We start from the raw sequence: 57,671 nt of genomic DNA, 5'->3' as shown, positions 1-57,671 counted from the left end.
TGCATCTAATCCCCTGGTCAGGGAGGCTCAGGATGAAGGCAAGTATGCTATAGGCTATACCTGCTATCACATGCCGGAAGTACTCTTGAATATTGACAATTGTTTTTCTGTAAGAATGCGTGCTCCAAGAGTGGGGTCGATTGATATTTCTACCTATTACATGTCAAATTATACCTGCGAGTTTGCCAGATCTCTTTTGGAGAACAGTATTGAGGGCGGCTACAGGTTCCTTGACGGAATAGCAGGTGTTGATGCGTGTTCTGCAATGAACAGATGTTATGAGCATATTGAGATTCTGAAGTGTAACGAGAAGCCGCATTTCTTTGTGACACACACCGATGTGCCTTACAAGGTTGAAGAGTACAATTTTGATCAGGTTGCAACACAGATGAGGCTGAGGCTTCTTGATGTGATGCACGAGAAGCTTGGAACAGATGTTTCTGATGAAGCAATTCGCAAGGCTGTAGAACTACACAATGAAATGTGCCGCGTTATCACAGAAATCGGCAATTTCCGCAAGGAAGCCAATCCTCGGATAACCGGATATGAGTTCCATGTAATCTGTCTTGCAAGCTATTGTTGCCCGACAGCCAAGATCCTGCCTCTTCTCAAAGAAACGCTTGAGGAGCTGAAAAACAGAAAGCCTGATGAAAAGAATAATTTCAGGGCGAGGGTAGTTGTTGTCGGCTCAGAGATAGATGATCTTAATTTCACAAGACTTCTCGAGGAAGCCGGTGCTATGGTTGTAGCTGACAGATACTGCTATGGTTCTTTCCCCGGAAGAGAAGAGATCAAGTTAAATGATCATGAAGATGTTGTCAGACAGATAGCCAGACATTATATGCTGACTTCTGAGTGCCCTAGATATATGGCCGAAGAAAAGGTTAAGCAGAGAAAAGATACAGTAGATAAGCTGGCAAAAGAGTATGGTGCTGACGGTATTATTTATGAACAGATGAAGTACTGTGATTTCTGGGCATTTGAGAGACCTCTTGCGAGCCATATCATGACTGAGGAGTACGGATGGCCGACACTTTCAATCGACAGATCCTACAACGTACATAATTCCGGTCAGCTGCGAACAAGATTCCAGGCCTTTGTAGAAGCTCTGGAAATCAAGAAGATCAGAAAAGAAAGGGAGGTAATGTGATGAAATACATTGATCCCAAGAATTTCAGACTTAAAAACCATATAGACTGGAAGGCTCAGGCCGAGAATATGAAGGAAATCGCCGGAATTGTCGGCGATATGGTCAAAGAAACCGACTGGAGCGGAGTGGCTAAGGCAGCTCACAAGGATGCAAAAGGCATAAAAAAGCGACTTGAGCATGAAGTAGACCTTCTTAAAAATATGTCACCTGAGAAGTCAAGGACCTGGTGCTCAATGGTGAAAAGCAGCTTGGCAAGCTCTATGCAAGTGGCAAAATGGCTACAGTCAGGCGTGAGTGGCGTGGCGTCAAGGATACAGGCGCCGATTTCTACGAATGGGCAAGAATGTGGGGTATGCTTCTTGCAACATTTTCCAAGGACCTTGTTCCGGCAATGATGGGAGCCGTTCACTACAGATGGATGGATTCGTATTTTTGCTGTCATTCCTTTATGGATAAAAATACTCTTGGATTAAGAGGAAGAGCTCTTAAGATGCATCATGAGCTCATCTATGCGATTTTTAGATACGTTGCAGAAAACCTTGTACTTTTGATGAAATCTGATGAGAAGGTTGGAAACTGTACTGAACTTTCCAAGAAGATAGTTCTTTTTGATGAAATGACAATGTCGCAGATTATGGCAGGATTTCCTGATCTAATTGGAATTCCGTATCAGCTGATGCCGGTATTTCTTTTGTCTGAAATTGATCAGCTGGCGTGCATGCCATATATTGATGCGGTCGAGTCCTATGGACTTCCGTCTGACACTTGTCCCGTTCCGTCATCTGAGTGTGGTGCAGCAGTCATAGATGCGCTTCCTCACATGGGAGCATGCTTTATTTCAAGTTCTATGCCTTGCGACGGCTCAGTAATGGCATCGTCCTATACAAACCGCAGATTCAAGGATCTTCCTACTTATCATCTGGCTTTCCCGGTTAGATATGAGGACGAATCCATAATGGATGCAGCGGTAAAAGATATAAAGGGATGCATTAAGTTTATCGAGGATAATACTGGTGCTAAGTGGAACTGGGATGCATATTTTGCCGCAATGAAGAGGTTCAATATAGAAACAAAGTATGAGCTTCAGAAGTGGGAGATCAACCAGACACCTAACCCACAGCTCATCGGACCATGCTACGAGCTGTTCCGCAAGTGGAACTATGAAATGGATGGTGGTCTTGATCCGCGTATCATTAAGACTTTCTACAACGTAGACAAGATCATGAAGAAGGCCTATGAGATGAAGGATGAGCCTTGGCGTGGCAAGATGAAATACAGAGCTATCGTATGGTCTATTCCGGCACATTATTATGCAAACTTCTCCAACTGGATGGCTAACTGTTGGGGCGTAGATATTCTGGTAGAAATGGAGTCGCTTAACTTCACTAAGCCTCTTGAAACAGAGAACAAGGATGAAGCTTTTAAAGATCTTGCAAGACTTTATGAGCGAATGGTAATGAGACGTCACACAAACGGCGGCTACGATCATGTTGTAACAGAGCTTTGGAGACAGTGTGAACAGTGGAATGTAGATTTTGTTCTCATGTATCAGCACGTTTCCTGTAAGAATATGGCTACTGTTCAGGGATTATTTGAGGATCAGGCAAGAGAGCGCGGCATTAAACTCCTTTGGGTCAGCCACGATCTTATGGATCCAAGAACTGTTTCAAGAAAGGATATGCGAGCCACGGTCAATGAATTTATGCGCACTGTGATGAAGGCCGAACCAATCGATCCTTCACTTGAAGATTTCGAGGATGACACCACATGGTGAGCAGAGCACTTGCTGAGGTATTTACGAAGCTAGTGCGAGCCATGGGTGAACACTTGGCGAGGTAATGTCGAGCCTAGTGAGAATCCCACGAGTAGACATGAGGAAAAAAGATATGCGTATTTTACCACTAACAATTATGTAAAGAGGGGGACATAGAAAATGAAATATTTTGGCGGATGTGACGTGGGTTCAACCTACACAAAAGCAGTTATTATCGATGAAAATGGCAAGATGGTTGCAAATACCACTTTAAAGAGCAAGATCATTGCACAGGAATCAGCAGAGATGGCTATGAAAGAAGTTGTGAGCCAGGTTCCGGAACTCAGTAGTTCCAAGGATCTTACTTATCTGATAGGTACTGGTTATGGACGAAACAAAGTTCCTTTTGCTGATGAGAATATATCTGAGATTTCATGCCACGCAATGGGCGTGCATGTAACAAATCCAAGCGTTAAGGCTATCATAGATATCGGTGGTCAGGACGTAAAAGGTATTGCGATTGATACTGATGGAACAGTCAAGAACTTTGCGATGAACGATAAGTGTGCTGCCGGTACAGGCAGATTCTTCGAGGCTATGGCCAGATCTTTTGAGATGAGTCTTGAAGATTTCTCCAAGCTTTCACTTAAGGCCAAGAACGTTATTCCAATCACAGCACAGTGTACTGTATTTGCTGAGTCAGAGGTTATCACTCTTGTAGGAGAGGGAAAGCCTATGGACGAAATCGCAGCCGGAATCGAGATGGCAGTTGCAAAGAGATGTTTTGTTATGTCCAAGAAGGCTGGAGCGACAGATTCGATCACACTTACAGGCGGATGTGCCAAGAATGACGGCCTTAAGGCAGCTATTGAACAAGTTCTTAAACTCAAGGTTGTTGAACTTTCAACAGACCCACAGCTTATGGGTGCTCTTGGTGCTGCTGAGTATGCGAGACAAAAAGGCCTTGCAAGATAAAGGAGAGGATAGTCTATGGATAAAGCGCTGAAAATCATTTTTAAAATAATAAAGATATTTACTGTAATCACAGGCGTTTTATTTGTTATCTATTTCTGGAATCTGGATCAGAAGCTGATGGCATGGCTATACACGATAGTCAACAAGATATTTGACCGTAAGAAGACGGATATCAGATTCTGATCATTTTGATCGTGGTCTTATCGATCAGATGAGGCTGATAACTACTATAGATTCGAGGACAACTGGATAACATGAAATTATATGACGGAATAATATCGGATACTTTGGATGTGCTGTCCGGATTTGAAGCTAGAGGGTCTGTAAAAAGATATCCCTATAAAGGTAGTTCGTGGAAAGACAACGGAAGCAGCGAATTCATCATGCAAAGAGATGTTGCGCTTGAACTTGGAGCCGGTGGAGAACCTTCTGTTAACTATACACTGGTTACTACTTCGGGCATTGTGACTGAAAATGAAACATTAGTGTATGGACCTGACATTAATGAAATACATGGAAATATCTCTTTTGCCAGAATTGTGATACTTGAGACTGAGGATCTTGAAGAAGACAAGGATCAGGAGAAAGCCTTTGCTGCTATACGAAATCTCGAATTTGTAAGGTATCATGTTTTTCCAAAAGGCTACATGGTAAGAGTATCGGCGCGTAGCAATCAGGAACAGATCCGCATCAGTCAGGGAGCATATGTTAACGGTATCTCTTTTGCCAAGGTTGGAGCTCTTTATATCAGAAAATATAAGGAAGTCTCAGGGGTTAAAAATGTCCGTGTGGTTTTCATTACCGACAGAGAACTCGTAGAAAAGCTCATGCCTAACGCAGACAAGGTGGACACTATCACTAAGACGCTCACTCATATTTTGGACGGAATGCCTACGGACTGCGGGCATTGCAGCATGAAGAGTGTATGCGATGAGGTTGATGGAATGAGGGAACTACATTTGGGCAAAATGAAAAAGAATTAAGATTGCAGAGAAACATAGACAAAAAGGGGGAATAGAATTGAAGCAGGAATATGAAGCACTGTTTACGCCCTGGAAGATCAGGAATCTTGAGATCAAGAACAGAATAGTCCTGGCGCCTATGGGTGGAACATGTATTTTCGGCTGGATGGAGCCGGGAGGAAGTCATTTTGATAAAGAGGCTGCAAGACTTCTTCTCAAGATTGCCAAGCATGACTGCGGCCTTGTTATTCCGGGAATTGCTCCGGTAAAAGATATGCTGGGCGGCAAATGGTTATATCAGAACCCGGGAAAGTTTAAGCAGTTGGCAGGATTTATGGATCAGGTTCATGAGACAGGCGCCAAGATGTTTGTACAGTTAACCGCAGGATTTGGCAGGTCTTTTGCCCTGACCGATCCACTTGCTATGCTCATCAGGAACAAGGCCTTAGGGACAGTTGCCAAGCCTTATATTGACCCTGAATATCTTACGGCTGCACCTTCAGTTCTTCCTAACAGATGGGCTGATGATATCATGACAAGACCCCTTACAGTTGACGAGATTCATCAGATTGTGTATGCATTTGGTGAGACTGCCAGACTGTGCAAGGAGGCAGGAGTAGATGGTATAGAGGTTCACGCTGTTCATGAAGGGTATCTTCTTGACCAGTTTACTCTTGGTTATACTAATCACAGAACTGATGAATATGGCGGCTCTTTTGAAAACAGATACCGTTTTGCGGTAGAAATAGTTAAGGAAATCAAGAAAAAGTGCGGAGATGATTTCCCTGTTTCGCTGCGTTATTCGGTTCGCTCGATGACAAAGGCATTCCAGTATGGTGCAATGCCGGGTGAGAAATTTGATGAAATTGGAAGAGACATGGAAGAGTCAGAAAAGGCTGCCAAGTATCTTCAGGATGCCGGTTATGATATGCTCAACTGTGACAATGGCACTTATGATGCCTGGTACTGGGCACATCCACCACAGTATATGCCTCAGAACTGCAATCTTGAGGATGTTACACATATCAAGAAATTCGTAGATATCCCTGTTGTTTGCGCAGGTAAGATGGAACCAAAGGCCGGAGCCAAGGCTATTGAAGCCGGTGATATCGATGCTATGGCAGTTGGACGACAGTTCCTTGCAGATCCTAAGTGGGTTGCCAAGCTTGAGAGAGGCAGAGAGGATGATATCCGTCCATGCATCTGTTGCCATACGGCTTGCTTTAATCTGACCAAGCATGGTAACAGCGCTAATGATCAGGACCTCTCCGAATCAGCAGGAATGTGCAAGTGCGCAGTTAATCCTCGTAGCATGCAGAGTAAGAAATATCGTGTAATACCTGCCAAGGAACCCAAGAAGATTGCTATCATTGGCGGTGGTATAGGCGGAATGGAAGCAGCAAGAATTCTTGCTCTTCGCGGACATGACCCTGTGATCTATGAGAAGAGTAGCGAACTTGGCGGAGTATTTATTGCAGCTGCAGCTCCGGAATTCAAGGAGAAGGATAAAGCCCTTATTGAGTGGCAGAAGAGACAGCTCAAAAAACTTGGTGTCGAGATTCACATGAATACAGAGGTTAGAGCAGATTCTCTTCCCCAGGCAGATGAGTACATCATTGCTACAGGAGCAGAGGCAAATCGCATTCCTATACCCGGGGCAGCTGACTATGCGATGGATGCCACAGATTATCTGCTTGGCAAAAAAGAAGTTGGCAAAGATGTTGTTATTATCGGCGGTGGCCTTACGGGATGTGAAATTGCTCTTGATCTTTTCAGAAAGGGCAAAAATCCTCAGATAGTTGAGATGAAGGATGATCTTATTGCTGTCAAGAATATGTGCCTTGCCAATACAAGTTACCTTCGTGACTGCTTTAAGACAAACAAGGTTCCTGTTTATCTCAAGGCTTCTGTTAAAGAGATTAAGGATAACAGCGTAGAAATCATTACAGGTGATGGAAGAAATAAGACTCTTCCTGCAGATAGTGTTATCATGTCAGTCGGATATCATGCAACACCTCTAATTCAGCCAGCCAAGAATGTACACCTTCTCGGTGATTGCAAGAAGGTTGGAAATGTCAGAAGTGCAGTATGGGGCGCCTGGGATATTGCTATGAATATTTGATGTGGTATTTGTATGGTCATAAGCTGACACAATACGATTATCGAATTTCCGAGGAAATTTGGTGTCCTATAATATTAGAAACTTCGTGGTGGAAAGCTGCGAAGTTTCTTTTTTGTTGCACAAGACCGGCAAGCGAATGGATGCTTGCATACTAATTCATTTGCCGGACGTAAGGACATGGAGCACAAAGTGCGGAATGTCTGTGTGCAGAATCAAGTAGGAATCAGGCTACTACTACTCGATTGCACAAGACCGGCAAGCGTGTTGAATAGTAGTTCAATTAAATCGAATTAGAAAATAATAACATGGCAAAGATAATGATATTTTTGTTATTATGGATGATTTAAAAATAATAACAAGTCATCAAAAAGAGGCTGTCTAGTATTACTAAATTATGCTCATTGGCAATCTAAAATCCTTAAAAATAATACCTTAAACTTGATAAATATGGCTCTTGGTATTACTTTTTATCAAGAATTCTATTTAAACCGTAATAACAAAGCCCCTCTTTTATTATTGTTGGTATTAAATCGCAGAATCTTTACTGCAATATTCAGGCACTTTTGTAGTTCAGAGCGACATTCTCGCGCCGAGCTCGATTGCATTTATGCAACATATTTCCTCTGTGCCATAAATATTATTCCTCGATATAATGCTCGATCATTTTGCTAACTTCTTCGATACTCAGAGGCGTATTCTTTGTTTCCCAGGTAATAATCAGATTTTTCCCTGGTATATACCCATTTTCTATATATTTTTTCAATTTCCATACAACATTTTTCTGAAAATACTCGGGATCATCAACCTTTCCAAAGTGTTCCCAAATTATAATCTCTCCACTGCCGACTTTCTTTACTGTAAAATCGGGATGGATAATATAGTCTCCCAAATCAAGTCCACATTCATATCGATATGGAATGCCCCTATCATACAGAGCATTGGCAATTAGTGCCTCAGATTTGGATCTTACAATATCTCCCTTTGGTGCTTGTATTATAAGTGCTTCAGGATGAGATGTACTCTTGTCATATGGCTCATATTCCCAACTATCATATGCAAAAAGTTCTCTGTAAATTGAATCCTTAGTCAAAAGTTGTTTGTAATCTGTCTTCTTTCGTACACTCAAGTAACGTCTAATACTTTTCAATTCATTTTCCAAATCAAGTAGTTTATTCTTGATATACGTTTTTCTCGCCAGATGTCTGGCTAGTCCAATATTATCTTTTCCCAGATAGTGTCTGGAATAACTACCATCCGCATTTTTCTTCTGATGATAGTACCGGTTCTTCCCATTAATATTACAGATTACCAACGTTCCCTGTGGGCATTTTGATAGTTCTTTTCTTAAATTACTAATCTCTTTTTCTGTAGATTGACATAAAAAGTTAATATCATTTAATTTCATTAGATTTCCTTATCTTTCTAAAAGAGGCCCCCGCCTTGACAAAGAAATCATACAATATTCTGCTATGTATGTGGAATTTTCGGAAGATTATCCAACGAAAAAACACAAGTATTTAAAAGTGTAACATAAAAAATTCAAATTACAACCCCAAATATGCTTTTATGCTTGTGTCAGTATACTAGCATAACTCAGCAATCTAAGTTATAATTTCCCTTTGTATAGGATACCAAATTTCTTCAGAAATACGGTATTCTAAAGAGTATTGAATTCCCTCAAAAAAACGAGAATCGTATTGGAGACAAAGTATGAAAGAAGTATATATGATTTTAAAAGGTGACATTGAGCCTAGTAGTGCTGATGCAGAAGAAAATGTTGGTGTAGTCTCAGTAGTTTATGTTTCATCCGACGAAAATATAACAAAAGACAGGTTAAAAGAGCTCCAGGCTCAGAATCCTGGAGTTTTCTTCATGGAGTATGCTACTCCATTAGATACAGATCTGACCACGCTCTCACACTATCCATCTATAGAAATATCCAGAAAAGACCTGGAATAATATGATATAACCATGATTATTTTGCTCAGGTCGTCATAACATAATAGAATCTATATGATTTAGGCGAAGGAGAAATTGTCTGATTTAGGCTAAAGAGACATTGTCTGATTTAATCAAAAATGAAGAAACATTTTTGATTAAGGCAAGAATAGAAGAATAATTATGAGGAAGGTCAATTGGAACAGCAAAAACTCTTTTACAATGTATGCAATGATCTGTGGTCATTTGCCAAGACACTGAATAAAAGCAAAAACGAGATGACAGACGAGGATTGGACTGCAGCTGTTGAGCTTCTCGAAAAGACTGCCCAAAAGTATAAAACCCTTGGTAATAATGAGTATGATCTTGCCTATTCATCCATGATGGGAATCCTTGATTATATTGAGAAAGGTGAAAGATAGTTTATATATTTGCATTTTATTGATTTATGTTCTTTTTACAGCTATCATTTTCGCCCCAAATAATACCAGTATAACCAGAAATATTAGTTTGTTATTATGAAATTAATCAGTTGCTAGTGTTTTTATAATACCATGGAACTGGAAAATAGGGACTATGGTATTATAAATTGACCATTTTTATTGAGATTTTTGATTTATTATAAAAACAAAATGGAGATATTGTTATTGTTGGTATGATTTACTTTTAAAGCGTAATACCATAATTGAGAAAAAAAGAATGTTGGTATTACAAATAATTAAAATGTAGATGCAATGGCAGAAGAACCAGTAATTATCTAATAAAGAATATAACTGGCAAGAACAATGGCAGAAGAACCAGTAATTATCTAATAAAGAATGCAACTGGCAAGAACAATGGCAGAAGAACCAGTAATGATCTGATAAAGACAACAACTAATCAGGCACAATAACATATCCCCTTTATACATCCTTCAAATCGAGCAGATTTTCTATGGCCTTGGCCTGTTCTGCCATGCGGGCTTCCTTGCGCTGTTCACGCAGAGTCTTGGGCTCGCGGCTGATGTGCTCGAGGTTGGCAGGATCAAGAGGGTTAGAACTCTTGATGCGCTCTTTGGAATTCTTCTCAGGAATGATCTGCTTGGCAAGGTCTTCCTCGACTTCAACAATCTGCTGCTGTTTGGAAATATCCGGATTGAGGTTGGTAGGAACAATATCCTCTCTGATAGGGGTGGCAATGACTCCTGAATCCTCGATATTACCATATTTCTCGCTTTTCTTGGTGCTGAGAAGACCGATCAGATCAACATTCATATTGGAAATACTGCATCCGATAGCAGGTCTGTTGGATACAGAGAAAAGTCTTACTATGGTAGCTGCTACTTCATATTGATGGAGAAGCTCACCATATCTGAAAGTAACATCAATATGATCGCCAACCTTAACTTTGGAAGCGTTGTCGATAATAAGCGACATTCCTCTCATGGAAATGTCATGGACTATGCAGTTCTTGATGGTTGCTGAATTGCCATTTATTCTAAATACGCCAAGCTTTTCCAGATAAAAACGCTCTGATTTGCGTTCATTCTCAGGCTCAAGCTCTGAATCACAGCGAATCAGGTGGAAGTTACCATATCTTGTTTTGACCGGGGTGATAGAAGTGGACATAAACTTATAGATTCGGCCATCTCGTTTATTCTTGATCTGAATCTGCGATGGCTCCAAAAATTGCATATATTTGCCAAAGTATTCCATTGGCTTGACAAGGAGACCGGATTTTACTCCAAAAATAGCCTCTGTCATCAGGACAACATTGTGCTGATTGATTGAAGCATGTATTTTAATTTCGGATCCGCCTGCGATATCGTTGATATTCATCGTTCCCCCTGCTAAATGTCAACATGTCATCTATAAATATGATATAATGGCGTTGTCGTTTTAGCAAGAAAACATGAGGAGAAAAGTGTTTATGATAAAAGAAAATCTGGAAATGGTTGAGGCTAACATTCAGAGTGCCTGCAAAAGGGCTGGGAGAGATAGAAGCGAAGTTACACTTATAGCAGTCAGTAAGACCAAGCCTGTCAGTGACATAAGAGAAGCAATGGCTTGTGGAATTAAGGTATTTGGTGAGAATAAGGTTCAGGAAATAAGGGATAAAACTGCTGAAATAACTGAGCCTTTATCATGGCATATGATAGGGCACTTACAGGCTAATAAGGTCAAGTATCTTCCGGGTGTAGCCTGTATGATCCACTCTGTAGACAATGTTAAACTTGCAGATGAAATTGAGAAACAGGCCGCTAAACATGACATAGTAATGGATGTCTTGGTTGAAGTAAATATGGCTCATGAGGATACTAAATTTGGAATATCTCCTGATGAGGCGGCAGATTTCGTCAAAGAGATAAGTGTCAACAAACATATAAATATTCGGGGACTCATGACGATTGCTCCTTACACAGAAAATCCGGAGAGTAACAGAGTATACTTCAAGGGCCTTCGCGAGCTTAAGGACAAGATAAATGCGATGAACATTTCCGGTGTTCATATGGATACACTTTCTATGGGTATGACTGGTGATTATGAAGTTGCTATAGAAGAGGGCGCAACCTTTGTAAGAGTGGGCACTGGGATCTTTGGGGAACGAAATTATTCTAAATAATAAATGTGAAATATTAAATAAACATAAACGAATTTACACTAATTATGCCGAATAGTATAATCAAGATATACTATTTGGCTATTTTTATTTATAGGGCAACTGGCATTCTGGTTTTGGTGAGGATAATGGAAGATATTACTCTTTTAGGCAAGGTTTTTGATGTTCTTGCTAATGCAAATAAGGGACACTATGTCTACATAACTGATCTTAGGACCGGATTATCCAAGTGGTCTGAGGAATGTGTGAAAGAGTTTGGTTTACCGCCGGAATATGTATCTAATGCCGGAGAAATATGGGGAGAACATGTTCATCCTGTTGACAAGGCCAGATATGAGCAGTCAATGCAGGATATTTTCAACGAACGTACTGATTCCCATGATTTAGTTTATAGAGCCCGCAATCAATATGGCGAGTATGTAACTGTTTCTTGTAAGGGCAGGGTAATATATGATGATGACGGCAATAGAATTCTTTTTGTCGGTACCATGATCAATCATGGAATAGCAAGTGATTATGACAATGTGACAAATCTATACACCAAGGAGAGGCTGCTTGAAACCCTTGCTGATTATAGGGAAGACAAACAGAGATATAACATTCTTTTTGTAGGATTTTATAACTTTATAGATATCAATAATGTGTACGGTTATGAGTTTGGCAACAAAGTTCTTAAGACTTTTGCCGAGAAACTTCTGGAATATATAGATGATTCTGAAGTCTTTTCTGCCGGAGGAACGAAATTTGCTGTTGTTTCTACGGATCTTAAGCTACGTGAACTTGAGAATATATACAATGAACTGGTGGAATATGCCAGGTCTTCGATTGAGGTTGAAGGCGCACATGTTGGAATCATGCTCGGCGCATCGTGTACTGAAGTTACGAACTTTGCAGTAGATGAGCATACTGTCTTTTCCAACGGAATCAGGGGACTTGATGAATCCATGTATGAGAAGCATGGAGAACTCTATGCATTTAGTAACAGCAGCATGGACAAGAGTCATGAAAGACTTGTTATAGTAAATGCCCTGAGAAATAGTATCATTGATAATTGCGATGGTTTTTCAATTGTCTTTCAGCCTGTTGTAGATGCGGAAAAAGAGACCTTAAGAGGAGCAGAAGCTCTTGTCAGATGGAAAAAAGATCCCTTTGGCAACGTATCTCCGGCTGATTTTATAGCCTGGCTTGAAGATGATCCTCTTTTTTATGATCTGGGGTTATGGATTGCCAGACAAGCTATGAAACAGTGGAAAGAAAACGTTCTCCCCAAAAGACCGGAACTAAAGCTAAGTATAAATATTTCATACACGCAGCTGGAAAGAGCTAATTTTAGAAAAGATATACTAAGTCTTGTCAGAGAACTCGATTTTCCAACTAAGAATCTTAAACTTGAGTTGACAGAAAGATGCACAATTCTCGATAAAGGTTTTCTTAGAAATGAGATCATTTACCTTAAATCTCAGGGAATAGATACATTTCTGGATGATTTTGGAACCGGCTTTTCTGCGCTTGAATTAATACTTCTCCTTCCTGTAGCGGCAATCAAGATAGACAGAACTTTTGTTAATGGAATAGAAGAGGATGAGCGCAAGCAGGCAGTGGCAGAAGCAATCATTACCTGCGCCAGAAATATGGGACTTCACGTAACTGTAGAAGGAATAGAAGATGAAGTTTCCAGAGACATACTTAGAAAAAACGGACCTACTTCTTTTCAGGGTTTTTATTATTCAAGAGCAATAACAATTGATGATTATGTCAAGCTTCCCATTTTTTGAGAACGTGGTCGGGTAAAAGATAGGAATGGATAAATATGATTAAGACGTTACCATTATCTAAGAATTACACATTGGATCAACTTAATCATCTGATAGATACCGGGCATGTATTTGTGACTCCCTTTGGACTTAACAGGACATGTTACATTGTAGTTAATCATAAGCCTTTTATGGTAATAGCTACAGACATATCCATCAGAGGGGTGCAGTTAAGCGGAGCATGGTATACGTGGGAAGATGTAGAAGCGATGGGCGGGGTATATGAATCAGAATTTGAAGCGCTATCAGCAATTGCAAATGGAGCATAAAACGAAGGGCAGGGACTCTTCGTTTTTTATTTATAAAGAATATATAAAGAAAGTATAAACATTGTCACAACAAAAAAAAATCGTGCTAAAATGATTTCTGCATTGCACTTTGGAGGAAACACCTTGGAATACGTCTCTTATTACGTTATGGCCCAGATAGCATGCATTTGTTTGATGGGCATCATACTTTTTAAAATACATAGAAACGTCAACAAGCAGTTATCACAGATATACTTGGGAAATCTTGTTTTCGTGCTCATGTTATACTTTGGAGCCGAGATTTTCTGGGCAATAGTTGATGGAGGAATTGTTACATCGACCAAGCCCTTATTGTATCTGTCTAACATTTTTACTTATGTACTGCTTAGTATTGCTGCATTTCAGTGGTATCTGTTATCGGAAGCCATACAGAAGAATAAAGCAATAGAGAATAATACGATCAAGCTGCTACTGAGTATTCCGGTATGGCTATCAACAATCTTGTGCGTTACTGCATATAGAACCGGGCTTGTTTATTACGTAGATGAAAATGGAGCTCTGGTAGGCGGTAAGCTGTATGTCATACTTATCATTGTTCCTTTTGGATATATGATTGCAGCTTCAGTTAAGGCTTTTGCCAGAGCCTTCAATAAGGACAAATATGCTGAGCGCAATATCTATTTTATGATAGGATTCTTCCCAATCGCGCCGATTGTTCTTGGAGTTGCGCAGGCAATGTATTGGAGAGCACCGTTTTTGTGCTATGGCGCTGTTGCGGCAGCTTTTTATATTTACACTTCAATTCAGGATACTTTGATTTCCCTTGACCCTCTTACTCAGGTCAACAACAGAAATCAGATGTACAAGTACCTCACACAGAAGATGAAGAGTCCTGATCCGGGGCTTTCACTATTTCTTTTGATCATTGATGTAGATAAGTTTAAGAGTATCAACGATACCTATGGGCATGTAGAAGGCGATAATGCTCTGGTTCTCATAGCAGATGCTATTAAGGGTGCCTGTCAGGGACCTAGGAATAGATTTTTTGTATCAAGATATGGCGGCGATGAATTTGTAGTTATAGCCGAAATGGGATATAGGGCTGAAGCAACCTGGCTTGCAGAACAGATCAGAAGTAATGTCAGGAAGATAGGACTTGAGCATAATCTTCCTTACGCGCTTGCGGTGAGCGTGGGAATAGCTCAGTATGATTATTCAGAACCTGTACCGATCCAGTCATTTGTTGCAAGGGCTGATTCAGATCTTTATAAGCAGAAAAAGCTTAATGCAGGCTGAACATAAGATTAAAAACATAAGGCCGGAACCTGATTTTTAGGGTTCACGGCCTTCATTTATATGTTTATCTAAAAGAGCTTACCAAGTCCGCTTACAATAAGACCTGCAAGTATAAAGCCTGCGATAATAGCAAGTGCGTATATGTATTTCATTCTCCCCATAGTAAAATCTCCCAACCTGTGATCATTTATTCGTTACTTCTTATTTGCTTACAGTTCGTTTCTGTTACATTCATTCTTATATTTACTACATTATACGCCATTTATTATAAAAGCAAGATGTCAAACATGGTATAATTAAGGTGAGTACTATTTGAATTGGATATCAAACATGCGAATACTGATTGTACATTTAATGTGTGTCAATTATAAACTCAGGTCGAAGCATGGAGGGGGTATTTATGCAGATATATGTAGCAGGTAATGTACTTAGAAGTGGGGATGGCACTGTAAACCATCCATTTAAGACTATTTCAGAAGCTGCGCAGCTGGCTAAGGCAGGCGATACAGTGTTTGTTGGGCCGGGAATCTACAGAGAGTGGGTAAGACCCGTTAATTCCGGATGTGAAGATAAGAGGATCACCTATATCTCTACGTCCAGGTCTGAAGCAGTTATAACAGGTGCAGAAGAGCTTAAGGGCTGGGAGCAGTTTGAAAATCTTTGGCGCATCAGAATTCATAACAGTTTCTTTGGAAGCTACAACCCATACATAGATACAGTGCATGGAGACTGGTTTTCATCTATGGACAATGCTCCACATACAGGTGATATCTATTTAAATGGCAAATCCATGTACGAGGTTTTTGATCTGGGGGCATGTATGCATCCTACAACCGATAAGAGGTCATGGGATCCGGATTTTACTGAGTATGTATGGTATACGGCGCAGGAAAACGATGAGACAGTAATCTATGCCAATTTCCAGGGCAAGAATCCTAATATTGAATCAGTAGAGTTATCTGTCAGGAAGGCCTGTTTTTGCCCTGAATATGATAACGTGAATTATATTACAGTGTCAGGCTTTGGCATCAGGTGTGCTGCGACTCAATGGGCACCTCCAACAGCAGTTCAGGAAGGAATGATAAGTCCTCGCTGGTCCAAGGGATGGATCATTGAAGATTGTGATATTGCTGAATCCAAGTGCTGTGGCATTTCTCTTGGCAAGTATTATCAGAAAGGCAATAATAATAAGTGGACTACGACATGGGTAAAAGATGGAACGCAGACCCAGAGGGACGCTGTCTGCCAGGCGGTTAATGACGGTTGGGATAAAGAGACAGTTGGCTCTCATATAGTCAGACGCTGCGATATCCATGACTGTGGACAAGCCGGAATTGTTGGAAATCTCGGAGGCGCATTCTGCGTCATAGAGGACAACCATATTCATCATATTAACAACAAGCATAACCTTGCCGGGGCTGAGATAGGTGGAATTAAGCTCCATGCAGCCATAGATACCATTATCAGACGTAATCACATTGACCACTGCACAAGAGGTATATGGCTTGACTGGGAAGCTCAGGGTACAAGAGTGTCTCAGAATTTCCTGCATGATAATGTTCCGCCTCAGGGAACTATTATTGATTCGGGCTTATCGCTTGGAGAGGATATCTTTATCGAGGTGTCTCACGGACCGACAATAGTAGATCATAACCTGCTATTGTCTGATATTGCCTGCAGACTCAGTACACAGGGAATAGCCTTTGTTCATAATCTGATATCAGGCTCTTTTACCTATGTAGGAAGCGGAACAGATAACGGTGGTAAAAGATTTGCATCTGATAGGTTTACACCTTATCATGTGCCTCATTCTACGAGTATTGCCGGCTTCATGACAATTCTTCATGGAGATGCAAGATTTTATAACAATATCTTCCTTCAGAAGAAGGTAAGACAGGACCTTTTGGAATACTGTGTTTCCAGGGAAGCAGATACTATGGATAAGAACAACTTTATCTGCGGCACATGTCCTTATAATGCGTTCCCTACTGCAGCAGAGTATTTCTCCGGCTTTTATAAGGGTGCTGTCAAAGATAAAGGCTCCAAGGACCATTATTATGACCACCTTCCGGTATATCTTGCAGGTAATGCCTATTTTAACGGTGCAAGGCCTTGTGACACAGAAAAATGTCACGTGGACAAAGATCATAAGATCAGTTTTTATATCGATGAAGAGGATGGAAGATACACACTTCACACGAACCTTTATGAATATCTGCCGAGAAACATCACGTTCCCGATCAATTCGGAAGTATTGGGGGTGGCCTTTGAGCCTGAGGCAAGATTTGAAAATCCTGATGGTTCTGAGATTGTATTTGACAGGGACTATTTTGGCAGAAAAAGAGGAATTAAGCCTGTAGCAGGGCCGTTTGAGGAGTGTAGAACTGACAGATTTACTGTCCAGACTCCGGGCTTTGGTTCTTATCTGATAAGGCATCAGGAGAAGGCAAGAATCTCTGAGAAAAAAGATGAGTCCGGCGAAATACTAGAAGAAGTAAAAGAAAAGAAAACTACTATCTATGTTGAGCCTACCGATGAAGCTCCTAATCTGGAAGAAATACAGGAACCAAACTTCACGATAGATGAGGATGAGTTTGAACAGGAAAACAAAGTAAGTGAGATCAACTCTAATGTGCTCTTAACAGGATGTGATGCATGTGGGATCAAGTTCCCGTTTGAGGGAGGTCTTTTCCAGGTAAGTGACATGTTTGTTAAGGGCAATGAAGTCTGGCTCTATGATAACACCAATGAGAAACTTGTAGAGCTTGACCTTGAGTATGGTATTTATCATAATTTGAAGAGGTGGTCTGTTGGGGCATTACAGTCATTGGATGTTGCTGAAGACCCCAATATTGAAGGGCTTGTAAGAACAGCAGGAACGCTGTTATGCATTCTTTCAAAGAGTATGACTCATGATGCCGCTGATACCTGCGACACTATTCAGAGTAAGGTTAATAGCGGTATTGAACCCAAGGGTATCAAAATGAGATTTACTCCCAAATATCTTAAATTTATCAGGAACAAGAAATTCATTACTCTCGAGGATGTTATTTACAGAATGAGCAGAGGGTCGATGGATGTTGTGACTGAGCGACTAGAAAATGTTAAAAAGGAATCATGATTAGATGGAAAAAAGTAACAATTGGTACAAGCTTGATAACGCAGCCAAGATAGTACCATCAACTGCAAAGGGTGCAAATACCAGAGTGTTCAGACTTACGTGCCAGCTGACAGAGCAGGTTGACGAGGACATTTTGCAGCAGGCGCTTGATGAGATTATCGAGGAATTTCCTCTATTTAACTGCGTGCTAAGAAGGGGACTTTTCTGGTACTACTTAGAGGACAGCGATCTTAGAGAAACAGTTGAAGAGGAAAACACTCCCGCGTGCCTTCCTCTGTACATTCCGGGACGTAAGAACCTCTTGTACAGAGTAAACTACTACAATAACAGGATCAACCTGGAGATGTTCCATGTTCTTGCAGATGGTACAGGTGCGTTTATGTTTTTCAAGAATCTCATTACCAGATATCTTGTTATCAAGCACAACATAGATGCAGACATTAAACCTTCAGATGAGTTCTCTATTGAGGAAAAAAATGTTGATGCCTTTACTGATTTTTACAGTAAGCAAAAGGGCTTAAAGCAGCTCAAGGAGATGCGTTCAGTAAAGGCGTACCAGATAGGTGGTGAGATAGATGACAATCTTTTGCCACATCTGATAGAAGGAACTGTATCAGCCAAAAAGTTCCTTGATATCGCGCATGAGCATAATACAACAGTAGGTGTTATGTGTGTTGCTGTGTACATCAAGGCTATAATTCAGGGAATGAACAGGGCTCAGAGCAAAAAGCATATTGTTGTAAGTGTTCCTGTTAATCTCAGGCAGTATTTTAAATCAGGTACCAGCAGAAACTTTTTTGGAGTTATAAATATCGATTATGACCCTGCAAACTATGACGGACAGATGAGCAGTATCATCAGTCAGGTTGATAAGGATTTCAAGGAGAAGCTCTCTCAGGAAAACATCGAGAAGACTATGAATTCTTACGCTGCTCTTGAACACAACATAGGAATCAAGATGATCCCACTTCCTATCAAGGATATTGGAATAGGCTATTTCGACAGAGCCGCCAAGAAGGGCGTTACAAGTTCAATGTCCAATCTTGGACAGATCAAGATGCCTGAAGAAGTGGCAGATTATATCGAGGGCTTTAGTGCTTTCATGACTGCTGCAAGCCAGCAGGTTACAGTATGCTCCTACAAGGACAGACTCTCTTTTGGGGAGTGCTCGCCTTACAAGACGCATAAGAGTATGCTGAATTTCTTTAGATGCCTTACAGAAATGGGGCTGGAAGTAGAAATTGGAACTAATGATTACGACAAGGAGTAAGTGATGCAGTATTGTCCTAAATGTAAAGTACAGATAAGAGGGCGTAAGGCCTGCTGTCCGTTATGCCAGGGACAGCTTAAACAGGTGGATGGCGAGCCGGAGGCTCCATTTCCTACCTTGAAAAAGAAAAAGGTTAGTAGCATTACCTTGTTTAAACTTGCTACTTTTATTTTTATTGCTTCTGAGATTGTTTTTGGAACAGTAAATTATCAGACGGATAATAAGTATCCTTTTATAGGAATTACTATGCTGGGACTATTGGTTGCGTGGATCACATTTGTGACTACCCTGTATCTGAGAAACAATCTTATTAAGGTCATAACCTTTGAGGTGATCGTTGCAATTGTAGTTGACGTGTATGTTGATTTTCATACCGGCTACCATGGCTGGAGCGTAATGTGGATGGTTCCAAGCACGCTTTTGGGGCTTGCGATAGCCACTGTCATAACAGCCAAAGTACTCAAATTAAGGCTTGATGAGTATATTCTGTATCTGGTACTGGATCTTGTAATGGCACTCTTACAGATTGTATTTATCAAGATGGGCCGTAATTTCTTTACCTGGCCTGCGGTTATCGTGATCATGATCTACATGATACTGATAGCAGGACTTGTTATTTTCAGGTTCAGAGACCTAAAGAGGGCATCTGAGAAGATGTTCAATATGTGATCTGGCCATTATTTCTGAATGCGGGAACTGATTAGAATGAGTCTTAAAGACAGAATCAATAAAAACAACTTCAAAAAAGGCATTGTCTTTGCGTCCAAGGTTGGAGACTTTGTTGAGAACAAGATTGGCAAAGCCATTGAAGAGAGCTCTTTTAAGGCGGAAGACCTTCCTGATAAACCTGAGAAGATGACCTGGTATAAGGTTCCTCTTGAAAGAGGACTTTCAGGAGACGGCTCCGAGTATCATATATATGTTAAAATTGCAGATCCGGACAAGCTCTGCGTCTTTTTATCAGGAGGGGGAGTTGCCTACAACGAGTATACTGCCGCCAGACCTGTTACAGGCGGAAAAGTAGCGGCAGGCCTTCCTAACTACTACTGGAATAATCTAAGGCCATTTACCCAGATCATGAATATAAACGTGGGAATAACGGATATATTCACGGATAAAAACCCCTTCAGGGATTGGAGCTTTGTGGTCATAACTTATGCAACAGGGGATTTCCATGTTGGCAATAATGATTATCCCTATGTTGGAGAAGATGGTCAGGATAATGTCCTTCATTTTCACGGATACGTCAATTTCCTTGAGAGTATGAAGGTTTCTAAATCTCTTTTCCCTAATCCCGGAACATTGCTGATAGCCGGTAATTCCGCCGGTGCCTTTGCTGTACCTGCTCTTGCCGGTGAGATTGTTGATGATTATTATCCCAAGGCCAGAAATATAACTCTTTTCTCTGATAGCGGATTGCTGCTATACAAGAACTGGCGCAAGACTGCCAGGAATATCTGGATGACTAAGGATTCAACCTGGAAGGCTATCCATGGGGACAATATCACGTTGGACTGGTATAAAGATCTCTATGCCAGATATGGAGACAGGTTCAGATATCTGTATTCGAGCTCAATATATGATTATCTGCTAAGTGCCTATTATAACGACATAATCAACAAGAAGTACAAGACTGATCAGGATGTTCAGCTAGAGTATTATAAACAGCTTCAGACTATGGTAAAAGAGCTCAAGGATATAACTCCACAGTTTGGCATGTTCATAAATGACTGGAAGATACCACTTATAACAATGGGTGGAACTGTTCACACAAGTGTGAGAGAACCGCATTTTCTGCTTTTTACGGAAAATGGTATCACTATGGCGAAATGGCTCATTGATGCCTGCGAGGGAAAGGTCTACGATGTTGGAATGGATCTTCTGAGATAGTTGATCATGGCATTAAAAAGGCCGCTTAATAAAGCGGCCATGTAATGTCAAATATTATAGACTGCTATGTCAGTCTACGAAGCATTCTTCAATCTGAGCTTCATACTCACTACGAAGTTCTTCCGGAATATCGTACTCATCCAATGCCTCTGCAACTGACCAGTGTTCGTTGGTCATGGAGCGAAGGATGTTGCGAATAACCCTTGAATCAAGAGCCCCAATATCGGCAACATTACTCATAATCTACACCCTCCTCAAAACAAATACATACGAAATAAAAATCATTTCTTAACTACAATATATTGTATTACAAAAAAATATAGATACAAGTATTGACATTTATAGTGAAACAATTTTTGTAAAATATGCACAGAAAATGAGAGGGAATTTCATGCATATAACGACAATTGCTCTGATTATTTCTATACTGGGTCTGATCACTTCCTTTGGTTTTGTAGGAATAATACCATCACTGATTGCCTTTGTTCTGAATATTCTTAACTTGAAGGAAGAACAGTCAATTAGAACGACAAGGCCACTTGCAATTTCTTTGGCAGGGATTCTGTTACCGCTTGTAATGTATCTTAACAGTTACGGAATAGGCCTTCCTTACGAGAAGCCTGAGAAACTTGGTATGCTCACTCAGATAATCTACGATAATTACTCAAGGCTTGGGTTTGATATGTCAGGACTTTATTCAAAAGGAAAAGACCAGGAAATAGCAGCAACTGTGAAAGCTTCAAGCGATATGTACTATATTTCCGATGGCGTTGTCCTTGATGATGATGGCGCCAAAATAGATGAGAGCGTAAGAGAGAGCTCTTTTGACAAGGCATCAGATGATGGACAAAAGACTTCAAAAGAGAAAAATAAGATATCCAAAGAGCTTGATCCTGAGAGCATTTTTGAGAGTATAGACAGCTTGGATGAATCCAGTGGAAATGACTATGGAGCTGATAAAAAAGGCGCCTCGGATGATGATATGCCATCCTATGGAGGGCTTCCTATAGGAACACTTATTCTCGGACAGTATTTTCGCGAGGACGATCACAACTGTAATCCGGTCCTGGTTCTTCAGAATAAGACAGGAAATGACTGCAGATTTGAATGTCTTTTTACAGCAAGGGATGAAGAAGGAAATGAACTTGCCACGTCAAATAAGACGGTTGAAGTAGTCAAAGATGGTGAGAAATTTGTATTTGAGGGCCGCTTTGATAAAGACGAGCTTGGAAGGAAGCTCCCTGCCATGTATGAATTTCTTATTTCAAAGAGAGAACCTTATGAAGATAATCTATATGATGAGGTTACGGTGCTGGGGGAAGTGGTAGAGAATTCAGCATTTGTAACAGCGATGAACACAAGTAAAAAGAAGGCTAAGGTTGATGCCTATGTTCTGTTTTTTGATGGGGATGAGCTTGTTGATTGTATCTGGATGATACCTCAAAATTCCGGGGAAGTATGCATAGAACCGGGAAGCAGCGCTGCAATAAAGGGAGATGCCTATTATAAATTCGACAGAATAGAGACCTATTATACTGCTTATGAAGCAGTGGGAGAGTAAGCCGGGAATCAGTTAAACACAGGGTTGGAGCACACAACATGAATAAAGTCATCGGGGATACCGATGACTTTTTGTTTATGATACGTTTATGATATAAGTTATTTCGCCGAAATTATTGAGGAGAATCAGGCTTTCCGCTTTCAACCATCATATTTATTGCTTCAAAAGCAACTTCATAGATGGCGGCAAGATCCTTGGCACCTTCATCGTCCTTACTGGCAAGCTTACGATACTGGTTGAGAAAATAAAGTCGTGACTGTTCTATAGTCTGCTTATTGATCACGTGACCGTTACTGAAGATGCTTCCTGTGTCAGCATTATATTTACCGGCTGTATATTTAGCTTTTTGGGCATCGCCCATTCCCATAGATTTGGCCAGTGAATGAATGAGGTCTTCTCTTCCAAGTGACATGTTATTCTCCTTCCGAATTTGTTATGTGATAGCTATGTTTTTGCTTTATGACTTTTGACTCCTATATCATAATTATATAACAAATAATGTCGAATGAGCGTTATATATTTATAGAGATACTTAAATAGATCAGAAGAGTCAAATACAAAACCTGGCAAAAAAAAATTGCACACAATCTAAATTAGTGGTATAACAATGTACTAGCACAGTTGTTTTATGTTGGAACAATAGGATGATATATGAATTGCTGCTTGACTGGTGTCATTTGCGCAATTTTACAAGGAGGTAGAGAAAGTGGTCTTATACTATATATGCATAATACTTATAGGAGCTTTATATATAGCTTTTCTAGAGCTGTCCAAAAACCTGATAGTTGGCTGGAGTATCGGAATATTAGCTACTATTGCTATGCTTGTATATAGAAGCGTATTTTATAAAAAGAAAAAGGGTGCAGACAAGCTTTGGCCTGCATTTGTGATTTTTGCAGCGGTACTTGTTTTAAACTATGTGATCACAAGTCCGCCAATCAAGAGAGTTCCTGCTGTAGCAAACAAAAATCCTGATGTTACAGAGGTTATGACAATTCCTCAGGGACAACTTACGGGAGTATACAATGAAGACCATTCAGTCAGAGTATATGCCGGTATTCCTTATGCCAAGGCGCCGGTAGGAGAGCTTAGGTTCAAGGAACCTCAGGCTCCTGAAAACTGGGAGGGAGTTAAGACCTTTGATCATTTTGGACCAATGGCTATGCAGTCAAGAGGTTCTGTCTGGTTTGACTCTCTTTCACACATCCTTGGATGGCATGATTATCAGGTCAAGTTTGGTGATGAGTATATTGAGGATATGAGTGAAGACTGCCTGTATCTCAATGTTTTTACTCCCGAAAAAGAAAGGGATGAACTTCTTCCTGTTATCTTCTATGTTCATGGAGGATCTCTTACTACAGGAGACCCCTCATACACTGAATACAGAGGAGAGACACTTGCCAAAAAAGGCGTGGTGTTCGTTGACTTTGCATACAGATTAAATGTCTTTGGATATTATGCAGCTGAAGATCTTGCGGCAGAATCTCCTAACGGAACTACCGGTGATTATGGCCTTCTTGATCAGATTGCAGCTCTTAAGTGGGTATATGACAACGTCGAGTACTTTGGAGGAGATAAAAACAAGATCACTATAGCCGGAGAGTCGGCAGGTGCTTCAAGTGTAAATGCTCTTTGCGTTTCTCCCCTTACAAAAGGCCTGTTTAGATATGCCATAGCAGAGTCAAGCGGTATCGTGCCAAAAGAGCCTTTCCATACTTTCAGATATTTTGAGGACGCAATTACAGCCGGTAATAATGTAAGAGAAGAGTTCGGAGTAACTTCTTCAGAAGAACTTAGAAATATACCGGCTTCTGAACTTGTTAAGGCTAAAACACAGAATTCTTCTATGACTATAGATGGATATGCTATTACTGAGCAGCCTTACCTTACATATGAAAAAGGTGAGAATCATGAGCAGGCTCTTCTAAACGGATTTAACGCAAAAGAGGCAGATGCATTTCTTTTAAATACAGAAGCTACAATTGATAACTATGCTGATCTTCTTGCAGAAGACTTACCGGGGTATGCCGAGGAACTCGCAAAGGTTGTTCCTCCAACACTTCCCCAGAGAGATCAGAAGTTTATTATCGATGCAGGTGGTGAAGCCAAGGGTGCTCTTAATGTTGCATACAGCGCTATGTGGTTTAGCTATTCGCACTATGTATGGAACAACTACATGATCAAGCAGGAGAGACCGGCCTATGAGTATTATTTCACCAAGACAAATGATATTTTGTCTAATTACCATGCCGGTGAGCTTCCATATGCCTATGGAAACCTTTGGAGACATCCGGGACTTTATGATGAAGATGACTACAGGCTTTCTGAGATAATGCAGAGCTATTGGGTCAACTTTGCATACACAGGAGATCCAAACGGATTTCTTTTAGATGACTTTGGAGAGCCGACTTCAGAGCTTCTTCCTGCCTGGGAAAAGAGAACAGAAAGTCAGGATAAGCTATTGCAGCTTGATACAGAAGTTAAGATGGTTGATGATCCTAATATGGAAATCTATAAAGTGATCGATAAGTTTATGGACAGCAGAGTATCTGAATAAAAAATACAAATAGTTATAATTTACAAAATCGGCACCTGAAATTATGCATATTTCACAAAGAATATCAAAAAATCAGGAAACGTTTTATAACATGTTGCGTTTTGTATCTTAAAAGTCTATTATAGATTCATGGATAGATTTTTAATTATGAACCTTAGAGATGAGAGCAAAGGGTAAGAAAGAGGGAGGACCTCTTCTTATTTCTTGCGCTCATTTTTTTATGCCATATTTTTGAGAGACTTACATGGATAACAGAGAATTTATATCAAGGATAGAACAAACACCAATAATAGCAGCGGTTAAGGACCATGAGGGACTTGAGACAGCACTTGGAGAGGATGTAGAGATCATCTTCGTGTTATACGGAGATGTCTGTACAATTTCAGAGATAGTTGACGAGATTAAAGCCGCAGGCAAAGTGGCAATGGTCCACATAGATCTGATAACAGGACTTAATAATTCAAGAGATGTTTGCGTAGACTTCATCAAGAACAACACGCAGGCAGATGGGATCATTACTACCAAAAGCAATCTCATTCCCCATGCCAAGGAGCTGGGACTTAGCACTGTCCTGAGATATTTTATTTTGGACAGCATGGCACTTACAAATATTGAGAAACAGTCAAGGACATCAGGCGTTAAGCCGGATTGTATCGAGTTTCTTCCCGGAATTGTTACACCCAAGATGATCAGGAAGATCAACAAGGTCAGCAGAGTTCCGATTATAGCCGGGGGACTTATCTCAGATAAGGAAGATGTTATGAACGCCCTTGATGCAGGGGCGATTGCCATTTCTTCTACCAATGAAGAAGTGTGGGGACTATAAATACCATTTAGACATAATGATTTAAACAAAGGAGTATAGGTATGGCGAAATATGTAATGGCACTGGATTCAGGCACAACAAGCAACAGGTGCATACTTTTTAACGAAAAGGGAGAGATGCTCAGTATCGCCCAGAAGGAGTTCACACAGATATTTCCTCAGCCGGGATGGGTTGAGCATGATGCAAGCGAAATCTGGCAGACTCAGCTGTCTGTAGCCCGCGAGGCTATGGCCAAAGTTGATGCAAAGAGTGAAGACATTGCGGCTATTGGAATTACCAATCAGCGTGAAACAGTTATTATGTGGGACAGAAAGACAGGTCAGCCGATTTCACATGCAATCGTATGGCAGTGCCGCAGAACTTCTGATTTTGCAGAGAAGATGAAAAAAGAGACTCCCGGAATTGTGGAGCTTTTCCAGCAAAAAACAGGCCTTAAATTTGATCCTTATTTCTCCGGAACCAAGATCAGATGGATACTTGATAATGTAGAGGGAGCCAGAGAAAAGGCAGAAAATGGAGAGCTGTGCTTTGGAACTGTTGATTCATGGCTTATTTACAAGCTGACTAAGGGAAAGGTTCATGTTACTGATTATTCCAATGCTTCGAGAACTCTTTTGTTCAATATCAATACCCTTGAGTGGGATAAGGAATTGTGTGACCTATTGGATATCCCAATGAGTATTCTTCCTGAAGTTAAGCCTTCAAGCGGTGTTTATGGTGAGACAGATCCGGAGTTCTTTGGAGGACCTATCAAGATCGCAGGTGCTGCGGGAGATCAGCAGGCAGCTCTTTTTGGACAGACCTGTTTTAATGAGGGTGATGCCAAGAATACCTATGGAACAGGCTGTTTCATGCTGATGAATACAGGCGATAAGCCAATTTATTCCAAGAATGACCTTCTTACAACAATCGCATGGGGAATTGAAGGTAAGGTTACATATGCTCTTGAAGGCTCAGTATATGTGGCAGGAGCAGCAATTCAGTGGCTCAGAGATGAACTGAGGGTAATAGATTCAGCTCCGGACTCAGAGTATTTTGCAACAAGAGTTAATGATACAAACGGCTGCTACGTGGTTCCGGCATTTACAGGACTTGGCGCTCCATATTGGGATCCATATGCAAGAGGAGCTATTGTTGGCCTTACACGCGGCGTCAACAAATACCACATAATAAGAGCAACACTGGAGTCTCTGGCGTTCCAAACCTATGATGTTCTTCATGCTATGGAGCTCGATACAGGTAAGAAGATCACTTCACTTCGAGTAGATGGCGGAGCTTCCAAGAATAACTTCCTGATGCAGTTCCAGTCAGACATCATAAATACTAATGTTATCAGACCAAGCTGTGTTGAAACTACCGCTCTTGGTGCAGCCTATCTTGCCGGCTATGCGGTTGGCTTCTGGAAGGACAGGGATGATGTATGCAGCAACTGGTCAATAGAGAAAACTTTTGCTTCTCAGATGTCTTCTGAGGAGAGAGAAAAAGAGCTTAAGGGATGGCAGCAGGCTGTAGCATCAACCAGAGGATGGGCCAAGGAAGTCTGAGCAGTTTTGAAAAGGTCAGTTTATATAATTGAAAAATTATAGCAAAAAGATAAGTATTAGGGAAAAGAGGAGATTATTATGTTTGACGTAATTGTAATTGGTGCCGGCGTTTCCGGATGTGCGATTGCAAGACAGCTTTCACGTTATAAGGCCAGCGTATGTGTTCTTGAAAAGTGTGAAGATGTATGCGAAGGAACATCAAAGGCAAATTCAGCCATTGTTCATGCGGGCTTTGATGCTGATGAAGGCTCGCTTATGGCTAAACTTAATGTTCGCGGAAATGAGATGATGGATGATCTGGCAAGAGATCTTGATATCCCGTTTAAGAGAAACGGATCGATGGTTGTCTGCATCCACAAGGAAGAACTTGATGGCCTTAAGACTTTATATGACAGAGGAGTTAAAAATGGTGTTAAGGGTCTTAAGATCTTGAGCAGAGAAGAGGCGCTTGAGATGGAGCCAAATCTTTCCGAGAATGTTGAAGGAGCTCTTTTTGCTCCTACAGGCGGAATCATCTGCCCATTTGAGCTGACTATCGCTATGGCAGAAAATGCCAATGTCAACGGAGTGGATTTCAGATTTAACACAAGAGTTGAAGATATCAGGAAAGGCGAGGATGGCTTCTGGCACCTTAGGACCAATAATGGAGAATATGTGTCTAAATATGTCGTAAACGCAGCCGGTGTGTATGCTGACAAGATCCACAACATGGTAAGTGCAGACAAGATGCATATTATAGAAAGACGTGGAGACTATTGCCTCCTTGATAAGCAGGTTGGAGGATATGTGTCACACACTATTTTCCCTCAGCCGACTAAATATGGTAAGGGAGTACTTGTTACGCCTACTGTACACGGAAATCTTCTCGTTGGACCTACAGCAATTGATATAGAGAATAAAGAGGGAACAGCTACAACTGCAGAAGGAATCGATGCTCTTACAGCCAAGGCATCAGAGAACGTGAGAAATCTTCCTATGCGAAACGTCATTACCTCTTTTGCAGGATTACGTGCACATCTTGAAAAACATGAGTTTGTAATTGAGGAAGTTAAGGATGCACCTTGCTTTATAGATGTTGCGGGAATTGAATCACCCGGCCTTTCTGCATCACCTGCTATCGGTGAGATGGTTGGCAATATGCTCCGTGACAAGATGAACCTTACAGAAAAAGATAACTGGATAGGGACCAGAAAGGGTATCACCAGAACAGAGGGACTATCAGTTGAAGAGATGAATGCTCTTATCAAAGAAAATCCTGCATATGGAACTATCGTCTGTAGATGTGAATCAATCACAGAAGGCGAAATTCTGGATGCCATTCATAGACCTTTGGGGGCAAGGTCGCTTGATGGAGTCAAGCGAAGAACCAGAGCCGGAATGGGCAGATGTCAGGCAGGCTTCTGCTCACCAAGGACAATGGAGATATTAAACAGAGAGCTTGGGCTTTCTTATGAGGAAATAACAAAGAGTGGCGGTAAGTCAAATATCGTCATCGAGAGAACTAAAGGGGAGGTATAAGGATCATGAAGACATACGATATAGTTATAGTTGGTGGTGGTCCTGCAGGCCTTGCGGCAGCAGTTGCCGCAAAGGAAGCTGGAAATGACAGCATCCTTATCCTTGAAAGAGACCATGAACTTGGAGGTATTCTTAATCAGTGCATTCACAATGGTTTCGGCCTTCACACCTTCAAAGAAGAGCTCACAGGTCCTGAGTATGCTTACAGATTTATCAAGCAGGTTCTGGACCTTGGTATCGAATACAAGCTTAATACAATGGTTATGGACATTGCAGAAGATAAGACTGTGACAGCCATGAACAGAGAAGATGGTATGTTCCAGATTCCTGCCAAGGCTGTTATCCTTGCAATGGGATGCAGAGAGAGACCTCGTGGAGCCCTGAACATTCCTGGCTACAGACCGGCAGGTATCTTCTCAGCTGGTACAGCTCAGAGACTTGTAAATATCGAAGGCTACATGCCAGGTAGAGAAGTAGTTATCCTTGGATCCGGTGATATCGGACTTATCATGGCACGCAGAATGACACTTGAGGGAGCTAAGGTCAAGGTTGTGGCAGAGCTCATGCCTTACTCAGGCGGTCTTAAGAGAAACATCGTTCAGTGTCTTGATGACTACGGAATTCCTCTTAAGCTCTCACATACAGTAGTTGATATTGAGGGAAAAGAGCATGTGACAGCTGTTACTATCGCTGAGGTTGGCCCAGACAGAAAGCCTATCCCCGGAACAGAAGAAAGATATACTTGTGATACACTTCTTCTTTCCTGCGGACTTATTCCTGAGAATGAACTTTCAAGGGCAGCAGGAGTTGAGATGAGTCCTATAACTTCAGGCCCTGTAGTTAACGAGTCCCTTGAAACTAATATTCCCGGAGTATTTGCCTGTGGTAATGTCCTTCACGTTCATGATCTTGTTGACTATGTTTCTGAGGAAGCAAAGAGAGCAGGCCAGAATGCTGTTAAATACATAAATGATGGCTGCAAGGATGATAAGGGAGCTTCAGTCATAGAAGTTACTGCGACACAGGGCGCCAGATACACGGTTCCAAGTTCTATAAACGTAGATAGAATGGACGATCTTCTGACAGTCAGGTTCCGTGTCGGTGATGTTTACAAGAATTCTTTTGTCAGCGTCTATTTCGATGATGAAAGAGTAATGCATAATCAGAAGAGAATCCTTGCTCCCGGTGAGATGGAACAGATCATTCTGAGAAAGAGCCAGTTGCAGGAGCATAAGGAAATTAAGAAGATTACCATCAAAATTGAACAGGAATGATGTTAATGATCATAAGGAGACAGATATGGAGAAGAGAGAACTCACATGTATAGGCTGCCCCATGGGATGCCAGCTTACTGTCAGTATGGAAAATGGCGAAGTGACAGAAGTTACAGGAAATACATGCCCCAAGGGTGATATATATGCCAGAAAAGAAGTAGTTAATCCTACACGTATTGTTACTAGTACGGTTAAGATCACAGGCGGTGACAAGGAGAGAGTGTCGTGCAAGACTGCTAGTGATATTCCAAAGAGTAAGATCTTTGATGTCATGAAAGACATTGATGCTGCCAGAGTTATAGCTCCTGCGCATATAGGTGATGTGCTGATCAGGGATGTAGCCGGAACAGGCGTAGATGTTATAGCAACAAGAAATGTAGAAGTAGTATAATAAGATGTCCATATGGAAATGTGCAGTGCTTGTTTGCAGTGTGATTTCCATATGGACATAATTCTTACTTATAGTTTTCCATTACTTCGTAAACCTTTTTAAATGCTGGCTTTGGTTCGTAGTTTTTATCAAAGAGACGAGTGTTGGTCTGGTCGCCTTCGCGGTAGTGATCTACAAGACCAAATACTGTAACATTTGTGATATTTGCCGGTCCGCCTGCCTCAGTATCCATATCATGGAACATCTGGAAGACTTTGGCATAGGCATTTGCCTGTTTCTCGAACTGAGCATCAGTTTCTTCATCGACGCCGATAGAAAGCTCTGTTACATGGATCTGAACATCAAGCTCTGAAAATTTGGTCATAGCTCTTTTTATCTCATCGATTGATGGATATGTAATTCCCCAATAGCCCTGCATTCCGATGCCATCGATAAGACCTTTTTCTTTAAGATGGCTGCACAGATTGTAGATGCCTTCAGTCTTGGGAGCCTGATAGGTGTTGTAATCGTTGTAGAAGAGAAGAACATCATCAGCACTGTATTTTCTGGCATAAGTAAATGCCATTTCTACATAGTCCTGTCCAATTGTTTCAAACCATGGATTTGGAGCATCTCCGCATTTGGTTCTGCATTTAAAGTAGCTGTCAGGATCAGCACTTTCAGGATCAACTGCTTCGTTAACTACATCCCAGCAATAGATAACTCCGGGATATTCGTCCTGAACATGAGTCATGAGCTGTTTGATATAGCTTTCCATTCTGGCAAGCATAGTCTTTTTATCTACATAAGCTCCGTCATCTGTGTATCCCTCGCGGAAGAACCACTCAGGAGCCTGTGTGTGCCATACGAGAGTGTGGCCACGCATCTTCATGCCGTTTTCCTGACACCATTTAAGGGTTGGGTCAATGGAGTCAAAAGAAAGAGCAGGCTCATTGTTGCCATTCTTGAGATTTTCCTGAGAGCCGAACTGATCCAGAATATAGCAGCTCTTCATAAGATTTGACATAGTAACGCTGTTAAAGTGCTTTTTGGAAAGTTCCATATACTCAGGAATGTTGAGACACTGATTAAACAGATCACTTCCGTTAATTCCTACACCCAGAGTAAAGTAATCAGAACATAAATCTTTTAATGCCTGATCGTAAACAGCTTCTGCAAGAGCCTCGGCAGAAGCTTCTTCTGAAGCATCTGATACTGCTTCACTTAAACTGCCCCCTTCAGCTGAAGCCTCAGCCATCCCGGAATTTTCACTACTCTCTGCAGAAGTGATATCAGAACCCCCGCTTTGAGCGTTTGCCGTATTTGGCGCGCCGCATCCAACTAAAAGAGTGGCAGCCAAAATACCGGCTAATAAACATTTTCTTTTCATACCCTAATAATCCTCTCTTAACCTTCTAAAGTCGTGATAAATATTACTATATTCCGAAGCTGTAACTTAAGCCAATCACTGCTTGCTTATTTTTTGATTGTTCTTGCGGGAATAAAGCTCGTGCCATCGGCTTTGGGAGCAGGATACTATGAATAGAAACTTTACAAAAGCTTAATTATAGTTTTATGGGTGCATGTTATCATTAAAATGATAAAGTGTTTTCGTAAAAATGGAGAACAAATATGAGAAAAAATACATCGATGAGTAGTGTTCTTTTCTTTAAGCTTTTGCCGGTTCAGATAATGATCGTGGCCATGGGTTCTATTAACTCAATTGTTGATGGCGTTGTAGCCGGACAGTTTATAGATGCAGTTTCTGTTGGCGTAATTGGTATTTTCTTTGTTGTTGTTTCAATTCTAAATGCGACTGGATCCGTTCTTTTGGGTGGAAGCTCTGTCCTTAGCGGAAGATATATAGGAAGCGGCGATGTAGATAAAACATCAGGCGTCTTTTCTCTCAACCTTACTTTAACAACTATCATAAGTGTGCTTTCTGCGGCTATTCTGCTGATATTTCCCGGAGCTGTGGCTACATTTTGCGGAGCTGATGAACATCTTAAAGGAATCCTTATCCCATACATTTACGGTTATGCTATTGGCATATTTCCTCAAATGATGGCTCAGCAGCTGGGCACATTTTTGCAGCTTGAGAGGCAGAGTAAAAGAAATTATGCAGGAGTTGCAACTATGATAATTTGCAATATCCTGCTGAATATAACGTTTGTAGCAGTATTTAAACTGGGACTGTTTGGACTTGCCCTTTCAACTGCAATATGTAACTGGATATATTTCTTTATTCTTGTATCTTATTACCTTGGTGGGAAATCACAGCTTAAATATAGCTTCATGAAGGCCCGCTGGAGCGATACTCTTAATATGGTCAAGATAGGCTTTCCGGGAGCTCTCCTTGTCTTTTGCCTTGCTATGAGGGATGTCGTGCTCAACAGATTATTATTAAGCGTAGCAGGACAGGACGGTTTGTCTGCCAAGTCATCTCTTAGTATGGTGGGAGGGCTTTTTATAGCTCTTTGCCTTGGCGGCGGATCGGTTGTAAGAATGCTCGGAAGTGTTCATGTAGGCGAAGAAGACAGGGATTCGATAAAAGAGCTTATTAAGATTGGAATGACCAAGGCACTTTTATTTACTCTCGTGATAGCAGTAATTGTCATTGCAAGCTCCGGGTTTGTAGTCAGGCTATTTTTTGCCGATCCTACTTCGAATGTATATAAACTTGCGTATCAGTACTTTGTAATATATGGTATCTCTATTCCGCTCATACAGGTAGTGCAGGTTGAAACGAATTATCTTCAGGCAATGGGTAAAAATATATGCGTAAATGTGTTCTCATTTATTGATGGATTTGGATCTGTAGTATTTCCTGCACTTATTCTTGCTCCATTCCTTGGTGTTTTTGGTGTATGGCTTGCTACGCCTATAGGAATAATAATATCTGCACTTGTCTACCCGGTTTATGCTATCATACATTTCCGCCATATTCCCCGTAACATAGATGAATGGCTTTTATTCGAAAAGGATTTTGGAGTAAGTGATGACGACAGACTTGTTGTCAATATTAGTAGTATGGAAGATGTGGCAAGAACATCAGAACAGGTTAATGAGTTCTGCAAAGCCCATGGCTATGATAGAAAAGCTTCTCTATATTCTGCCCTGAGTCTTGAAGAAATGGCCAGAAACGTAATAGAGCATGGCTTTACAAGTGATAATAAAAAGCATTATCTTGATGCCAGAATTGTAAATAAAAACGAAAAGATACTATTGCGAATCAAGGACGATTGCCCGGCCTTTGACCCTGTGAGTATGAAAGAACAGATAAAACCGGATGATCCTACCAGGAATATTGGGATCAGAATGGTCATGAGACTTGCAGATGAAGTTGACTACCAGAATCTCTTAGGTCTTAATGTACTGACAGTTACAATTGACAGAGTGAGAGCCAAAGGATAGTGTATAAGGAAAAAGAATTTTAGAAAGACATTTTCATGGAAAATAGCTACAGAGAACTAAGATATACATATATTACCAATTCTCCGGACGATACCGTAACTGCCGGCGAGATCATGCGCGATATCATGAAACTTTCAAGTCGTGAGATTTCCAGGTGCAAGAAGTTTGAAGACGGTGTAATGTGCAGAAGACCTGATGAGATCAATAGGATTGTACCCGTCAGGCTGATAGATTCTCTTTTTCCGGGTGATGAGCTGATAGTCAGAGTCTATGAGGATAATGACAATGCAGGTGATATAGTACCTGCTGATGGGCCCCTTGATATTGCTTATGAAGACGAAGATCTTATTATTGTTAATAAGCCAGGCGAGATGGTTGTACATCCCTCATATGCTCATTACAAGGATTCTCTTAGCAACTATCTCTTGGGATATTTTATCAGAAGCGGTCAGAGGCATGTGATCAGAACTGTGGGAAGACTTGATCGTGAGACTTCAGGGCTTGTTATATTTGCCAAAAACCGTCATGCTGCAGCTCTTATGGCTCAGCAGATAAAGACAAATGACGATAAAGAAAATGCACAGGACAGCCTCGGTGATGAACCGGATAATATGTCAAGGCGCAAGGAATATCTTGCTCTTTGCAGCGGAGTCTTTGACAAGACTCATGACACTATAGATGCTCCTATCAGACGCAGACCTGATGAGCGTATGATCAGAGAAGTTCACCCTGAGGGGAAAAGAGCTGTAACTCATTATGAAGTTGTTCATCAGTATGATGACTATGCTCTTGTCAGATTAAGGCTTGATACAGGCAGAACCCATCAGATTCGTGTACATATGGCATACATTGGTCATCCACTTCTGGGTGATAATTTCTATGGAAAAGAAATCCCTGATGATCATGGAATGACAAGGGCTGCGCTTCACGCAGGATATATAGAATTTATGCAGCCTATAACCGGAGAAAAAATAGTGATAAATGCCAGGATGCCCGAGGATATGCAAAAGCTTACAAGCTAAATTAGGATCATTGAATTTTCAGTGAGAGGATAGACAGTACATGACCTACTTTACTTTTTTCTTTTTGGATAATGAAAAAGATATAGTTGTAAATCTGTACAAAGACCTGGATAAGCTCTTTTACGTACTTGCAACGCCCAATCATCATTCGGGCAATCTTATCAGTAATCTTGCAAGAACCTGCAACCTTCCGCTTTCTCAGGATGAAAACGGCAAGTTTGTGATAAAGGGAGAGGTTCCCTGTTATATAAATGCCGATTGCGAAGAGATATATCTTTTTAAACTGGGCGATATTGAGGTCGCAACCATATATCCTGATGGAAGAGTCAAGACTAAGGCTCTTGTCCCTGCTATTGCCAAGACCCTTATGAGTCAGACCAAGGACTATCAGCTTGATCTGTCCAAGACGCTTTTTAGGACCTATATTCCGAAAGAGCTCAAGTTCAGGGCAGACCTTCACACTCATATGAATGGCAATCTCCCTGCCGATGTTCTGATTGCACTGGGAATATATCATCAGATCAGATATCCTCTTTATTACGTCAAGAAACTGGAACTGGAACTTACAAATGCCCAGTGGGAGAAGGTCAATGCCCAGAGGGAAAAGGTTGCCAGACAGTTTGTTACATCAGAATTAAAGGGTAAGTATCTCGATAGAAAGATCAATGATAATACCTTCATAAATTTTGCTGACCTGATACTCAATAACCTTGATAATGCGGAACTTAATATAGTCAAGATCCGCGGCTCTCTGGGAATCATAAGAGATGGTCAGGCTGTTTTTACAAACCTGGAGAAAGTCTATCTGTACCGCTATGTCTTTGCCAAGGGAAAAGAGAGTGAAGAAAAAATACCGCTGCACAATGTATCCCAGATACCGGATAAAGATGTTCACAAAGCTCTTGTACAGATGCTCAAGGATAAAGAAAATCCTGACTATGCAAACAATACTATTTTTCAGGATAAGCTTCTGTGGATTGCAAGAAATTACAAGAAACAGGGCGTTGAATACGCAGAAATAAGTGATACAACGCTTGTTAAAAAATATGAGTCCATTGAGATGTTAAGGCAGGTTCATGAAGTGATGCCCAAGATATACATGGAAACCGGCGTTATGATCAGATTCCTTGCGGCAATGAGAAGAATTCCCCTTACCATAATCAAGGACGCGGTAACACCGGAAAACTATCTTGAGCAGAATCTTGAGGTATTAAAGGCCACATCACTGGACCCATACGTTGCGGGCTGCGACTTTGTAGGTGAAGAGATAAATGACATCATTGTACTTAAGCCTGTTTTCAAGGAACTTGCCAAGATAGCAGCCAGGGACCCTTCCTTTGTGATACGTGTTCATGCCGGAGAAAATGACAGTCTTAGAGACAACATAGCCCATTCGATCAAATGCGTCAAAGACTCACTTGCAAAAGGTCAGACTATGCCCAGGATGAGGCTAGGACACGGCCTCTACACGTATTCTCTTAAGTCCCAGAAGGGAAGAGAAGTACTAAGACAGTTAAAAGAAAACAATGTGGTCCTGGAGTTCCAGATAACAAGTAACGTCAGGCTTAATAACCTGAATTCTCTCGATAAGCATCCTTTGAAGGAATACTTAAGGCACGGAATTAAATGCGTTGAGGGAACAGATGGCGCTGCACTTTACGGAACCACATCCCTTGATGAGCAGCTATCACTTGAAAAGCTCCTTAATTTGTCTGAGGAAGAGCTGCGCCTTATGAAGGAGACAGAGAGCTCAATCATAGAAAAGAGCAGACAGGCTTATTCTGATAAAAAGGCTGCTTTTGCAAGGCTCCTTAAGGGGAGAGATATGGAAAGCGTTCTCCTTGAAAAGATGCAGAAGGTCAAGATTTCATCTACCGGTAAAAAGAGTGATCTAAGACTAGATGCCAATACAGAATTAAAAGAACAGATCTCAGAGATTACCTGGGATCGTTTCCCGATTATTCTCATGGGTGGAAGCTTTAACACGGAAAACAGAGCAACCAGAATGACGGATGCCGCAATCAGGCAGCTCGACAGTTTCCTTGAATATTTAAATCCTGAAGAAGTATGCTTTGTAATAGGCCATAAGCTTGGAGGCTATGAGAAATATCTGATAGATCATAATACCAGGAATTTCAGGATATATGCAGTTGTTCCTGCTCTTATGAATGAAAAAGAGATAGAGAAGTTACAAAAAGCCGGCGTGATAATAAGAGTTTCAACTGAAGCGGAAGGAATGGGCATTTATAAGAGTTTTAACTATGAAATCTTTGAAAGACGTCCGTCAATGGTTGTTGCTTTTGATGGAAACAGTGCCGGAGTTAACCTTATTCAGGAAGCAAGAAACGGTAAGGGAAAATCAGCTATTTTTGTTTGGAGCCATTGTAAGGTTTTGAGGCAGAAAGCTCAGTCTCTTCACGGATATGTTTATCTTTTTGATGAGGAGAATACGCTTATTGACGTGATAAAAAAGGTTCAGAAAAACCTGGAATCTTTAAAAGAAACAGCTTCTGAAAAGATATAAATGAAAAAAGGGAGTTGCCTTTATTTGAGGCTGCTCCCTTTAAATATTGTCCCTTTTCCGTAGCGGGAATCTATTGCTTCAGACATTTTATCAAGCTTTTTCTGCCTTTCAAATTTGCTTTCAGAGAAATTATCGTTATCTGTGTTCGTCTTGCCATCAGAGCTCTCGGTATAAGTATCCCGGGGCTTGCCGGATGCAGGCATCATATCAAAAAGGCTCATCTGCCTGTAGGAGCCGTCATCGATTTTGGAGACGCCAACTCCAACAAGTCGTACAACTTCACCTTTTGTAAAAAGACCATTATCCCCCAGAAGTAGTTTATCTGACAGAATCTTGGCGTACTCATATATTTTGAGTTCATCATCTATAAGGTCAGTAACTTGCATCTGACAAGAGTGACGCTTGAAGTTACCTGTTTTAACACTTACTGTGACTGTCTGCCCATAGACATGATCTCTTTTAAGTCTCCTTGAAACGCTGGCTGACAAATGCTTTAGCACAGGTACAATCTCTTTATCATAGGAATCTGCTGTAAGATCAGAGGAAAGAGTGGTTTCATTTGAATAGCTCTTGGCATCTTCATAATGCCCACTGACATCGGTACTTCCTATTCCGTTTGCGCTTGTGTAAATATATGAGCCTCCGTTTTCTCCAAGAATTGAGATGAGAAACAAGGGATCAGCATTTGCTGCATCACCAATTGTCCTTATTCCGACAGAATAAAGCCTTGAAGCAGTTGACTTGCCGCAACCATAGAGATCACCTATAGGTAGTGGCCACATTTTGGTCTCTATCTCTTCAGGGAAAAGAGTGTGAGTTTTGTCAGGTTTCTGGAAATCGCTGGCCATCTTGGCAAGGAGTTTGTTGCTGGAAATGCCTACGTTTACTGTAAACCCCAGAGTGTTTCTGACTTCATCTCTGATAAGGCGCGCTATATTTAAGGGATAAGGATACTCTGCAGATTCTGAATCAGCAAAGAGTTTTCTGGTGCCGGACATGTCAATATAAGCCTCATCAATTGAAACCTGCTGAACAATTGGAGAGTACTTGCTGATTATCTCTATAAAGGCCCTGGAATATTCCCTATAGGTATTAAAATCACCCGGAACAAGAATGAGTTCAGGGCACTTCTGAAGAGCCTTAACAACAGGCTCACCGGTAACAATTCCGTATTTTTTGGCAGGTATTGACTTGGCTGTAATAATACCGTGACGACTCTTTACATCTCCTCCAACTGCGGATGGAACTGTCCTTAAATCTATGCTCCCAGGCTCGTCCTTAAGCTTTTTTACTGCAGACCAGGACAGAAAGGCAGAATTAACGTCTATGTGAAAAATAATATTTGTGTAGTTGTCTGCATAATTAGTAAGGGTATTCATGTTACCTGAACCTGTATCCTAAGAGGAGTTTTTTAGAAAAATATAATATATGTGTTAAGTATACAGCATGTGTTTATAAGTGATAATATTAATTTGTAAAACGTACATGTAAGTTTTGTATGATATTTATTTTACTCTGAGGGGACAAATATGAATAAGACAGTGCTAAAAATACTGCGTATAATCGCTATTATCCTATGCATAGGCATTATCATCTATGAGGCAGTCAGGATTTATGACGATCAGAAAGAGTATGATGTTGCGGATGAAGAATACGAAGAACTTGAGTCCATGGCAGTAAGCTGGCCCAAAGGTGAGGATGAATCACAAATTGTTGAGTATCCGCTTCTTCAGATTGATTTTAAAAAGCTGGAAGAAATCAATCCCGATGTTGTAGCATGGTTGTACTTCCCATGCCTGGATATCAGTTATCCGGTGGTAAAAGAGAATGAGGTGGACGAATACATACATCTGACTTTTGATGGAAAAGTAAATAAAGCCGGCTGTCTTTTTGAAGATGTCCTGAGCGACAGTGAATTTAGGGGAATGCATGATATTGTATTTGGACATAACATGAGAAACGGCTCGATGTTTGGAAGTCTTAAAAAGCTCTATGCAAATGGTAATGAGCATCTTCTGGAAGATAATCCTTATGTTTATGTATATACAAAGGATTACGTATTCCAATACCGTGTATTTGGCTATTATATTACTACTGTGGGAAGTGAAGCCTATAAAGTCGTTGAAACGTCAGACTCTTACGATGAGTTTCTTGATTATATCCAGCAGCATTCTGCATATCCCAGACCTGCAGATGCTGATCTGTCAGGCAGGCCTTGTCTTTTGACACTATCGACCTGTAGCGGCCAGTCAGGGAGCGGGAAGAGGTTTGTTGTACACACCTACAAGACCGCTGCATGGGAAAAGTAGCGATACTGGATTAAATGTATTTTCCTAAAAATGGCAATTCAATCATACGACTAATCATATTTGAATATTAATTTCAAAAAGTGTCGTTTGAAAGTGCAACAATATTCTTAAAATGGTATAAAATCTGCGTCCTGATTATTGATTTGAGCATTTTGATACGATACCATTATTATAAGAAAAGGTTAACTGGGTTATTATCTTTTGCCCTGGATTGATCAAGTAGGAGATTATAATATGAAAAAGTTTAAGAAAGTATTTGCCGTTTCAATGGCACTTGTATTAGCGTTCACTTTCATAGCTTGTGGTGCTACTGCAGATTCATCCATTGACGATCAGGCTGCTGTCAGAGGCTTGGATGAGGGCGCAGGCGAGATATGGATCGATGATGAGGCCATTGCTCTTGCAGGATCTGCTGCATCAAGTCAGGCTGCTTTGGACGCATGTACTGCAGTATTTAATATTATGAATCAGGATAGAGTAGCAAGAGGTCTTTCAGCACTTGTCTGGAGCGATGCACTTACAAATGCAGCTCAGGTTCGTGCTAATGAGATCACTTCAGTATTCTCACATACCAGACCAAATGGTACAGATTTCTGGACTGTAGATAGTAATGTTCAGTACGGTGAGAATCTTGCCAAGTTGTATCAGTCAGCTGACAGTGTTTACACAGCCTGGATGAATTCACCAACACACGCAGCCAACATCATGGATGGTGGTTACAAGACAGTTGGAATCGCAATCTGCCAGACTGGTGACGGAAGTTGGTACTGGGCACAAGAGTTCGGATATTAAGCGAGTCAAATAAAAACACATGACATCTTGTTTACAAGATGTCATGTGTTTTTTTTGACGCTTAATATCCGAACATACTTGTATTTAACCTTTGGCTGCCGCATCTCCATCACTGTATTTTTCATCGCAGTATTTGCAACGATAAATTTCCTTGTTTTCATCTGCAAGGTAGAATATCTGCGGAAGTTCCTGCTCGATTGAGGAAATGCAACGAGGGTTGTGACACTTTATAACACCTGTGATCTGTTTGGGAAGTACGAGAGATCTTTTTTCTATGATCACTCCATCCTTAATTACGTTCACAGTGATGTTATGGTCTATATAAGCAAGAATATCAAGATCAAGAGAATCTATATCACATTCAATCTTGAGAATATCTTTTTTGCCCATTGCCTTACTCTTGGCATTTTTGATTATGGCAACTGTGGAATCAAGCTTATCAAGGCCAAGATGCTTGTATATCTGCATGCTCTTGCCGGCCTGGATATGATCCAGAACGAAGCCTTCTTCAATTTTTCCTATGTTTAACATCTGGTATCCTCCCGAATAATAATTGATCAACTAAGATCAGAACGTTCTCAAAAGCCCTTCATTCATATGTGCATCAGTCATGTCGAGAAGTGTCAGGATAAGTGCCATTCTCACATAGAGACCATACTGAACCTGCTTGAAATACGCGGCTCTTGGATCGCTGTCAATCTCAACTGATATTTCGTTAACCCTTGGAAGAGGATGAAGAATGAACATTTTTTCTTTTGCAAGCTCCATCTTGGCTTTATCGAGTATATAGAAGTTCTTCAAACGGATGTAGTCTTCTTCGTTGAAGAAACGCTCCTTCTGAACTCGTGTCATGTACAGGAAATCAAGACGAGGCATAACGTCTTCAAGTTTGATGACTTCCTCATAGGTAAGACCCTTGGAATCAAGCATTTCAGTTATATAGTCAGGAACCTTAAGCTCCTTGGGGGAAATAAAAATAAAATGAATACCGGTGTATCTGGTAAGAGCATTAATAAGAGAGTGGACAGTACGTCCGAATTTAAGATCGCCACAAAGGCCGATAGTAAAATCACCAAGCTTGCCATATAAAGATCTGATGGTGAGTAAATCTGTAAGTGTTTGAGTGGGATGCTGATGTCCGCCATCACCTGCATTGATAACAGGAATGAGAGAATTGGAAGCTGCTACCATTGGAGCACCTTCTTTTGGATGACGCATCGCGCAGATATCTGCAAAACAGGAAATAACACGTATCGTATCGGCTACGCTTTCTCCCTTGGCTGCTGAAGATGATCCTGCATCTGCAAAACCGAGAGTCTTGCCGCCGAGACGGAGCATTGCGGTCTCAAAACTGAGTCTTGTTCTGGTACTTGGTTCATAAAAACATGTAGCTAAGATCTTGCCGTCGCATTTATGCGAGTAGGCTGACATGTTGTTTTCGATGTCATTAGCCACATCGAATAATGCCTCTAACTCTTCAACCGAGAAGTCAAGAGGGTTCATCATGTGTCGCAAATTATTCATACCTTCTCCTCATATAAATTAATGTTTGTAAAACACCTTGAATGAAAACGAAAGTTTTAGTCAAAGGTTAAAACTGAAATCTGATTTGTTCCATTCAATGGCATATGATACACCACTTCATCCTGTCCGTAAACCTTAAAATACAGATATTGTGATGTTACATTCAAACTATTTGTGACTCCCTCAAAAAGAACAGTTTTGCCATATCCGTCGAGATCGCACATTTTGAGGGCTGAATTTTCGCCGCCTGCATAAGCGTAGTAAACATGCTGGTCATCTAGGGTATAGAAGTCAAGACGCTCTGATGTAATGACCTCAGTTTCCCCATTCATGAGATTGGTACGCCAGAGACTGTAATTGGAGTCGCCGTTCATGTAATAGAGATAGTTTCCTTGCACGACCGGGAAAAAGAGATGACCCGGAAGCACATCACTTATAGCATCTCCGGCCTGGGTATTCATTGCGTGAATATAGTGATCCGATGAAACACCTGTATAATAGATTATCCCTCTGTCATAGCAAACAGGAGAAATCGGTTCAGGAGCTACAAGAGATTTATTCTTTTTATCTACACGGATCTTGTGAAGGGCACCTCCTTCTAACTTGGTGACATAGTACAGATATTCTCCGCATAACTGCATTTCTCCGCAGAAATCTCTAAGCAGACATGTCTGGTCTGTGCCATTAATTTTACATCTGTATATTCCGTATTGATTGGTAACAGTGCCGAGACCGCCAACAGAGCCGGACTTTTTGGTGGAATCCATATAGAAGTAGAGAAAGCCATTAGCACCACTTATATATTTGACGCGCATACTGGTAAGTCTTTTGGGATTTGTCTCATCAGGATTCATGGAATAGAGACAGTCAGAATCATAGGGATTAGAAAAATAAACCTTTCCGTCCATTTCAAAAAACAGGCCGCCATTGTGAAGATTGCCGGCAGAATTGCCGTGGTCGGAAGGATCTCTTGGAACCCTCTTGTCCAGGATAGTAAAAGTCACTACAGCTGCAATGACTAGTGTAACGATCACAAATGCTAAAATAGTTCGTCCTCGCATAATATGCCCCTCGCATAAGAAACAAGCTACTAAATATTGTGTCCTCAAGATAATTATATGCGCAGCGGTTATTGCTATCAAGCGGTTTTTATCTTAAACTTAATTTGTGGATTTTTAAGTAAAAATAGCCTTCGCTGGCAATCTATATATTTAGAAAAGGATGGACCGATGGACTTACAACAGCTTCGAGTAGAAATAGATGATGTGGACAGACAGATTGTTGAATTATTTGAAAAGAGAATGGACATAGCTTCCAAAGTGGCAGATTACAAGATTGCCACAGGCAAAAAGGTTTTTGACAGAGAAAGAGAAGCACAGAAGATCAAGGCAGTGAGAGAGCTTGCTTCTTCTGATTTTAACAAGGTTGGAGTTGAAGAACTGTTTTCACAGCTTATGTCCATGAGCAGAAAGCTTCAGTATCAAAAGCTTGCAAGTGCAGGTGCATCCGGAAGGCTTCCTTTTATTTCGATAGATTCGATAGACAAGGCAGGTTCCAGAGTGTGCTATCAGGGTGCTGAGGGAGCCTATTCAGAGATGGCCACCAAGGAGTTTTTTGGTGAGAATGTTAACTGCTTTCATGTAGAGACCTTCAGGGACGCAATGAGTGTACTTGAAGAGGGAAGCGCAGATTATGCTGTTCTTCCGATTGAGAATTCTACTGCAGGTGTAGTTAGTGAGGTGTATGACCTTCTCACTGAGTATGAGAATTATATAGTAGGTGAACAGATAATTGAGATAAGGCACTGTCTTATGGGCATTCCGGGAGCTAAGCTCTCAGATATAAAGACTGTTTTTTCCCATCCACAGTCTCTTATGCAGAGTAGCAGATTCCTGAATGAACACAGTGATATTCAGCAGATCAGTATGAAGAACAATGCCTTTGCGGCAAGAAAGGTTTCTGAGGATAAAGACATCACTCAGGCAGCAATTGCAAGTCGCGCTGCAGCGGAGATTTATGGCCTTGATATTATTCAGGAAGGCATCAATCAGGCAGATTCTAATTCTACCAGATTTATTATTGTGGCTAATCAGAAAGTCTTTTTAAAGGGAGCACATAAGATTAGTCTTTGCCTTGAAATTCCGCATGAGGCAGGATCTCTTTACCATATTATGTCGCATTTCATATACAACAATCTCAACATGACCAAGATAGAATCAAGGCCTATTGAGGATAAGGACTGGGAGTACAGATTCTTCATTGACTTTGAGGGAAATCTGGAGGACAGTTCTGTGCGAAATGCGCTTAGGGGGCTTAGAGAAGAAGCCAGGATGATGAAAATCCTTGGAAATTATTGATTTATATATGAGGGGTAATTTATGACAGGAGAGGTTTTTGCAGCAATTGATGTAGGATCCTATGAAATGGCGCTTAAGGTGTTCGAACTGTCTTTGGAAAATGGCGTAAGAGAGCTTGATCACGTTAGACACCGCATGGATCTTGGAAGTGAAACCTATGCAACGGGTCGGATATCTCACAGGCATGTAGATGAGATAATCAGGATTTTGTGCGATTTCAGGAAGATCATGAAGAGTTATGGGGTGACTCATTATCATGCCTACGGCACAAGTGCGGTCAGAGAGACCAGGGATATTGAGGTAGTTCGCGATCTTATAGAACGAAGGACAGGGATACATATCGATATTCTCAGTAATTCAGAGCAGCGCTTTCTGGATTACAAGTCAATTGCGCTCAAACATGCCAAATTCAAAGATATCATTTCAAAACCTACTGCTATAGTAGATATAGGCGGTGGCAGTATTCAGATCTCGCTTTTTGAAAAGGACACCCTGGTTGCAACTCAGAATCTCCGCACAGGAGTTTTGAGGCTTCATACGACCATGGAGTATGTTCATGCCACCAGACTTAAATATATGGATCTTGTTTCCGAGCTGGTAAATTCCCAGCTGTCTGTTTTTTCCAAATTGTATCTCAAGGACAATTCAATAGAAAATATCATCATAATCGATGACTATGTATCACCACTAGTCCAGAGGTACAAAAAAGATACGGATACTCCGGGATTTGTCACCAAGCAGGAGTATATGGGATTTCTTGAGCAGGCAAATCAGGTCAGCGATATTGTTGTTGCCAAGAAACTTAACATTCCGGAAGACCATGTGCCGCTTTTGTATGTATCAGGAGTTATCATCAAGTGTATTTTGGATGCGACAAATGCCTCAAATATCTGGGCTCCGGGAATTACTCTCTGCGACGGTATAGCATATGAATATGCTGAGAAAAAGAACTTCATCAGATCTCCACATGATTTCGAACAGGATATTGTAGCCTGCGCTCAGAATATCTCCAAGAGATTTATGGGCAGCAAATCCAGAAGAGAGACTCTTCAGAAGATTGCTCTTAACATTTTTGACAATACACGCGAGCTTCATGGACTATCTCAGAGAGACAGGCTTTTATTAAATATCGCTACCATCCTTCATGACTGTGGTAAGTATATAAGCGTTGTATATTTGGGAGACTGCTCTTTTAACATCATAATGTCTACGGAGATAATTGGTCTTTCTCATCTGGAGAGACTGATCGTAGCTAATGTTGTAAGGTATAACCATGAGGATTTTGAGTATTTCGGCAGTCAAAGCCCGTATTTGGAGGGACTATCCAAGGAGGATTACCTGAGAGTTGCCAAGCTGACAGCTCTTCTGAGAATTGCCAATGGTCTTGACAGAACGCACAAGCAGAAGTTTAAAGATGTTAAGGTGAGCCTTACCGGCGATGAAATGATAATAAATGTTGATACCAAGGCGGATATTACCCTTGAAAAGGGCTTATTTGATAACAGAGCAGCATTTTTTGAAGAGGTCTTTGGAATAAGACCTGTCATCAGACAAAAGAAAATGTGAGGTGGCTATGGCTAAGAAGAAAACAAATAAGGAACACGATTTTGAAAATCCTAAATACTATATAAACAGAGAACTGAGCTGGCTTCAGTTTAATGAGAGAGTTTTGTCGGAAGCTGAAGATAAGGACAATCCTCTTTTTGAGAGGCTTAAGTTTCTGAGTATTTCTGCAAGTAACCTTGATGAGTTCTTTATGGTAAGAGTTGCATCTCTCAAGGACATGATCAATGCTGATTACAAGAAGCTTGATATTGCAGGAATGACGGCCAAGGAACAGCTCACTGAGGTCCTTACAAGAGTTCATGATTTCGTAGACGAGCAGTATAGAATCTATAATAAAGAGCTTATTCCGGCGCTTCTTGCAAAGGGGCTTATGATCTGCAGAGCAGATGATCTGACGGTTAAAGACAGTGAGTTTGTTGACAGATATTTTGATGAATTCGTATATCCTGTTCTTACTCCTATGGCAGTTGACTCTTCCAGACCATTTCCTCTTATCAGAAATAAGACGCTTAATATTGCTGCGCTTTTGAAGAAAAAAGAGGGCAAGGATGATGTTGACTTTGCTACTGTTCAGGTACCTGATGTCCTGCCACGTATTCTTGAGATCCCCGGAAGTGACAAAGATGGTGCTGTTCGCAAGGTTATCTTACTAGAGGACATAATACAGAAGAATGTAGATAAGCTGTTTCTTAATTATGATGTAATTACAAGTTCTCCTTACAGGGTGGGTAGAAATGCCGACTTGTCCATAGATGAGGACGAAGCTGAAGATCTTCTCAAAGAGATTGAGAAGCAGATCAAGAGAAGACAGTGGGGACAGGCTATAAGGCTGGAGGTTGCAACCGGGATCAGCAAAAAGCTCCTTAAGCTTATTACAGACGAGCTTAGCGTTGAAGATAACGAAATCTATGATATTGAAGGACCTCTTGACCTTACTTTCCTCATGAAAATGTATAAACTGGAAGGCTTTGATGATCTCAAGGAACACAGATACAAAGGGCCTTCGCCTGTTCCGGAGTTTAGAAATGACGAGAATCTCTTTGATGTGATCTCAAGGGGAGATGTTCTGATGCATCATCCCTATGAGACTTTTGAGAATGTCGTTAAGTTTGTAGAAAATGCGGCGGTTGACCCGCATGTACTTGCTATTAAACAGACTCTTTACAGAGTAAGTGGTAATTCACCCATCATTGCAGCCCTTGCCAAGGCAGCGGACAATGGCAAGCAGGTAACAGTTCTTGTTGAGCTTAAGGCCAGGTTTGATGAGGAAAACAATATCGTATGGGCCAAGATGCTTGAAAAAGCAGGCTGTCATGTAATATATGGTCTAGTCGGACTTAAGACACACTGTAAGATCACGCTGGTAGTCAGGAGAGAGGAAGATGGTATCAAAAGGTATGTTCATCTTGCAACCGGTAACTATAATGATTCCACTGCCAAGCAGTATACAGATGTAGGTCTTTTTACTTGTGCTCCTGCCTTTGGCGAAGATGCTACTGCTGTATTCAATATGCTGTCAGGTTATTCAGAACCACTTGGATGGAACAAGCTATCACTGGCTCCACTATGGCTCAAGGACAGGGTGCTTGATCTTATTAAAAGAGAAGAACAGCATGCCATAAATGGTGAACCTGCAAGGATTGTTGCCAAGATGAATTCTATCTGTCACAAAGAGGTTATTGCAGAACTCTACAGGGCAAGTTCAGTTGGAGTTAAAATTGACCTTATTGTAAGGGGAATATGTTGCCTTAGGACAGGAATCCCGGGTGTCAGCGATAATATTACGGTCAGATCTATAGTTGGAAACTACCTTGAACATAGCAGGATATTCTATTTTGAAAATGGTGGAAGTCCTGAGTACTACTGCAGCAGTGCTGACTGGATGCCTCGTAACCTTGAAAGGCGTGTGGAGATTCTTTTCCCTGTTGAGAATGACAGACTTCGCGGCAAGCTGCGCCATATTCTTGATGTGGAACTAGCTGATACAGACAAAGCTCATGTTATGAATGAAAAGGGGATTTATGTAAAAGTAGATTGTCAGAAGATAGATCCATCTGATAGAATCAACTCTCAGAAAGTATTTGGCGACGAAGCCGCCAAAAATTCCCAGGTCATGAATACTCAGAATACGCGTGTGTTCATACCGGAAATGAAGGTTTGACGAAATGAGATATGTTTTAGCATCAGGGTCTCCAAGGAGAAGAGAACTCTTATCCAAAGTGATTCCGGAATATGAAGTAATCCCGGCAGAGGGCGAGGAAAATGCAGTTAATACCGAACCGGACAAGCTTGTAGAGGAGCTTTCCTTTCAAAAAGCTTCCGAGATTTTTCACAAAATTTTAACGAATGAAGCCGGTAGACTAGTTGTAATCGGCGCTGACACCGTTGTATCATATAATCGTAAAGTGCTTGGAAAACCCAAGGATAGAGATGATGCAACTCAAATGATCAGTTCTATAGCGGGTAACACCCACGCTGTATATACTGGTGTGACAGTTTTTTATACGGGTGATAATGGAGAAGAGAAATCTTTTACCTTCCATGAGGAAACACTGGTTGATGTTGCACCGATGACTGATGAGGAGATCAAGGCATATGTTGCTACCGGTGAACCGGATGACAAGGCAGGAGGCTATGGCATTCAGGGACAGTTTGCAATATTTATTTCCGGAATCAGAGGCGACTATTACAATGTCGTGGGGCTTCCAATAGCAAGACTTTACCGCGAAATGCAAGAGCATGGGCTTTTGTAACTTCGAAAAGGGATTTTGGAGGACTATTTTATGCACGAGTATGATGAGGCAGTTCTGAGATGTTTTTTGGAGAATCAGGGACAACTTTTTCCTGAGGATGTTGCATCCAATATGGAGGAGGCAGAGGCATTCTTGGAAGACTGCATGGCTGTAGTTGTTGACGGCGTTGACGAAGTTGAAGAGTATTTTGAGGAGTCAGGTGTCGACACCGAAGGTGGCAATGTACTTGAAGCTGACGAAGTTTTTGATATAGGCGACGGAAGATACCTTATTGTTGAAGGTTGAGACTTTTCAATTAATTGATAGGAGAATCTTTACCCATTTTTATGGATCATAAATATGGGTAAAGATTTTGTTTTGTTTTTTGGAGTTTAAAGTGAGCAAAAAGATATTTTTCTTTGATCTGGATGGAACTCTTTTGAATAAACAAAAAGAGATAACACCGGATACTATGGAGGCACTACATAAATTTACAGATGCAGGAAATCATTTTTGCATAAACACAGGAAGAGCTATAGATAGCGCCAAGGCAGTATACAGAGGGCTGGGGCTTGATTTTAAGGGGAGTTTTCTCTGCGGCTCAAATGGAACAGAGATTTATAGCGTGGATGAAGGCAGGTATGTTTACAAAACTGGAATCCCTCTTGAAATGGTGGTTCCAATTTTTAATCTTGCAGATGAGTATGGCATTCATTGTCACACCTATAATGAGACACATATAGTTTCCAGGCATGACGGTGAGTGCATGGATTTTTACAGGAGAGTTATCAAGACTCCTCTGATCGTTACCGATGATGTGATGGCACAGCTTCAGAATCCTCCATCCAAGATGATTGCTATTGAGCTTCATGATCATGACAAACAGGAGAGATTCAGGAAGGCTCTTTATGAGATGACTGAGGGTAAGCTTACTCTTTTGTATTCCAATCCCTACTATATGGAGATTTTTCCATCTATTGCGGGAAAGGGAAGCGCAGTTAAGAGACTTGCGGATATTCTTGGAGTTGCTATTGAGGATACCTACGCTGCCGGAGATGAGCAGAATGACATCTCGATGATAGAGGCAGCAGGTCACGGAATAGCAATGATCAACGGCACTGATTTAGTGAAAAAAAGTGCTGATTTTATAACTACTGAAGATAATGACCATGACGGCCTTGCACCTTTTATTTTAGAGGCCATAGATTGATCATAAAACATGGAGAAGACAAATTATGCGAGCTATAGATTTACATACACATTCAACCTGTTCAGATGGGACATATTCAGTTAAAGAACTAATGGATTATGCGTATGCCAAGGGGCTTGCAGCTATTGCCCTTACTGATCATGATACTGTAAAAGGCCTTAGAGAGGCTGACGAATATGTTAAGGAAAACTATCCGGATATGGAATTTGTGCCCGGAATAGAGTTTTCTACAGTCAATGAGGGTAAGGACGTTCATATTGTAGGTCTTTATATGAACTATAATGATCAGGAACTTCTTGATACTATTGATTCTTTTATGAATTCACGTATTGAGAGAAATATCAGGATGTGCAAAAAGCTTTCAGAGGGAACAGGTTTTGACATTACTTTTGAAGCTCTGTGCAGGGAAAATCCTGATACAGTAATTACCAGGGCTCATTTTGCCAGATATCTGGTAGAACATGGCTATTGCAGCAGTAAGCAGGAAGTTTTTGACAGATATATTGGAGACACCTGTCCATATTATGTTCCAAGAGAGAATATTACTCCTGAGATGGCTATTGAAACCATCGTCAAAAATGGCGGAGTACCAATTTTGGCTCATCCTGTTCTCTATCACATGAGTGATGCAAAACTGGAGGCTCTTGTAGTGCGCCTTATTAAAGCCGGACTTGCAGGTCTTGAAGCAATTTATACAACTTACGAAGCGTATGAAGAGAGACAGATGAAGGAACTTGCAGAGAAGCATGGCCTTCTTATAAGTGGAGGATCAGATTTTCATGGAGACAACAAACCCGCTATAGATCTGGGCGTTGGCTATGGTAAACTATTTGTTCCTGAAAGCCTTTTGGAGAAAATTAAAAATTATAGTTGATTTTTCGAAAATAATATTGTATGCTATCAAATGTAAAAAATAGAACTGTATTTTGAGATAATAATTCTTTAAACAAATGCAATAGAGTTGCGGTCGTTTATTTTCCCACAGTTGATTTTTAATTTATTTATTATTACTTTTTAGTTTTTTGGTTTAGTGTCTTTGCGGCACGGAAATGGAGTTATTTTGAGAGAACGTTATGAAACACTTAAATTAAATGACCTTAGGGAAATTGCCAAGAAAAGAGGCATAAAGGGTGCTACAGCACTTAAGAAGTCAGAGATCATTGATATTATGTGCGAACTTGACGAAAAAGAAAACGCACAGAAAAAGGAACAGGTGAAGGAAGCAGAGAAAGAGCCTGAGAAGGCAACTGAGAAAGAAGAGCGTCCTAAGTCTGCTCCCAGAAAGAAAAATATAGTAGTTACAGGTGGAAATGCTAAGCCTGCGCCAAGAACACCTGCAGGAAATGCAGAGGAGAAGAAACCTGTAAGACCTGAGAAGGCAGAGAAAACTTCTGAAGCACCTCAGGAGAATGAAGAGGTAGCTGATGGCGACGATGCAAATGGCATTCTTGAAGTAATGCAGGATGGCTATGGCTTTATCAGATGCGAGAATTATCTCCCCGGTGAGAATGACGTATATGTTGCACCAAGCCTTATCAGAAAATTCAACCTCAAGACCGGAGATATTCTTAAGGGAAAATGCAGAGCCAAGAAAGAAACAGATAAATTCGCAGCTCTTTTAGTTCTTGATTCAGTAAACGGATACAAGCCGGAAGTTGCTATGGGCAGATGGAATTTTGAAAACATGACACCTATTTTCCCAAATTCCAGAATTAAGCTTGAGCAGCCCGGTTCATCAGTTGCTATGAGAATCATGGATCTTATCAGCCCTATTGGTAAGGGACAGAGAGGTATGATCGTATCTCCTCCTAAGGCCGGTAAGACAACACTTCTCAAAGAGGTTGCCAAGTCAATCCTCAAGAATGACAGCAATATTCACCTCATTATCCTTCTTATTGATGAGAGACCTGAGGAAGTTACAGATATCAAGGAGTCAATCGAGGGACCAAACGCAGAAGTTATTTATTCAACTTTCGATGAGCTTCCTGAGCACCATAAGAGAGTAGCAGAGATGGTTATGGAGCGTGCAAAGAGACTTGTAGAGCATGGTAAGGATGTAGCAATCCTCCTTGATTCCATCACAAGACTTACACGTGCATATAACATTGTAGTTCCTCCTTCAGGAAGAACACTTTCAGGTGGTCTTGATCCTGCAGCTCTTCATATGCCCAAGAAATTCTTTGGTGCAGCTCGTAACATGAGAGAGGGCGGAAGTCTTACAATTCTTGCAACTGCTCTTATTGAGACAGGTTCCAAGATGGATGACGTAATTTACGAGGAGTTCAAGGGAACAGGTAACATGGAAATGGTTCTTGACAGAAAGCTTCAGGAAAAGAGAATCTTCCCTGCTATCAATATTCCTAAGTCCAGCACGAGAAGAGAAGACCTTCTTCTTTCTAATGAAGAACTCGCTGCTATCAATAGCCTTCGTAAAGGCTTCAATGGCATGAAGGCTGACGATGCTGTTGATCAGTGTATCAATCTCTTCTCCAAGACAAGAAACAACAATGAGTTTGTCAGAATGGTTGAGAAACAGGTTCGCTATTGATATCATTTTCGCAATTCTGCAAATATTCGGGAGACGTAGCTTTTTATAAAGGCTGCGTCTTCTTTTTGATATAAAAATAAATAGATGTCCCGTTGCCACGTTTGCTGAGTAGTATTTGTAATATAAATAGGGCTTTGATAAAATATTTAAGTTTCGCACTTATTTTTTGGAGGAGATATAGTTATGAACGATAACTGGCAAAACGAGCAGCTAAGAATTCAGGATATGATAAACAAGGGATACAAGTATGATCCTGTAACAGGCCAGCCACTTGAGCAGATGGTTAAAATGAATTCTCAGGGGAAAAAGAAAACTAATAAAGTAGCATTATATATAGCTACTTTTGGTGGCGTCACTATGCTTTTGATAGCACTAAGCATAGGGCATATTGTTTCTAATTTAGTAAAATACGCAGATAAAGACAAACCTAAGTTTTATGTAGAAAATTCCATTGATGAGGATTACTTTGAAAAGTACAACCCCTCTGATGATTCGGAATATGGCAAAAAAGACATTGATCTTAGCTATTTCTCATCATTTAGCATAAATGGAAATACTTATGAACTGCCCGGAAAAGTTCAGGACTTTATCAATAGTGACTGGGTATTTAATAATGACAATGATATGGATACAGTTCTTGGTTATGGCGAGAGTACGACGGTTTATCTTCATGTGCCCGGTACTGTTTCTGACAATACTATTTCTTTTGGCGTTACTAATTTTTCTTTGGATGCTATGCCAATTAAGGACTGCTACATCACCAGCGTTGAATTTTATGAAGTTGACGGCTCAAGAAAAGGAAATGAAATCTCTATATGTGATGGAAAAATAGTACTATGTCAGACTTCTGAGGAGGAAGTTTTAGAGACTCTCGGTGATCCATATCATGCTTTTGACATGTCTCAATCTGTAGCATATACATATCGCTATGAGAGTGATTATGATATGTATAGTGAAATGACTATTCATATCGATAAACAAAATGACAGAGTTCAGATTATTTCAGTCAGAAACCGCATTACTCCGGAAGATTTTGAGCAGGTGGAAGTTACAGATTATGTTCCTGAATACCTTTCAGGATATGAGGCCCCTGGAACTCTTGGCGGTGATATGCTGTCCGGAAACATTCAAATACAGGATGTAGTGTATAATCTACCGGCTCCAATCAGCGTATTTATAGAAAACGGTTGGGAGCCCTATAACAGTGAGGATGTAGGTGCTCTTATAGAAAAAGTAGTTACCCTGAAAAAAGGTGGCGATTCTCTGACTGTTACTGTCCAAAATAACTCGGAAAAAGCAGTACATCTTGAAAATACTATGGTGACCGGAGTCTCATTGTCATGCTCTTCAAGGTATAATCTGGATGCTAAGATGCCAGGTGGATTAACGCTTACTATGTCTGACAAGGAAATAGCATCTTGCCTGGAGAAAAACGGAATTACAAACTATGAGCATAGGAAAGATACTCGTATGTACAAAATTCCGTTCAATCAATCTTCAAGTGCCGATGACTATGGAAATATTCTTATTATTTATGTGAACAGCGATGGCCAGATGGATACCCTTAGTATCCATAAAAGAGGCTGACAGTATACAATAGGAGTGGGTTAGTGGTAGTCTGCATAATAAGGCACTATGATATTTTCGCCAGCCTTGATAACATTGGCATCTGAGAGCTTGTTAATACTGCAGATTTCGGAAATATAGGCTTCAAATTTGTCATATTCATCTGAATCATAGTACTTACTGGCGATTCCAGTTAGATTATCGCCTGCATGAACAGTTAACACTTTGTAGTACTTGCACTTTGGTACATAATTCTCATCCTGGGCAGCGCTGATAGATGAATAATGTGAAAAGAGAATGATGAAAACTATAAAAGCTACTACAAGTACAATAGAAAGTTTTTGTCTTCTTACCATATTACGCACCTCCAAAACATGAATTAAACAGTTGATCAGAGCAGCCAATCTTGCATCCGCCCTTGTGACAATTCTATTTTGCAACTTTACGTGGTGCATATTTGGGACAGTAAAAATCTGAGTAAAGCTCCGGCAACAATATCACTATAGAATCAAAGATAATATAGCAAATTGATGTTAAATATTTTTACATCTCACATCAAAATTTTACATATCATTATGCAAAAAGACTGAAAAACTGATGCATAATGATATTTTTTTGTGAAAAAGTAAAAAATGTGCTTGATGAAGTAAAAGATTTACATTCAATATAGTTCACAAATATTTTATATTTTAGATAGAAACAAGCGACGAGGTCGCGAAACAATTATCTTATTCAAATTATGGGAGGTTTGAAATGAAGAGACGTATTGCTTCAATCGTTATGGCTGGTATCATGACGCTTTCTATGATGGGATGTGGAAGTGCAAGTCCGGCTCCAACAACTGACACTGGATCTGCTAACACAGACACCAAGACTGAGACAGCTCAGACAACAGAAGAGACTAAGACTGAGGATACTACAGAGACTGCAGCAGCTTCTACAGATGAGCCAATCACACTTAACATGTGGTGTATCGCAACTGAGAGTGATTCAAACCGTCACGCTTATGAAGCAGCTATCGCAGAAATGGCTGAGAAGTATCCTAACATTACACTTAACTGGGAAGCATTCGAGAATCAGTCCTATAAGACCAAGATCAAGGCTGCTGTTTCTGCTAATGAGATGCCTGATATCTTCTTTACATGGTCATGTGCATTCCTTGGCGATTTCGTAGACGCAGATAAGGTTTACTGCCTCGATGATATCTATCCTGAATTTGCAAGCGAGCTTCCTGAGAACATGCTCGGAAATACAACTTATAACGGCAAGCACTACGGTGTTCCTACAACAATGAATATCGTTGGCCTTTTTGCTAACATGGATCTTCTTGCAGAAGTTGGATATACAGAAGTTCCGGGAACATATGAAGAGTTCATCGCTTGCTGTGATGCTCTTAAGGCTAAGGGAATCATTCCTTTTGGATGTGCTGGTAAAGAGACATGGTGCGTAACTGAGTATCTTGAGTCAGTTATTGAGAAGAGTGTTGGTGCTGATACTCTTAATGATATTTTCCTTGCAAGAGACACTTGGAACAATCCTGAAGTTGGAGCAGCTGTTGATACATTCCAGAAGCTTGTAAATGATGGATATTTCGATCCTTCAGGAATCGGCCTTACAAATGACGAAGTTAAGAATAACTTCATGGCCGGCAAGTATGCTTTCTACATGAATGGTACATGGAACTGTGCTGACTTTGCTGCAAACGAAGAGTTCCTTCCTAAGGTTAAGGTTGCTGAGTTCCCAGTAATCAATGCTGACAAGGCTAAGCTTGGACAGCTCATCGGTGGACCTTCAGACACACTTGCAGTTGCAGCTTCTTCACCTAACGCTGAGGTAGCAGCAAGATATGCTATGGAGCTTGGTAAGCTCATCTGCCATTATGGATACCTTGATGGATGCGGACTTCCAGCTTGGACACCTTACGGAGACACAAGCACAATCAACCCTCTTACACAGACAGTAGCAGAGATCTGTGCTAATGCAGACAGTTTCGTTCTCTTTGGTGACACAGCTATGTCAGCTGATGATGCTAACACATATCTTTCATATGTAGATCAGGTTTATGGATGTCTGGTTGATGGAAATCAGTTCATTGAAGGCTTGGCAAAAGACATAAGATAAGAAAATAGTATTAAGTAAAAGAGTCCTTCCTTGCATCCCCGGACGGGAAGTGGGGAAGGACTTTCTCTATAAAAAAGTAATATCAAAAATGGTTTATGAGAGGCCAGGTATGAATGAAAATAAAGTAAAAAATGAAAAGAGAAAGAGGAAGATAGAAGAGGGGATAGCTATCTTTGTTTTTCTTTTACCGGGACTGCTGCTCTTTGTGGGGATTCTGATAGCACCGATTGCTGTATCAGTTTACAGGAGTATGTATGACTGGAATGGATTTTCAGAAGGAACCTTTATAGGTTTCAGCAATTATATAGAGCTATTTACTAACGGATCTATCAAATTTGTAAATTCACTTAAAAATTCACTTATTTTGGCGTTTTTCTCAGTGTTTGTCCAGCTTCCTCTGGCTTTGGGACTGGCTCTTTTGCTGGGAAGACGTGAGGGCAGAAAAGAGAGAGCATTTTTGTCCATATTCTTTATGCCTGTACTGATCTCTACCGTAGTAATAGGTCAGTTATGGCTTAAAATCTATAATCCTGATTATGGTCTTTTAAACAGATTTCTTGATGCTGTTAACCTTGGAAACCTCAAGCACGTTTGGGTTGGAGATGTCAAAACAGCTCTTGGCAGTATCATAGTTCCTACTGTCTGGCAGTATGTCGGTTACCATATGCTACTGATGTATGCCGGAGTCAAGGGAGTTGATATTGATTTAAGAGAAGCTGCGATGCTGGATGGAGCAACTAAGTGGCAGGTCGATAAGTATGTCGTTATTCCAATCATCAAACCTATCCTGCGTGTCAGCGTTATCTTTGCGGTAACAGGTTCTCTTAAAACCTATGACCTTGTCCGCATATTGACTGAGGGTGGACCGTTCCAGTCTACAGAAGTTCCAAGTACACTTCTTGAGAACATGCTGTTTCTCAGAAACCGCTATGGAATGGGAAGTACGATTTCCGTAATGCTTATTTTACTGTGCTTTGCTTTTGCATTACTGATCACTGCAGCATTTAGAGAAAAGGATGAATAAAAGATGGAAAGTTACACATTAAAAGAAGAAAATCCCGCGATCAAGGTTATCATTGACGTATTTTTGATCATTTGGGCTATAATAAATCTTTTTCCAATATATTTCATGTTTACTTTTTCTCTTAAGTCCAACGAGGAAATATTTGGAAAAAACATAGTAGGTCTTCCTAAAGACT

Annotated in this window: 50 protein-coding genes (2 of these 50 running past the window's edge); 40 read left to right on the top strand and 10 right to left on the bottom strand. The window is 40.8% G+C overall.

The annotated features are described in order from the left end of the window. The 6 genes from BPR_RS08960 to BPR_RS08940 form a co-directional block, all read left to right on the top strand. Window positions 1-1,150, top strand: partial view of a 2-hydroxyacyl-CoA dehydratase family protein gene (locus BPR_RS08960; RefSeq protein WP_013281158.1) — the 3' portion only. Its footprint begins 47 nt before the window's first position; only the last 1,150 of its 1,197 coding nucleotides appear in the window; the start codon falls outside the window, past its left edge; the stop codon is at window positions 1,148-1,150. 274 nt (window positions 1,151-1,424) lie between these two features. Next, window positions 1,425-2,924, top strand: a complete 1,500-nt coding sequence (locus tag BPR_RS08955; protein WP_085954377.1) for a 2-hydroxyacyl-CoA dehydratase family protein — start codon at window positions 1,425-1,427, stop codon at window positions 2,922-2,924. A 159-nt stretch (window positions 2,925-3,083) separates the two neighbouring features. Further along, on the top strand, window positions 3,084-3,878 hold the full coding sequence (locus tag BPR_RS08950; protein ID WP_013281156.1) for an acyl-CoA dehydratase activase: 795 nt from the start codon (window positions 3,084-3,086) through the stop codon (window positions 3,876-3,878). Window positions 3,879-3,893: 15 nt separating this feature from the next. Then, window positions 3,894-4,061: a hypothetical protein gene (locus BPR_RS20735; protein ID WP_013281155.1), complete on the top strand. Its 168-nt coding sequence runs from the start codon at window positions 3,894-3,896 to the stop codon at window positions 4,059-4,061. 71 nt (window positions 4,062-4,132) lie between these two features. Beyond that, window positions 4,133-4,861 (top strand): hypothetical protein, encoded by a 729-nt coding sequence (locus BPR_RS08945; RefSeq protein WP_013281154.1) that lies wholly within the window; start codon window positions 4,133-4,135, stop codon window positions 4,859-4,861. A gap of 37 nt (window positions 4,862-4,898) precedes the next feature. Beyond that, a complete protein-coding gene (locus tag BPR_RS08940) occupies window positions 4,899-6,962 on the top strand; it encodes an oxidoreductase (RefSeq protein ID WP_013281153.1) in 2,064 nt (687 codons plus the stop codon). Between the two features lie 637 nt (window positions 6,963-7,599). Here BPR_RS08940 and BPR_RS08935 read toward each other — a convergent pair. After that, a complete protein-coding gene (locus tag BPR_RS08935; protein ID WP_013281152.1) occupies window positions 7,600-8,367 on the bottom strand; it encodes a hypothetical protein in 768 nt (255 codons plus the stop codon). Between the two features lie 305 nt (window positions 8,368-8,672). Between BPR_RS08935 and BPR_RS08930 the strand changes: the two genes are divergently transcribed. Further along, on the top strand, window positions 8,673-8,921 hold the full coding sequence (locus tag BPR_RS08930) for a hypothetical protein (protein ID WP_013281151.1): 249 nt from the start codon (window positions 8,673-8,675) through the stop codon (window positions 8,919-8,921). 176 nt (window positions 8,922-9,097) lie between these two features. Continuing rightward, a complete protein-coding gene (locus BPR_RS08925; RefSeq protein WP_013281150.1) occupies window positions 9,098-9,322 on the top strand; it encodes a hypothetical protein in 225 nt (74 codons plus the stop codon). A gap of 480 nt (window positions 9,323-9,802) precedes the next feature. Here the strand turns inward: BPR_RS08925 and BPR_RS08920 are convergent, their stop codons facing one another. After that, window positions 9,803-10,717, bottom strand: a complete 915-nt coding sequence (locus tag BPR_RS08920; protein ID WP_013281149.1) for a PilZ domain-containing protein — start codon at window positions 10,715-10,717, stop codon at window positions 9,803-9,805. Window positions 10,718-10,808: 91 nt separating this feature from the next. Between BPR_RS08920 and BPR_RS08915 the strand changes: the two genes are divergently transcribed. From BPR_RS08915 to BPR_RS08880, 8 genes are all read left to right on the top strand, one after another. After that, window positions 10,809-11,501, top strand: a complete 693-nt coding sequence (locus BPR_RS08915; protein ID WP_013281148.1) for a YggS family pyridoxal phosphate-dependent enzyme — start codon at window positions 10,809-10,811, stop codon at window positions 11,499-11,501. A 44-nt stretch (window positions 11,502-11,545) separates the two neighbouring features. After that, window positions 11,546-13,273 (top strand): EAL domain-containing protein, encoded by a 1,728-nt coding sequence (locus BPR_RS08910; protein ID WP_013281147.1) that lies wholly within the window; start codon window positions 11,546-11,548, stop codon window positions 13,271-13,273. Between the two features lie 35 nt (window positions 13,274-13,308). After that, window positions 13,309-13,581, top strand: coding sequence for a hypothetical protein (locus BPR_RS08905; protein WP_026661959.1), 273 nt, complete (start codon window positions 13,309-13,311; stop codon window positions 13,579-13,581). Between the two features lie 123 nt (window positions 13,582-13,704). Beyond that, window positions 13,705-14,856, top strand: coding sequence for a GGDEF domain-containing protein (locus tag BPR_RS08900; RefSeq protein ID WP_167531159.1), 1,152 nt, complete (start codon window positions 13,705-13,707; stop codon window positions 14,854-14,856). Between the two features lie 400 nt (window positions 14,857-15,256). Further along, window positions 15,257-17,977 carry a right-handed parallel beta-helix repeat-containing protein gene (locus tag BPR_RS08895; RefSeq protein WP_013281144.1) on the top strand — a complete coding sequence of 907 codons (2,721 nt, stop codon included), beginning with the start codon at window positions 15,257-15,259 and terminating at the stop codon, window positions 17,975-17,977. Between the two features lie 4 nt (window positions 17,978-17,981). Beyond that, the gene (locus BPR_RS08890) at window positions 17,982-19,247 is read left to right on the top strand and encodes a hypothetical protein (RefSeq protein WP_013281143.1); all 1,266 of its coding nucleotides are present in this window, start codon (window positions 17,982-17,984) and stop codon (window positions 19,245-19,247) included. A 3-nt stretch (window positions 19,248-19,250) separates the two neighbouring features. Continuing rightward, window positions 19,251-19,916 carry a DUF6320 domain-containing protein gene (locus BPR_RS08885; RefSeq protein ID WP_013281142.1) on the top strand — a complete coding sequence of 222 codons (666 nt, stop codon included), beginning with the start codon at window positions 19,251-19,253 and terminating at the stop codon, window positions 19,914-19,916. Window positions 19,917-19,952: 36 nt separating this feature from the next. Further along, entirely contained in the window at window positions 19,953-21,137 is a 1,185-nt protein-coding gene (locus tag BPR_RS08880; RefSeq protein ID WP_013281141.1) for a pectin acetylesterase-family hydrolase, read from the top strand. A 69-nt stretch (window positions 21,138-21,206) separates the two neighbouring features. Here the strand turns inward: BPR_RS08880 and BPR_RS20730 are convergent, their stop codons facing one another. Then, a complete protein-coding gene (locus BPR_RS20730; RefSeq protein WP_013281140.1) occupies window positions 21,207-21,377 on the bottom strand; it encodes a hypothetical protein in 171 nt (56 codons plus the stop codon). 151 nt (window positions 21,378-21,528) lie between these two features. On the opposite strand from BPR_RS20730, the gene BPR_RS08875 reads away from it, so the two are divergent. Beyond that, entirely contained in the window at window positions 21,529-22,698 is a 1,170-nt protein-coding gene (locus BPR_RS08875) for a hypothetical protein (RefSeq protein ID WP_042256826.1), read from the top strand. A 112-nt stretch (window positions 22,699-22,810) separates the two neighbouring features. Here the strand turns inward: BPR_RS08875 and BPR_RS08870 are convergent, their stop codons facing one another. After that, on the bottom strand, window positions 22,811-23,110 hold the full coding sequence (locus BPR_RS08870; protein ID WP_013281138.1) for a hypothetical protein: 300 nt from the start codon (window positions 23,108-23,110) through the stop codon (window positions 22,811-22,813). A 294-nt stretch (window positions 23,111-23,404) separates the two neighbouring features. Between BPR_RS08870 and BPR_RS08865 the strand changes: the two genes are divergently transcribed. The 6 genes from BPR_RS08865 (at window position 23,405) to BPR_RS08840 (ending at window position 30,808) form a co-directional block, all read left to right on the top strand. Further along, window positions 23,405-25,255, top strand: coding sequence for a carboxylesterase/lipase family protein (locus tag BPR_RS08865; RefSeq protein WP_013281137.1), 1,851 nt, complete (start codon window positions 23,405-23,407; stop codon window positions 25,253-25,255). A 244-nt stretch (window positions 25,256-25,499) separates the two neighbouring features. Further along, window positions 25,500-26,081: a glycerol-3-phosphate responsive antiterminator gene (locus BPR_RS08860; protein ID WP_013281136.1), complete on the top strand. Its 582-nt coding sequence runs from the start codon at window positions 25,500-25,502 to the stop codon at window positions 26,079-26,081. A 41-nt stretch (window positions 26,082-26,122) separates the two neighbouring features. After that, window positions 26,123-27,625 carry a glycerol kinase GlpK gene (gene glpK, locus BPR_RS08855; protein ID WP_013281135.1) on the top strand — a complete coding sequence of 501 codons (1,503 nt, stop codon included), beginning with the start codon at window positions 26,123-26,125 and terminating at the stop codon, window positions 27,623-27,625. A gap of 78 nt (window positions 27,626-27,703) precedes the next feature. Further along, a complete protein-coding gene (locus BPR_RS08850) occupies window positions 27,704-29,143 on the top strand; it encodes an NAD(P)/FAD-dependent oxidoreductase (RefSeq protein WP_013281134.1) in 1,440 nt (479 codons plus the stop codon). Between the two features lie 5 nt (window positions 29,144-29,148). Then, window positions 29,149-30,417, top strand: a complete 1,269-nt coding sequence (locus tag BPR_RS08845; protein WP_013281133.1) for an NAD(P)/FAD-dependent oxidoreductase — start codon at window positions 29,149-29,151, stop codon at window positions 30,415-30,417. Between the two features lie 25 nt (window positions 30,418-30,442). Beyond that, a complete protein-coding gene (locus BPR_RS08840; RefSeq protein ID WP_013281132.1) occupies window positions 30,443-30,808 on the top strand; it encodes a DUF1667 domain-containing protein in 366 nt (121 codons plus the stop codon). A 64-nt stretch (window positions 30,809-30,872) separates the two neighbouring features. Here the strand turns inward: BPR_RS08840 and BPR_RS08835 are convergent, their stop codons facing one another. Then, window positions 30,873-32,177, bottom strand: a complete 1,305-nt coding sequence (locus tag BPR_RS08835; RefSeq protein WP_013281131.1) for an endo-1,4-beta-xylanase — start codon at window positions 32,175-32,177, stop codon at window positions 30,873-30,875. Window positions 32,178-32,419: 242 nt separating this feature from the next. Between BPR_RS08835 and BPR_RS08830 the strand changes: the two genes are divergently transcribed. From BPR_RS08830 to BPR_RS08820, 3 genes are read left to right on the top strand one after another with little or no spacing between them, the layout of a single operon-like run. After that, on the top strand, window positions 32,420-34,201 hold the full coding sequence (locus BPR_RS08830; protein WP_013281130.1) for an MATE family efflux transporter: 1,782 nt from the start codon (window positions 32,420-32,422) through the stop codon (window positions 34,199-34,201). A 35-nt stretch (window positions 34,202-34,236) separates the two neighbouring features. After that, window positions 34,237-35,223, top strand: a complete 987-nt coding sequence (locus BPR_RS08825; RefSeq protein WP_013281129.1) for an RluA family pseudouridine synthase — start codon at window positions 34,237-34,239, stop codon at window positions 35,221-35,223. A gap of 40 nt (window positions 35,224-35,263) precedes the next feature. After that, window positions 35,264-37,747, top strand: a complete 2,484-nt coding sequence (locus tag BPR_RS08820; RefSeq protein WP_013281128.1) for an amidohydrolase family protein — start codon at window positions 35,264-35,266, stop codon at window positions 37,745-37,747. A gap of 20 nt (window positions 37,748-37,767) precedes the next feature. Here the strand turns inward: BPR_RS08820 and BPR_RS08815 are convergent, their stop codons facing one another. After that, window positions 37,768-39,126, bottom strand: a complete 1,359-nt coding sequence (locus BPR_RS08815) for a DNA polymerase Y family protein (protein WP_013281127.1) — start codon at window positions 39,124-39,126, stop codon at window positions 37,768-37,770. A gap of 150 nt (window positions 39,127-39,276) precedes the next feature. Here BPR_RS08815 and BPR_RS08810 point away from each other — a divergent pair, with 150 nt between their 5' ends. Beyond that, entirely contained in the window at window positions 39,277-40,056 is a 780-nt protein-coding gene (locus BPR_RS08810) for a class B sortase (protein WP_013281126.1), read from the top strand. Between the two features lie 234 nt (window positions 40,057-40,290). Continuing rightward, window positions 40,291-40,848 (top strand): CAP domain-containing protein, encoded by a 558-nt coding sequence (locus tag BPR_RS08805; RefSeq protein ID WP_013281125.1) that lies wholly within the window; start codon window positions 40,291-40,293, stop codon window positions 40,846-40,848. An 84-nt stretch (window positions 40,849-40,932) separates the two neighbouring features. Here the strand turns inward: BPR_RS08805 and BPR_RS08800 are convergent, their stop codons facing one another. The 3 genes from BPR_RS08800 to BPR_RS08790 all read right to left on the bottom strand — a co-directional run bounded on the left by BPR_RS08800 (window position 40,933) and on the right by BPR_RS08790 (window position 43,433). Further along, window positions 40,933-41,379, bottom strand: a complete 447-nt coding sequence (locus BPR_RS08800) for an aspartate carbamoyltransferase regulatory subunit (protein WP_013281124.1) — start codon at window positions 41,377-41,379, stop codon at window positions 40,933-40,935. 36 nt (window positions 41,380-41,415) lie between these two features. Further along, on the bottom strand, window positions 41,416-42,363 hold the full coding sequence (pyrB, locus tag BPR_RS08795; RefSeq protein ID WP_034475255.1) for an aspartate carbamoyltransferase: 948 nt from the start codon (window positions 42,361-42,363) through the stop codon (window positions 41,416-41,418). A 65-nt stretch (window positions 42,364-42,428) separates the two neighbouring features. Then, window positions 42,429-43,433: a DUF5050 domain-containing protein gene (locus BPR_RS08790; protein WP_013281122.1), complete on the bottom strand. Its 1,005-nt coding sequence runs from the start codon at window positions 43,431-43,433 to the stop codon at window positions 42,429-42,431. A gap of 168 nt (window positions 43,434-43,601) precedes the next feature. Here BPR_RS08790 and pheA point away from each other — a divergent pair, with 168 nt between their 5' ends. The 9 genes from pheA to BPR_RS08745 all read left to right on the top strand — a co-directional run bounded on the left by pheA (window position 43,602) and on the right by BPR_RS08745 (window position 54,372). Beyond that, complete coding sequence (gene pheA / locus BPR_RS08785) at window positions 43,602-44,729, top strand: prephenate dehydratase (protein ID WP_013281121.1); 1,128 nt, start codon at window positions 43,602-43,604, stop codon at window positions 44,727-44,729. A 21-nt stretch (window positions 44,730-44,750) separates the two neighbouring features. Further along, the gene (locus BPR_RS08780; RefSeq protein ID WP_013281120.1) at window positions 44,751-46,295 is read left to right on the top strand and encodes a Ppx/GppA phosphatase family protein; all 1,545 of its coding nucleotides are present in this window, start codon (window positions 44,751-44,753) and stop codon (window positions 46,293-46,295) included. Between the two features lie 7 nt (window positions 46,296-46,302). Further along, entirely contained in the window at window positions 46,303-48,456 is a 2,154-nt protein-coding gene (locus BPR_RS08775) for an RNA degradosome polyphosphate kinase (RefSeq protein WP_013281119.1), read from the top strand. Between the two features lie 4 nt (window positions 48,457-48,460). Next, window positions 48,461-49,048, top strand: a complete 588-nt coding sequence (locus BPR_RS08770) for a Maf family protein (RefSeq protein ID WP_013281118.1) — start codon at window positions 48,461-48,463, stop codon at window positions 49,046-49,048. A 30-nt stretch (window positions 49,049-49,078) separates the two neighbouring features. Then, window positions 49,079-49,333 (top strand): hypothetical protein, encoded by a 255-nt coding sequence (locus BPR_RS08765; RefSeq protein WP_013281117.1) that lies wholly within the window; start codon window positions 49,079-49,081, stop codon window positions 49,331-49,333. A gap of 91 nt (window positions 49,334-49,424) precedes the next feature. Further along, the gene (locus BPR_RS08760; protein ID WP_042256821.1) at window positions 49,425-50,237 is read left to right on the top strand and encodes a Cof-type HAD-IIB family hydrolase; all 813 of its coding nucleotides are present in this window, start codon (window positions 49,425-49,427) and stop codon (window positions 50,235-50,237) included. A 25-nt stretch (window positions 50,238-50,262) separates the two neighbouring features. After that, window positions 50,263-51,111: a PHP domain-containing protein gene (locus tag BPR_RS08755; protein ID WP_013281115.1), complete on the top strand. Its 849-nt coding sequence runs from the start codon at window positions 50,263-50,265 to the stop codon at window positions 51,109-51,111. A 186-nt stretch (window positions 51,112-51,297) separates the two neighbouring features. Further along, window positions 51,298-52,785: a transcription termination factor Rho gene (gene rho, locus BPR_RS08750; RefSeq protein WP_013281114.1), complete on the top strand. Its 1,488-nt coding sequence runs from the start codon at window positions 51,298-51,300 to the stop codon at window positions 52,783-52,785. Window positions 52,786-52,968: 183 nt separating this feature from the next. Next, the gene (locus BPR_RS08745; RefSeq protein WP_013281113.1) at window positions 52,969-54,372 is read left to right on the top strand and encodes a hypothetical protein; all 1,404 of its coding nucleotides are present in this window, start codon (window positions 52,969-52,971) and stop codon (window positions 54,370-54,372) included. Window positions 54,373-54,392: 20 nt separating this feature from the next. Here BPR_RS08745 and BPR_RS08740 read toward each other — a convergent pair whose 3' ends face one another. Then, on the bottom strand, window positions 54,393-54,707 hold the full coding sequence (locus tag BPR_RS08740) for a LysM peptidoglycan-binding domain-containing protein (RefSeq protein WP_013281112.1): 315 nt from the start codon (window positions 54,705-54,707) through the stop codon (window positions 54,393-54,395). 397 nt (window positions 54,708-55,104) lie between these two features. On the opposite strand from BPR_RS08740, the gene BPR_RS08735 reads away from it, so the two are divergent. The 3 genes from BPR_RS08735 to BPR_RS08725 all read left to right on the top strand — a co-directional run. Beyond that, window positions 55,105-56,472 (top strand): ABC transporter substrate-binding protein, encoded by a 1,368-nt coding sequence (locus BPR_RS08735; RefSeq protein ID WP_013281111.1) that lies wholly within the window; start codon window positions 55,105-55,107, stop codon window positions 56,470-56,472. A gap of 109 nt (window positions 56,473-56,581) precedes the next feature. Beyond that, window positions 56,582-57,496: a carbohydrate ABC transporter permease gene (locus BPR_RS08730; protein ID WP_013281110.1), complete on the top strand. Its 915-nt coding sequence runs from the start codon at window positions 56,582-56,584 to the stop codon at window positions 57,494-57,496. 3 nt (window positions 57,497-57,499) lie between these two features. Beyond that, window positions 57,500-57,671, top strand: the beginning of a protein-coding gene (locus tag BPR_RS08725) for a carbohydrate ABC transporter permease (RefSeq protein WP_013281109.1). 677 nt of this gene lie beyond the right edge of the window; 172 of the gene's 849 nt are visible here — the first part of the coding sequence; the start codon lies at window positions 57,500-57,502; its stop codon lies beyond the right edge, outside the window.

The sequence above is a fragment of the Butyrivibrio proteoclasticus B316 genome (assembly GCF_000145035.1).
GTDB classification, from domain to species: Bacteria; Bacillota; Clostridia; order Lachnospirales; family Lachnospiraceae; genus Butyrivibrio; species Butyrivibrio proteoclasticus.
This window is presented reverse-complemented; position numbering and strand designations above follow the sequence as displayed.

Coding starts and splice junctions, on each gene's coding strand:
- BPR_RS08930 (WP_013281151.1), top strand. CDS start 8,673: ATGAAAGAAGTATATATGATTTTAAAAGGTGACATTGAGCCTAGTAGT.
- BPR_RS08860 (WP_013281136.1), top strand. CDS start 25,500: ATGGATAACAGAGAATTTATATCAAGGATAGAACAAACACCAATAATA.
- pheA (WP_013281121.1), top strand. CDS start 43,602: ATGGACTTACAACAGCTTCGAGTAGAAATAGATGATGTGGACAGACAG.
- BPR_RS08825 (WP_013281129.1), top strand. CDS start 34,237: ATGGAAAATAGCTACAGAGAACTAAGATATACATATATTACCAATTCT.
- BPR_RS08790 (WP_013281122.1), bottom strand. CDS start 43,433: ATGCGAGGACGAACTATTTTAGCATTTGTGATCGTTACACTAGTCATT.
- BPR_RS08820 (WP_013281128.1), top strand. CDS start 35,264: ATGACCTACTTTACTTTTTTCTTTTTGGATAATGAAAAAGATATAGTT.
- BPR_RS08880 (WP_013281141.1), top strand. CDS start 19,953: ATGAGTCTTAAAGACAGAATCAATAAAAACAACTTCAAAAAAGGCATT.
- BPR_RS08805 (WP_013281125.1), top strand. CDS start 40,291: ATGAAAAAGTTTAAGAAAGTATTTGCCGTTTCAATGGCACTTGTATTA.
- BPR_RS08910 (WP_013281147.1), top strand. CDS start 11,546: ATGCCGAATAGTATAATCAAGATATACTATTTGGCTATTTTTATTTAT.
- BPR_RS08735 (WP_013281111.1), top strand. CDS start 55,105: ATGAAGAGACGTATTGCTTCAATCGTTATGGCTGGTATCATGACGCTT.
- BPR_RS08870 (WP_013281138.1), bottom strand. CDS start 23,110: ATGTCACTTGGAAGAGAAGACCTCATTCATTCACTGGCCAAATCTATG.
- BPR_RS08800 (WP_013281124.1), bottom strand. CDS start 41,379: ATGTTAAACATAGGAAAAATTGAAGAAGGCTTCGTTCTGGATCATATC.
- BPR_RS08775 (WP_013281119.1), top strand. CDS start 46,303: ATGGCTAAGAAGAAAACAAATAAGGAACACGATTTTGAAAATCCTAAA.
- BPR_RS08935 (WP_013281152.1), bottom strand. CDS start 8,367: ATGAAATTAAATGATATTAACTTTTTATGTCAATCTACAGAAAAAGAG.
- glpK (WP_013281135.1), top strand. CDS start 26,123: ATGGCGAAATATGTAATGGCACTGGATTCAGGCACAACAAGCAACAGG.
- BPR_RS08765 (WP_013281117.1), top strand. CDS start 49,079: ATGCACGAGTATGATGAGGCAGTTCTGAGATGTTTTTTGGAGAATCAG.
- BPR_RS08920 (WP_013281149.1), bottom strand. CDS start 10,717: ATGAATATCAACGATATCGCAGGCGGATCCGAAATTAAAATACATGCT.
- BPR_RS08745 (WP_013281113.1), top strand. CDS start 52,969: ATGAACGATAACTGGCAAAACGAGCAGCTAAGAATTCAGGATATGATA.
- BPR_RS08730 (WP_013281110.1), top strand. CDS start 56,582: ATGAATGAAAATAAAGTAAAAAATGAAAAGAGAAAGAGGAAGATAGAA.
- BPR_RS08905 (WP_026661959.1), top strand. CDS start 13,309: ATGATTAAGACGTTACCATTATCTAAGAATTACACATTGGATCAACTT.
- BPR_RS08950 (WP_013281156.1), top strand. CDS start 3,084: ATGAAATATTTTGGCGGATGTGACGTGGGTTCAACCTACACAAAAGCA.
- BPR_RS08840 (WP_013281132.1), top strand. CDS start 30,443: ATGGAGAAGAGAGAACTCACATGTATAGGCTGCCCCATGGGATGCCAG.
- BPR_RS08885 (WP_013281142.1), top strand. CDS start 19,251: ATGCAGTATTGTCCTAAATGTAAAGTACAGATAAGAGGGCGTAAGGCC.
- BPR_RS08895 (WP_013281144.1), top strand. CDS start 15,257: ATGCAGATATATGTAGCAGGTAATGTACTTAGAAGTGGGGATGGCACT.
- BPR_RS08890 (WP_013281143.1), top strand. CDS start 17,982: ATGGAAAAAAGTAACAATTGGTACAAGCTTGATAACGCAGCCAAGATA.
- BPR_RS08875 (WP_042256826.1), top strand. CDS start 21,529: ATGCATATAACGACAATTGCTCTGATTATTTCTATACTGGGTCTGATC.
- BPR_RS08945 (WP_013281154.1), top strand. CDS start 4,133: ATGAAATTATATGACGGAATAATATCGGATACTTTGGATGTGCTGTCC.
- BPR_RS08810 (WP_013281126.1), top strand. CDS start 39,277: ATGAATAAGACAGTGCTAAAAATACTGCGTATAATCGCTATTATCCTA.
- BPR_RS20730 (WP_013281140.1), bottom strand. CDS start 21,377: ATGAGTAATGTTGCCGATATTGGGGCTCTTGATTCAAGGGTTATTCGC.
- BPR_RS20735 (WP_013281155.1), top strand. CDS start 3,894: ATGGATAAAGCGCTGAAAATCATTTTTAAAATAATAAAGATATTTACT.
- BPR_RS08955 (WP_085954377.1), top strand. CDS start 1,425: ATGGCTACAGTCAGGCGTGAGTGGCGTGGCGTCAAGGATACAGGCGCC.
- BPR_RS08740 (WP_013281112.1), bottom strand. CDS start 54,707: ATGGTAAGAAGACAAAAACTTTCTATTGTACTTGTAGTAGCTTTTATA.
- BPR_RS08850 (WP_013281134.1), top strand. CDS start 27,704: ATGTTTGACGTAATTGTAATTGGTGCCGGCGTTTCCGGATGTGCGATT.
- BPR_RS08835 (WP_013281131.1), bottom strand. CDS start 32,177: ATGAAAAGAAAATGTTTATTAGCCGGTATTTTGGCTGCCACTCTTTTA.
- BPR_RS08815 (WP_013281127.1), bottom strand. CDS start 39,126: ATGAATACCCTTACTAATTATGCAGACAACTACACAAATATTATTTTT.
- BPR_RS08915 (WP_013281148.1), top strand. CDS start 10,809: ATGATAAAAGAAAATCTGGAAATGGTTGAGGCTAACATTCAGAGTGCC.
- BPR_RS08845 (WP_013281133.1), top strand. CDS start 29,149: ATGAAGACATACGATATAGTTATAGTTGGTGGTGGTCCTGCAGGCCTT.
- BPR_RS08770 (WP_013281118.1), top strand. CDS start 48,461: ATGAGATATGTTTTAGCATCAGGGTCTCCAAGGAGAAGAGAACTCTTA.
- BPR_RS08830 (WP_013281130.1), top strand. CDS start 32,420: ATGAGAAAAAATACATCGATGAGTAGTGTTCTTTTCTTTAAGCTTTTG.
- BPR_RS08780 (WP_013281120.1), top strand. CDS start 44,751: ATGACAGGAGAGGTTTTTGCAGCAATTGATGTAGGATCCTATGAAATG.
- BPR_RS08755 (WP_013281115.1), top strand. CDS start 50,263: ATGCGAGCTATAGATTTACATACACATTCAACCTGTTCAGATGGGACA.